At 73.9% G+C, this 56,483-nt stretch carries 53 protein-coding genes, 1 pseudogene and 1 riboswitch (2 of these 55 only partly in view); of the genes and pseudogenes, 37 read left to right on the plus strand and 17 right to left on the minus strand.

Going from position 1 to position 56,483, the window contains the following annotated elements; genetic code table 11:
- The 3 genes from ELX43_RS02455 to ELX43_RS02465 form a co-directional block, all read left to right on the plus strand.
- Positions 1-292, plus strand: the 3' portion of a protein-coding gene (locus tag ELX43_RS02455) for a mycofactocin system FadH/OYE family oxidoreductase 1 (protein ID WP_127781982.1). Its footprint begins 1,598 nt before the window's first position; only the last 292 of its 1,890 coding nucleotides appear in the window; its start codon lies off the left edge, out of view; the stop codon is at positions 290-292.
- A complete protein-coding gene (locus ELX43_RS02460) occupies positions 289-2,229 on the plus strand; it encodes a mycofactocin system FadH/OYE family oxidoreductase 2 (RefSeq protein ID WP_127781983.1) in 1,941 nt (646 codons plus the stop codon). Before ELX43_RS02455 ends, ELX43_RS02460 begins: the two co-directional genes overlap by 4 nt.
- A 234-nt stretch (positions 2,230-2,463) precedes the next feature.
- Positions 2,464-3,261 (plus strand): hypothetical protein, encoded by a 798-nt coding sequence (locus ELX43_RS02465; protein WP_127781984.1) that lies wholly within the window; start codon positions 2,464-2,466, stop codon positions 3,259-3,261.
- Positions 3,262-3,277: 16 nt separating this feature from the next.
- Here ELX43_RS02465 and ELX43_RS02470 read toward each other — a convergent pair whose 3' ends face one another.
- Entirely contained in the window at positions 3,278-4,216 is a 939-nt protein-coding gene (locus ELX43_RS02470) for an NAD-dependent epimerase/dehydratase family protein (protein WP_127781985.1), read from the minus strand.
- A 131-nt stretch (positions 4,217-4,347) separates the two neighbouring features.
- On the opposite strand from ELX43_RS02470, the gene ELX43_RS02475 reads away from it, so the two are divergent.
- The 15 genes and pseudogenes from ELX43_RS02475 to ELX43_RS02545 all read left to right on the plus strand — a co-directional run bounded on the left by ELX43_RS02475 (position 4,348) and on the right by ELX43_RS02545 (position 22,372).
- Positions 4,348-5,046, plus strand: coding sequence for a TetR/AcrR family transcriptional regulator (locus tag ELX43_RS02475; protein ID WP_127781986.1), 699 nt, complete (start codon positions 4,348-4,350; stop codon positions 5,044-5,046).
- On the plus strand, positions 5,043-5,975 hold the full coding sequence (locus ELX43_RS02480) for a pseudouridine synthase (RefSeq protein ID WP_241249672.1): 933 nt from the start codon (positions 5,043-5,045) through the stop codon (positions 5,973-5,975). The genes ELX43_RS02475 and ELX43_RS02480 overlap by 4 nt, the downstream gene beginning before the upstream one ends.
- A 60-nt stretch (positions 5,976-6,035) precedes the next feature.
- Positions 6,036-7,504: pseudogene (locus tag ELX43_RS02485) on the plus strand (FAD-dependent oxidoreductase).
- 108 nt (positions 7,505-7,612) lie between these two features.
- Positions 7,613-8,347 (plus strand): mycofactocin biosynthesis peptidyl-dipeptidase MftE, encoded by a 735-nt coding sequence (gene mftE / locus ELX43_RS02490; protein ID WP_127781987.1) that lies wholly within the window; start codon positions 7,613-7,615, stop codon positions 8,345-8,347.
- Between the two features lie 70 nt (positions 8,348-8,417).
- The gene (gene mftF, locus ELX43_RS02495) at positions 8,418-9,854 is read left to right on the plus strand and encodes a mycofactocin biosynthesis glycosyltransferase MftF (protein WP_127781988.1); all 1,437 of its coding nucleotides are present in this window, start codon (positions 8,418-8,420) and stop codon (positions 9,852-9,854) included.
- A gap of 26 nt (positions 9,855-9,880) precedes the next feature.
- Positions 9,881-10,363 (plus strand): DUF309 domain-containing protein, encoded by a 483-nt coding sequence (locus tag ELX43_RS02500; protein WP_127781989.1) that lies wholly within the window; start codon positions 9,881-9,883, stop codon positions 10,361-10,363.
- Positions 10,364-10,604: 241 nt separating this feature from the next.
- The gene (locus tag ELX43_RS02505) at positions 10,605-13,925 is read left to right on the plus strand and encodes an EAL domain-containing protein (protein WP_127781990.1); all 3,321 of its coding nucleotides are present in this window, start codon (positions 10,605-10,607) and stop codon (positions 13,923-13,925) included.
- 93 nt (positions 13,926-14,018) lie between these two features.
- Complete coding sequence (locus tag ELX43_RS02510) at positions 14,019-15,134, plus strand: NDMA-dependent alcohol dehydrogenase (protein WP_127781991.1); 1,116 nt, start codon at positions 14,019-14,021, stop codon at positions 15,132-15,134.
- Positions 15,131-16,072: a MoxR family ATPase gene (locus ELX43_RS02515; protein WP_127781992.1), complete on the plus strand. Its 942-nt coding sequence runs from the start codon at positions 15,131-15,133 to the stop codon at positions 16,070-16,072. The genes ELX43_RS02510 and ELX43_RS02515 overlap by 4 nt, the downstream gene beginning before the upstream one ends.
- Complete coding sequence (locus tag ELX43_RS02520) at positions 16,069-17,001, plus strand: vWA domain-containing protein (RefSeq protein WP_241249674.1); 933 nt, start codon at positions 16,069-16,071, stop codon at positions 16,999-17,001. The genes ELX43_RS02515 and ELX43_RS02520 overlap by 4 nt, the downstream gene beginning before the upstream one ends.
- A 153-nt stretch (positions 17,002-17,154) precedes the next feature.
- Positions 17,155-17,631 (plus strand): (2Fe-2S)-binding protein, encoded by a 477-nt coding sequence (locus ELX43_RS02525; RefSeq protein ID WP_127781993.1) that lies wholly within the window; start codon positions 17,155-17,157, stop codon positions 17,629-17,631.
- A complete protein-coding gene (locus ELX43_RS02530; RefSeq protein WP_127781994.1) occupies positions 17,631-20,138 on the plus strand; it encodes a xanthine dehydrogenase family protein molybdopterin-binding subunit in 2,508 nt (835 codons plus the stop codon). The genes ELX43_RS02525 and ELX43_RS02530 overlap by 1 nt, the downstream gene beginning before the upstream one ends.
- The gene (locus ELX43_RS02535) at positions 20,135-20,992 is read left to right on the plus strand and encodes a xanthine dehydrogenase family protein subunit M (RefSeq protein ID WP_127781995.1); all 858 of its coding nucleotides are present in this window, start codon (positions 20,135-20,137) and stop codon (positions 20,990-20,992) included. The genes ELX43_RS02530 and ELX43_RS02535 overlap by 4 nt, the downstream gene beginning before the upstream one ends.
- A 36-nt stretch (positions 20,993-21,028) precedes the next feature.
- The gene (locus ELX43_RS02540) at positions 21,029-21,358 is read left to right on the plus strand and encodes a hypothetical protein (protein WP_127781996.1); all 330 of its coding nucleotides are present in this window, start codon (positions 21,029-21,031) and stop codon (positions 21,356-21,358) included.
- Between the two features lie 90 nt (positions 21,359-21,448).
- Positions 21,449-22,372 (plus strand): SRPBCC family protein, encoded by a 924-nt coding sequence (locus tag ELX43_RS02545; protein WP_206518082.1) that lies wholly within the window; start codon positions 21,449-21,451, stop codon positions 22,370-22,372.
- Between the two features lie 68 nt (positions 22,373-22,440).
- Here the strand turns inward: ELX43_RS02545 and ELX43_RS02550 are convergent, their stop codons facing one another.
- Positions 22,441-24,120 carry a DNA repair helicase XPB gene (locus tag ELX43_RS02550; RefSeq protein ID WP_127781997.1) on the minus strand — a complete coding sequence of 560 codons (1,680 nt, stop codon included), beginning with the start codon at positions 24,118-24,120 and terminating at the stop codon, positions 22,441-22,443.
- Positions 24,121-24,271: 151 nt separating this feature from the next.
- Between ELX43_RS02550 and ELX43_RS02555 the strand changes: the two genes are divergently transcribed.
- Entirely contained in the window at positions 24,272-25,030 is a 759-nt protein-coding gene (locus tag ELX43_RS02555) for a hypothetical protein (RefSeq protein ID WP_127781998.1), read from the plus strand.
- Between the two features lie 19 nt (positions 25,031-25,049).
- Here the strand turns inward: ELX43_RS02555 and ELX43_RS02560 are convergent, their stop codons facing one another.
- The gene (locus tag ELX43_RS02560) at positions 25,050-27,302 is read right to left on the minus strand and encodes a helicase C-terminal domain-containing protein (RefSeq protein ID WP_127781999.1); all 2,253 of its coding nucleotides are present in this window, start codon (positions 27,300-27,302) and stop codon (positions 25,050-25,052) included.
- Between the two features lie 61 nt (positions 27,303-27,363).
- On the opposite strand from ELX43_RS02560, the gene ELX43_RS02565 reads away from it, so the two are divergent.
- The 4 genes from ELX43_RS02565 (at position 27,364) to ELX43_RS02580 (ending at position 29,026) form a co-directional block, all read left to right on the plus strand.
- Complete coding sequence (locus tag ELX43_RS02565; protein ID WP_206518083.1) at positions 27,364-27,558, plus strand: hypothetical protein; 195 nt, start codon at positions 27,364-27,366, stop codon at positions 27,556-27,558.
- A gap of 96 nt (positions 27,559-27,654) precedes the next feature.
- Entirely contained in the window at positions 27,655-28,131 is a 477-nt protein-coding gene (gene moaC / locus ELX43_RS02570; protein WP_127782001.1) for a cyclic pyranopterin monophosphate synthase MoaC, read from the plus strand.
- Between the two features lie 11 nt (positions 28,132-28,142).
- Positions 28,143-28,601, plus strand: a complete 459-nt coding sequence (locus tag ELX43_RS02575) for a MogA/MoaB family molybdenum cofactor biosynthesis protein (RefSeq protein ID WP_206518173.1) — start codon at positions 28,143-28,145, stop codon at positions 28,599-28,601.
- Positions 28,598-29,026 (plus strand): molybdenum cofactor biosynthesis protein MoaE, encoded by a 429-nt coding sequence (locus ELX43_RS02580; protein ID WP_127782003.1) that lies wholly within the window; start codon positions 28,598-28,600, stop codon positions 29,024-29,026. Before ELX43_RS02575 ends, ELX43_RS02580 begins: the two co-directional genes overlap by 4 nt.
- 90 nt (positions 29,027-29,116) lie before the next feature.
- Here ELX43_RS02580 and ELX43_RS02585 read toward each other — a convergent pair whose 3' ends face one another.
- The 3 genes from ELX43_RS02585 to moaA all read right to left on the minus strand — a co-directional run bounded on the left by ELX43_RS02585 (position 29,117) and on the right by moaA (position 31,683).
- Entirely contained in the window at positions 29,117-29,860 is a 744-nt protein-coding gene (locus tag ELX43_RS02585; protein WP_127782004.1) for a transglycosylase family protein, read from the minus strand.
- Positions 29,861-29,866: 6 nt separating this feature from the next.
- A riboswitch (cyclic di-AMP (ydaO/yuaA leader) is annotated at positions 29,867-30,057 on the minus strand.
- A 255-nt stretch (positions 30,058-30,312) separates the two neighbouring features.
- The gene (locus tag ELX43_RS02590) at positions 30,313-30,609 is read right to left on the minus strand and encodes a MoaD/ThiS family protein (RefSeq protein WP_241249676.1); all 297 of its coding nucleotides are present in this window, start codon (positions 30,607-30,609) and stop codon (positions 30,313-30,315) included.
- Positions 30,610-30,612: 3 nt separating this feature from the next.
- Complete coding sequence (moaA, locus tag ELX43_RS02595; protein WP_127782005.1) at positions 30,613-31,683, minus strand: GTP 3',8-cyclase MoaA; 1,071 nt, start codon at positions 31,681-31,683, stop codon at positions 30,613-30,615.
- A gap of 106 nt (positions 31,684-31,789) precedes the next feature.
- Here moaA and ELX43_RS02600 point away from each other — a divergent pair, with 106 nt between their 5' ends.
- From ELX43_RS02600 to ELX43_RS02620, 5 genes are all read left to right on the plus strand, one after another.
- The gene (locus tag ELX43_RS02600; protein ID WP_127782006.1) at positions 31,790-32,194 is read left to right on the plus strand and encodes a TOBE domain-containing protein; all 405 of its coding nucleotides are present in this window, start codon (positions 31,790-31,792) and stop codon (positions 32,192-32,194) included.
- Complete coding sequence (gene modA / locus ELX43_RS02605; protein WP_127782007.1) at positions 32,191-32,967, plus strand: molybdate ABC transporter substrate-binding protein; 777 nt, start codon at positions 32,191-32,193, stop codon at positions 32,965-32,967. Before ELX43_RS02600 ends, modA begins: the two co-directional genes overlap by 4 nt.
- Complete coding sequence (locus ELX43_RS02610; protein WP_127782008.1) at positions 32,964-33,770, plus strand: ABC transporter permease; 807 nt, start codon at positions 32,964-32,966, stop codon at positions 33,768-33,770. The genes modA and ELX43_RS02610 overlap by 4 nt, the downstream gene beginning before the upstream one ends.
- Before the next feature lie 11 nt (positions 33,771-33,781).
- On the plus strand, positions 33,782-34,858 hold the full coding sequence (locus ELX43_RS02615) for an ATP-binding cassette domain-containing protein (RefSeq protein WP_206518084.1): 1,077 nt from the start codon (positions 33,782-33,784) through the stop codon (positions 34,856-34,858).
- A gap of 107 nt (positions 34,859-34,965) precedes the next feature.
- A complete protein-coding gene (locus ELX43_RS02620; protein ID WP_127784616.1) occupies positions 34,966-35,727 on the plus strand; it encodes an HAD-IIA family hydrolase in 762 nt (253 codons plus the stop codon).
- 59 nt (positions 35,728-35,786) lie between these two features.
- On the opposite strand, the gene ELX43_RS02625 is transcribed toward ELX43_RS02620, so the two are convergent.
- Positions 35,787-36,167 carry a YccF domain-containing protein gene (locus ELX43_RS02625; protein WP_127782009.1) on the minus strand — a complete coding sequence of 127 codons (381 nt, stop codon included), beginning with the start codon at positions 36,165-36,167 and terminating at the stop codon, positions 35,787-35,789.
- Between the two features lie 385 nt (positions 36,168-36,552).
- On the opposite strand from ELX43_RS02625, the gene ELX43_RS02630 reads away from it, so the two are divergent.
- Complete coding sequence (locus ELX43_RS02630; RefSeq protein WP_127782010.1) at positions 36,553-38,229, plus strand: AMP-binding protein; 1,677 nt, start codon at positions 36,553-36,555, stop codon at positions 38,227-38,229.
- A gap of 9 nt (positions 38,230-38,238) precedes the next feature.
- Here the strand turns inward: ELX43_RS02630 and ELX43_RS02635 are convergent, their stop codons facing one another.
- Positions 38,239-38,463, minus strand: a complete 225-nt coding sequence (locus tag ELX43_RS02635) for a hypothetical protein (RefSeq protein ID WP_241249678.1) — start codon at positions 38,461-38,463, stop codon at positions 38,239-38,241.
- A gap of 153 nt (positions 38,464-38,616) precedes the next feature.
- Between ELX43_RS02635 and ELX43_RS02640 the strand changes: the two genes are divergently transcribed.
- On the plus strand, positions 38,617-39,021 hold the full coding sequence (locus ELX43_RS02640) for a cold-shock protein (protein WP_127784618.1): 405 nt from the start codon (positions 38,617-38,619) through the stop codon (positions 39,019-39,021).
- Here the strand turns inward: ELX43_RS02640 and ELX43_RS02645 are convergent.
- From ELX43_RS02645 to ELX43_RS02655, 3 genes are read right to left on the minus strand one after another with little or no spacing between them, the layout of a single operon-like run.
- Entirely contained in the window at positions 39,018-39,500 is a 483-nt protein-coding gene (locus ELX43_RS02645) for a DUF2771 domain-containing protein (RefSeq protein WP_127782011.1), read from the minus strand. The genes ELX43_RS02640 and ELX43_RS02645 overlap by 4 nt on opposite strands.
- A 21-nt stretch (positions 39,501-39,521) precedes the next feature.
- A complete protein-coding gene (locus ELX43_RS02650) occupies positions 39,522-41,420 on the minus strand; it encodes an MFS transporter (protein WP_241249679.1) in 1,899 nt (632 codons plus the stop codon).
- Between the two features lie 57 nt (positions 41,421-41,477).
- Entirely contained in the window at positions 41,478-42,299 is an 822-nt protein-coding gene (locus tag ELX43_RS02655) for a glutaminyl-peptide cyclotransferase (RefSeq protein WP_206518085.1), read from the minus strand.
- A gap of 67 nt (positions 42,300-42,366) precedes the next feature.
- On the opposite strand from ELX43_RS02655, the gene ELX43_RS02660 reads away from it, so the two are divergent.
- The 3 genes from ELX43_RS02660 to ELX43_RS02670 are packed head-to-tail and all read left to right on the plus strand — an operon-like array spanning position 42,367 to position 46,789.
- Positions 42,367-43,317 (plus strand): DUF3027 domain-containing protein, encoded by a 951-nt coding sequence (locus ELX43_RS02660; protein ID WP_241249681.1) that lies wholly within the window; start codon positions 42,367-42,369, stop codon positions 43,315-43,317.
- Positions 43,318-43,343: 26 nt separating this feature from the next.
- Positions 43,344-46,118 carry an ATP-binding protein gene (locus tag ELX43_RS02665; protein ID WP_241249683.1) on the plus strand — a complete coding sequence of 925 codons (2,775 nt, stop codon included), beginning with the start codon at positions 43,344-43,346 and terminating at the stop codon, positions 46,116-46,118.
- Positions 46,115-46,789 carry a phosphatase PAP2 family protein gene (locus ELX43_RS02670; RefSeq protein WP_127782013.1) on the plus strand — a complete coding sequence of 225 codons (675 nt, stop codon included), beginning with the start codon at positions 46,115-46,117 and terminating at the stop codon, positions 46,787-46,789. Before ELX43_RS02665 ends, ELX43_RS02670 begins: the two co-directional genes overlap by 4 nt.
- Here the strand turns inward: ELX43_RS02670 and ELX43_RS02675 are convergent.
- A complete protein-coding gene (locus ELX43_RS02675; RefSeq protein WP_127782014.1) occupies positions 46,786-47,046 on the minus strand; it encodes a DUF2530 domain-containing protein in 261 nt (86 codons plus the stop codon). The two genes, ELX43_RS02670 and ELX43_RS02675, sit on opposite strands and share 4 nt — an antisense overlap.
- A gap of 51 nt (positions 47,047-47,097) precedes the next feature.
- On the opposite strand from ELX43_RS02675, the gene ELX43_RS02680 reads away from it, so the two are divergent.
- Positions 47,098-47,532: a MarR family transcriptional regulator gene (locus ELX43_RS02680; protein ID WP_127782015.1), complete on the plus strand. Its 435-nt coding sequence runs from the start codon at positions 47,098-47,100 to the stop codon at positions 47,530-47,532.
- A gap of 44 nt (positions 47,533-47,576) precedes the next feature.
- Positions 47,577-48,485 carry a universal stress protein gene (locus tag ELX43_RS02685; protein WP_127782016.1) on the plus strand — a complete coding sequence of 303 codons (909 nt, stop codon included), beginning with the start codon at positions 47,577-47,579 and terminating at the stop codon, positions 48,483-48,485.
- A gap of 1 nt (position 48,486) precedes the next feature.
- On the opposite strand, the gene ELX43_RS02690 is transcribed toward ELX43_RS02685, so the two are convergent.
- Positions 48,487-49,983 (minus strand): glutamate--cysteine ligase, encoded by a 1,497-nt coding sequence (locus ELX43_RS02690; protein ID WP_127782017.1) that lies wholly within the window; start codon positions 49,981-49,983, stop codon positions 48,487-48,489.
- Between the two features lie 90 nt (positions 49,984-50,073).
- Here ELX43_RS02690 and ELX43_RS02695 point away from each other — a divergent pair, with 90 nt between their 5' ends.
- Positions 50,074-50,871, plus strand: a complete 798-nt coding sequence (locus ELX43_RS02695; protein WP_127784622.1) for an RNA methyltransferase — start codon at positions 50,074-50,076, stop codon at positions 50,869-50,871.
- Complete coding sequence (locus ELX43_RS18265; protein WP_346773862.1) at positions 50,868-51,368, plus strand: DUF2537 domain-containing protein; 501 nt, start codon at positions 50,868-50,870, stop codon at positions 51,366-51,368. Before ELX43_RS02695 ends, ELX43_RS18265 begins: the two co-directional genes overlap by 4 nt.
- 18 nt (positions 51,369-51,386) lie before the next feature.
- Here the strand turns inward: ELX43_RS18265 and ELX43_RS02705 are convergent, their stop codons facing one another.
- From ELX43_RS02705 to ELX43_RS02720, 4 genes are all read right to left on the minus strand, one after another.
- Positions 51,387-53,852: an HAD-IC family P-type ATPase gene (locus tag ELX43_RS02705; RefSeq protein ID WP_127782018.1), complete on the minus strand. Its 2,466-nt coding sequence runs from the start codon at positions 53,850-53,852 to the stop codon at positions 51,387-51,389.
- A 47-nt stretch (positions 53,853-53,899) separates the two neighbouring features.
- Positions 53,900-54,781 (minus strand): septation protein SepH, encoded by an 882-nt coding sequence (gene sepH / locus ELX43_RS02710; RefSeq protein WP_127782019.1) that lies wholly within the window; start codon positions 54,779-54,781, stop codon positions 53,900-53,902.
- Between the two features lie 113 nt (positions 54,782-54,894).
- On the minus strand, positions 54,895-56,019 hold the full coding sequence (serC, locus tag ELX43_RS02715; RefSeq protein WP_127782020.1) for a phosphoserine transaminase: 1,125 nt from the start codon (positions 56,017-56,019) through the stop codon (positions 54,895-54,897).
- 76 nt (positions 56,020-56,095) lie between these two features.
- Positions 56,096-56,483, minus strand: partial view of a citrate synthase 2 gene (locus tag ELX43_RS02720; protein ID WP_127782021.1) — the 3' end only. 734 nt of this gene lie beyond the right edge of the window; 388 of the gene's 1,122 nt are visible here — the last part of the coding sequence; its start codon lies beyond the right edge, outside the window; the stop codon is at positions 56,096-56,098.

Genomic DNA, 56,483 nt, shown 5'->3' on the forward strand with positions numbered 1-56,483 from the left:
CACCGGCGACCTCGCCGCCGCCAACACCCGGCTGCAGCAGGCCGGGGTGCGCCGTGAGCTGAGCACCCTGCTGCGCTCGGCCGGTGGCGGGGTGGCGGTGCTGGAGAACCGCTACACCGGGCAGCGCCGTGAGGTGGCGTGCGCTGCGGTGGTGGACTGCGGGCACCGGCTGCCCGACCACACCCTGGACGTGCCCGGCGCGGTGCGGGTGGGCGACTGCGTGGCGCCGCGCACCGTCGCCGAGGCCGTGCGGGAGGGCCGCCGGGCCGCGCAGGCGGTGGTCGCGGCATGAGGCTGTTCACCCCGCTGCAGGTCGGGCCACTGGCGCTGGCCAACCGGGTGGTGTTCACCGCGCACCTCACCAACGCCGCCGTGGACGGGCTGCCCACCGCCCAGCACGCCGCGTACTACGCCGCCCGTGCTGCCGGTGGCGCCGGGCTGGTGATCACCGAGGAGCACTCGGTGCACCCCTCCGACGGGGCCTACGAGAAGCTGATCCGCGGCCACGACCCGGCGGTGCTGCCCGGGTACCGGCTGATCACCGACGCGGTGCACGCGCACGGGGTGCCGGTGCTGGCCCAGCTCAACCACAACGGCGGCCAGGCGTCGTCGCTGTACACCCGCACCCCGGTGCTCGCCCCCAGCCCGGTGCCCGACCCGCTGTTCCGCGAGGTGCCCACCGCGCTGACCCACCGGCAGATCGCCGAGCTCGTGGCCGGCTACGCCGACGTCGCCGCCCGCTGCGTGGCCGGCGGCTTCGACGGGGTGGAGCTGCAGGCCAGCCAGTCCTCGCTGCTGCGCTGCTTCCTGGCCCCGGCCACCAACACCCGCACCGACGGCTACGGCGGCGACCTGCCCGCGCGGGCCCGGTTGTTGCTGGAGGTGGTCGACGCGGTGCGCGAGGTGCTCGGCCCGGACAAGGCGCTGGGGGTGCGGCTGAGCGGGCACGACGGCATCGAGCACGGCGTGACGCTGACCGACGCCGTCGCGGTGGCGCGGCTGGTGGAGGCGACCGGGTCGGTGGACTACCTGAACACCACCCTGGGCGTGGCCACCTCCACCCAGCACCTGATCACCTCGAGCATGCGCACCCCCGCCGACCACGCCCACCCGGTGGCGCGGGCCATCAAGGCCGCCGTGGCGCTGCCGGTGATCGGGGTCGGTCGGTTCACCCGCCCCGAGCAGGCCGAGCAGGCGCTGGCCGACGGGGTCTGCGACCTGGTGGGCGTGGTCCGGGCGCAGGTGGCCGACCCGGACTTCGCCACCAAGGCCCGCACCGGGCGGGCCGCGGAGATCCGCAGCTGCCTGTCCTGCAACCAGGAGTGCGTGGGCCGGGTGGGGCTCAACCGGTGGCTGGGCTGCGTGGTCAACCCGCACGCGGGCCGGGAGTCGGTCCCGCTGCCCGCGCCGGTGCGCCGAGCCCGCCGCGTGGTGGTGGTCGGCGGTGGGCCGGGTGGTCTGCGGGCCGCGGCCACCGCCGCCGAGCGCGGCCACCGGGTGACGCTGCACGAGCGCGCCGACCGCCTCGGCGGCCAGGTGCTGCTGGCGGCGAGCGCCCCGGGCCGGGCCCAGCTGGGCGCGGTGACCGCCGACCTCGCCGCGGAGTGCGCGCGGCGAGGGGTGCAGGTGCACACCGGCTCGGAGGTGAGCGCCGCGCAGCTGCTCGCCGAGGGCCCTGAGGTGGTGGTGCTGGCCACCGGGGCCCGCCCGGTGCGCCAGGCGTGGGCGGGGGAGTGCCCGCGGGTGGTGCACGTGCGCGACGTGCTCGCAGGGCGGGTGCGGCCCACCGGCACCGTGCTGGTGCACGACGAGCTGGGCTTTCACCAGGCCCCCTCGGCGGCCGAGGCGCTGGCGGCCCGCGGCTGCGCGGTGACGGTGAGCACCAGCGCCATGGTGGTGGCGCAGGACCTCGGGCTCACCCTGGACACCGAGGGCTGGCAGCGCCGCGCGCACGCCGCCGGCATCGACCAGCGCACCGACCTGGTGCCGCGGGGGGTCGCCGAGCAGGACGGCCGGCTCGCGGTCACCCTGCTGCACCACCCCACCGGTGCGGAGTCGGTGTGCGTCGTCGACTGGGTGGTGTGCGCGGTGCACCAGGAGCCGGAGGACGAGCTGTGGCGCGCGCTGGCGGGCTCCGGGCTGCCGGTGCACCGGGTGGGTGACTGCCTCACCCCGCGCCGGTTGCACGCCGCGGTGCTCGAGGGCGAGCGGGTGGCCCTGGCGTTGTGACGGTGCGCGTTGTGACGGCGCGTGAGCGCAGCTCTACCCGCCGAACATGCCGGTAACAGTTGTGCGGTTTGCCCCGACAATCCCCGGTCATCTGTGGCCGAGCGGCTCGGTCGCGCGATGACGGGGGGAGCGGGGGACGCACAGGCCAGCAGTGGCGTGCGCGCCTCGCGCCAGCGCACACTCGGGAAACGGGTGGCGGGCTCGTCAGGACAACCAGCACCAAGGGGGTCTGGTGTGACTGTAGTGATCTGCGTGCTCGGGCTGGTCGTTGTCTGCGTCGGCGCGGCGGCGCTCATTCCCGGCCGCTTCACCTGGTTGCGGGCCAACCCTGGCACGCCGGGCGTGCTGGTGGCGGTGGGTGTGCTGCTCTTCGGCTCCGGCATCGCGCTCTCGCCCAACCTCGAGCCCGCCGGTACCACCAGTCCGACACCCGGTGCCCCGGCCCCCGGCGCACAACCCACGGAGACCACCACCTCGCCGCCGGTGAACCCCGTCCTCGCCCCCGAGCAGCCCACCGCCGGACCGCCCGCGCCCCCCGTGGGCTCGACCGGGGCGCCCTCGTCCTCCGGGTCCCGGCCGGGCACGCCGGCGCCCGTGCCGCAGCTTCCCGGTGTGCAGCCGCCGTCCGCCGCTCCCCAGCCTCCGTCGGTCGTCCCCCCGGCGCCGTCGCGTCCGCCGACGTCCAGCCAGACCGGACCTGGTCGGCCGACCGTGCCTGCGCAGCCCACCCAGCCGCCGCCGGCCCCGACCGTCCCGCCGCGCACGACGCCGCCGCGCACGACGCCGCCGCCGGTGCAGACCACGCCGCCGCCGGTGCAGACCACCCCGCCGCCGGTGCAGACGACACCACCGGTGCAGACCACCCCGCCGGTGCAGACGACACCACCGCCGCCCGCCCCCACCACGCCCGTCGAGACCGTCACCCCGCCGCCCACCGAGGGGGAGCCCGGTACCGGCGGCGTGGCCCCGCTGACCTCGACCGGGACGGGCAGCTCCGTGCCCGGAGGCACCGGGCAGAGCGGCGCTCCCTGACCGGCCGGCCGCTGGTTCAGCGCCGGCCCGTGGCGTTCGGCTGCTCGGTGCGCCACCACGCCACCGTCTCGCGCACCGCCTGCGTCAGCGGGGTGGGTGCCAGCCCGAGCAGCTCCTCGCTGCGGCGGGAGTCGAGCACGAACGGCTGCTCGAACTGGTAGAGCATCTCGGCCAGCTCGCGCAGGCTGCCCGGCACCAGGGCGCCCGCTCGCAGCACCCACGACGGCAAAGTCCTGACCGTGGCGGGCACGCCGGCGGCCTCAGCCAGGGCATGCACCAGCTGGCGCTGGGTGAGCGCGGGACCGGTCGGGGCGTGCAGCACCGAGCCCCACACCTGCGGCCGGGCCGCCGCGGCCACCATGGCGCCGGCGTAGTCGGGCACGTAGGTGAAGGAGTGCGGCTGGTCGGCGCTGCCCATCACCCGGACCGTGCGACCGGCCAGCACCGCCCCGACCATCCGGTCGCCCGCGTGCGCGGTGTGCACGTGCGGGCCGAAGAAGTCCGAGGCCACCACGCTCACCGTCGGCGTGGCGGAGGCCTGCCGGGCGCGCAGGAGCTCGGTGCGCATGCCGCGCTTGCCGCCGGTGGCCGCCCGCGGGCTGTCCTCGGTCATCGGCCGGGAGGGCTCGGAGTAGGAGTACAGGCTCTCCGGGAACACCACCACGCTGTCGGCCGCCGCGCGCAGCACCGCCTGCTCCATCGCAGGCAGCGCGGTGGCCCACGCTGCGGCGGAGTAGGCGGCGTGCGCGCAGTGGTACACGGCGGTGGCTCCGTCGACGGCCGCGCGCAGCGCCGACTCGTCGTGGACGTCCACCGCGCGCCGCTCGATGTTCTCGTGCCGCGGACCGGAGCCGGAGCGGGTGAGCAGGCGGACGTGGTGGCCGGCGTGGGCCAGCTGGGTGGCGACGGTGCGGCCGACCGGGCCGGCGCCGGTGATCACGTGCAGTGCGCTCATGAGGCGCTCCCTTCCAGGGTGAGAGAGCAGTGCTCTCTGAACTCCCTCGAGTGTGGTCTGCGTCGGCCTCATGGTCAAGAGCAGTGCTCTCGAAAGTTGACGGTGCTCTCGGGTCTGGCAGACTGGCCGCCGTGCCCACCCCGCGAGAACAGGCCCGCACCCGGACCATCGCCGACATCACCCGGCTGGGCCGCGAGCACCTGGCCGAGCACGGTGCCGCCGGGCTGAGCCTGCGCGCGATCGCTCGCGACCTGGGCGTGGTGTCCTCAGCCGTCTACCGCTACGTGCCCAGCCGCGACGACCTGCTCACCCTGCTGGTGGTGGACGCCTACGCCGAGCTGGGCGAGGCCGTCACCCGCGCCGAGTCGGACGCACCGCGCACCGACCTGCAGGCCCGCTGGCGGGCGCTCGCCGGGGCCGTCCGCGGCTGGGCGCTGGCCGAGCCGAGCCGGTACGGACTGGTGTTCGGCACCCCGGTGCCCGGCTACCACGCACCGGCCGAGCAGACCACCGTGCCGGGCACCCGGGTGGTCGCGCTGCTGCTGCAGCTGGCCGCGGACGCGGAGGCCGCCGGCTGCCGTCCCGCCAGCTCGGCGGGACCGGTCGAGCCGTCGCTGCACGCCGATGCCGAGCGCGTCCGGGCCGAGCTGGAGGTGGACGTGTCCGACGCGATGCTCACCGCCACCGTGCTGGTCTGGGTCGCCCTGTTCGGGGCGGTCAGCTTCGAGGTGTTCGGCCAGTACGGCAAGGACACCTTCGCCCAGCCCGAGGTCCTCTTCGCCGCGCTGGTGGACCTGCTGGCCGGCGTGCTCGGCATCGGGCCGACGTGAGCCGCGGCGCCCGCGGTCGCGCCACCGCGCCGCTGCCGGTGCGCGCCGGGCTCAACCCCACCCGGCTGCGCCTGCCCGACGACGGGGCCTGGGCCACCGTGCTCGACTACCTGCTGCACCGCTTCCCCGACGACGCGGTGCGGCTGCGGGAGAAGGTGGCCGGGGCAGAGGTGCTCGACGCCGCCGGCACCCCGGTGACCGCGACGTCGCCGCTGCAGCCCGGTGGGTTCGTCTACCTCTACCGGGACCCGCCCACCACCGAGGTGCGGGTGCCCTTCGAGATCGAGGTGCTGCACCGGGACGAGAACCTGCTGGTGGTGGACAAGCCGCACTTCCTGGCCAGCACCCCGCGTGGGGTGCACGTGGTGGAGTCGGCGCTGGTGCGGCTGCGGCGCGAGCTGGACCTGCCCGAGCTGAGCCCGGTGCACCGCCTGGACCGGCTCACCGCCGGGGTGCTGGTGCTGACCACTCGGCGCGAGGTGCGCGGGGCCTACCAAGGGTTGTTCGACCGCCGCGAGGTGAGCAAGACCTACGAGGCGGTGGCCGCGCACGACCCCGCGCTGGCGCTGCCTCGCACCGTGCACAGCCGCATCGTCAAGCGCCGCGGCGTGCTCACCGCCCAGCAGGTGCCCGGCCCGGCCAACGCCGAGACACGGGTGGAGCTGGTGGCGGTGCACGGTGACCGGGCCCGGTACCGGCTGCGCCCCACCACCGGGCGCACCCACCAGCTGCGGGTGCACCTGTGCTCGCTGGGCATCCCGATCGTCGGCGACAGCTTCTACCCAGTGGTGCACGACGTGCCGGTGGACGACTACTCCTCCCCGCTGCAGCTGCTGGCCCGCGAGCTCTCCTTCACCGACCCGGCCACCGGGGTGCGCCGGACGTTCACCAGCCGGCGGCGGCTGGCGCTGGATCCGGCACCGGCCTGAGTGATCCCGCTCACCGGGACCCGTGGCCACCGTCGCCCGTGCTGGCGAGAGAGTCGGGCCATGTCTGACAACAGCTCTGTGCGCCCTCGGCTCGCCCGCGACGTGACCACCTGGGCCCAAGAGGCCGACGTGGTGGTCGCCGGGTACGGCGTGGCCGGGGCCAGTGCCGCGGTGGGGGCCGCGCAGGCCGGGGCCGACGTCCTGGTGCTGGAGCGCACCAGCGGCTGGGGCGGGGCCGCGTCGCTGTCCGGTGGCTTCATCTACCTCGGCGGCGGCACCTCGGTGCAGCAGGCGTGCGGGTTCGAGGACAGCCCGGAGAACATGAAGGCCTTCCTGGCCGCCGCGATGGGCGAGGGGGTGGACGAGGCCAAGCTGGACGCCTACTGCTCCGGCAGCGTCGCCCACTTCGACTGGCTGGTGGAGTGCGGGGTGCCGTTCAAGCCGACCTTCTGGGACCAGCCGGGCTGGGAGCCGCCGGGCGACGACGGCCTGCAGTACACCGGCGGGGAGAACGCCGCGCCGCTCAACGCCATCGCCACCCCCGCCCCCGCGGACACGTGCCGCAGATGAGCGACAAGCGCACCGGCGAGAAGGGCGGTGGCTACATGCTGATGAAACCGCTCACCGACCTCGCCACCGAGCTGGGCGTGCGCAGCGCCTACGACATGCGCGTGCAGAGCCTCGTCGTTGACGACGACGGCCGGGTGGTTGGGCTGATCGCCAAGCAGTACGGCGAGGAGGTGGCCGTGCGCGCCCGCAAGGGCGTGGTGCTGGCCATGGGCAGCTTCGCCTACAACGAGCAGATGGTGCAGGCCTACGCCCCGCGCCTGGTGGGCCGGCCGGCCGCCTCCATCGAGGAGCACGACGGGCGGGCGATCCAGATGGCCCAGGCGCTGGGCGCGGACCTTGCGCACATGGACGCCACCGAGGTCGCCTTCTTCTGCGACCCGCAGCTGTTCATCCGCGGCATCCTGGTCAACGCCCGCGGCCAGCGCTACGTCACCGAGGACACCTACCCCGGCCGCGTCGGGCAGGCCACCCTGCAGGACAACGGCAACCAGGCGTTCCTGGTGATCGACGAGGCCGCCTACGAGGAGGCGCTGACCACGCCCAGCTCCACCGAGCTGCTGCGCCACCGGCCCAAGTGGGTGTGCGAGACGGTGGCCGAGCTGGAGGGCGAGATGGGGCTGCCCGAGGGCTCGCTGGAGGCGACGGTGCAGGTCTACAACACCCACGCGGCCACCGGCACCGACCCGGTGCTGGGCAAGAAGGCGGAGTGGCTCAAGCCGATCGGCTCCCCGGTGGCCGCCATCGACCTGCGCAACATGACCGGCGGGTTCACCCTGGGCGGGCTGCGCACCACCGTCGACTCGGCGGTGGTGCACGTCTCCGGCGAGCCCATCCCCGGCCTGTTCGCCGCGGGGCGCTGCACCTCCGGGCTCTCCGCCGGCGGCTACGCCAGCGGCATCTCCCTGGGCGACGGCAGCTTCTTCGGCCGCCGCGCGGGCCAGGCCGCCGCGAGCCAGTAGCCGTTGCTCGGCGCCCTCGGTGACGGCCTGGGCGCGCAGCGAGTCCAGCACCACCGGCGAGGCCAGCGGAGGTCCGTGCCGGGCACCCCGCCAGCTAGCGTGAGCACCGTGACCGGGCCAACGTGTTTCAGCACCGCGGGTGACCTGGCCGGGCTCACCTGGCCGGAGGTGCCCGCCGACGCGCTGCTGGTGGTGCCGGTGGGCTCGGTGGAGCAGCACGGCCCGCACCTGCCGCTGGACACCGACGCTCGGGTGGCCAGTGCGGTGGCCCGGGAGCTGGTGCGCACCACCGCCGGCGCGGTGCTCGCGCCCGCGGTGCCCTACGGGGCGAGCGGGGAGCACGAGAGCTTCCCCGGCACCATCTCCATCGGCACCGAGGCGCTGCGCACCCTGCTCGTCGAGCTGGGCCGCTCCGCCTGCCGGTGGGCGCCCCGGCTGGTGCTGGTCAACGGCCACGGCGGCAACGCCCAGGCGCTGGTGCAGGCCGTGCGGCTGCTGCGCCAGGAGTCCCGCGACGTCGCCTGGCTGCCCTGCGCGGTGCCCGCCTCCGCCGCCCACGTCCCCGACGCCCACGCCGGGCGCACCGAGACCTCCCTGCTGCTGGCGCTGCACCCCGCCGACGTGCGCACCGCCGTCGCGGCCGCCGGAGCCACCGCCCCGGTGGCCACCCTGATGCCCGCGCTGCGAGCCGGCGGGGTGCGCGCGGTGAGCGCCAACGGGGTGCTGGGTGATCCGGCGGGCGCGCACACCGCGGAGGGCGAGCAGCTGCTGGCCGCGCTGGCCGAGCAGGCCGCTGGGGCCGTGCGCCGCTGGGCGCCCGACACCAACGGGATGCTGTCGTGAGCCGGATGGCGGTGGTGACCGGCACCGGCATGCCCGCCAGCGCCGTCTCGCCGGGCTCCACCCGCACGCTGTGAGCACCCCGGCCCTGCCGCTGGGCTTCCGGGTGCAGCTCGACCGCCGGCTGTGGTGGCTCGACCGGGGTGCGGCCGTCCTCGGTGGGTCCCCGCCGCGGCTGCTGCGGCTGCGCCCGGCCGCCCGAGAGCGGCTGGCCGAGCAGCCGATGACGGTGCGCGACAGTGCCAGCGCGGCGCTGGCCCGCACCCTGCTCGACGCCGGGGTGGCCCACCCGCGCCCCGTCGGCGGACCCACACCCGAGCAGGTGACGGTGGTGGTCCCGGTGCGCGACAACGCCGCCGGGGTGCAGCGGCTGCTGGCCGCGCTGACGCCCGGCACCCCGGTCGTGGTGGTCGACGACGGCTCCGGCAGCGCCCACCGGCGGCAGCTGGCGACGGTGGTGGCCGAGCACGGCGCCGAGCTGGTCCGCCACCCCACCAGCCGCGGCCCGGCCGCCGCCCGCAACACCGGCCTGGCCCGGGCCCGCACCCCGTTCGTGGCCTTCCTGGACTCCGACGTGGTGCCCACCCCCGGCTGGCTGACCGCGCTGCTGCCGCACCTGGCCGACCCGGCGGTGGCGCTGGTGGCCCCGCGGATCGTGGCGCTGCCGGCCGGGCGCGGCTGGGTGGCCCGCTACGAGACGCTGCGGTCCTCGCTGGACCTGGGCCCGCGCGAGGCGGGCGTGCTGCCGCGCAGCCGGGTGGCCTACGTGCCCAGCGCCGCGCTGCTGGTGCGGGTGGCCGCGGTCAGCGGCGACGAGCGCGGCTGCTTCGCCGCGGAGATGTCGGTGGCCGAGGACGTGGACCTGTGCTGGCGGCTGCACGCCCGCGGCTGGCGGCTGCGCTACGAGCCCGCCGCCCGGGTCGCCCACCAGCACCGCACGCGAGTAGGCACCTGGTTGCGCCGCAAGGCCTTCTACGGCACCGGTGCCGCCCCGCTGGCGGCGCGGCACCCCCGGCAGGTGCCGCCGGTGGTGCTGGCGCCGTGGACGGCGGTGGCGGCGGCGCTGCTGCTGACCGGACGGCGCACGGGCGTCACGGGTGCGGTGGTGGTGACGGCGGTGGCCACGGTGCGCCTGTCCCGCAGCCTCACCGGGCTGCACCACCCGCTGGCCACCGCGGCGGTGCTGGCCCCGCGCGGGCTGTACGGCGCGCTCACCCAGCTGGCGTCGGCGGCGTGGCGGTCGTACTGGCCGGTGACGCTGCTGGTGGCGGCGCTCTCCCCTCGAGCCCGGCGGGTGCTGCTGGCCGCGGGGGTGCTGGACGGGCTGGCGGACTGGGCCACCCACCGCGACACCACCCCCCGCCGGGACGGGTCAGCACCCTCCCGGCTCGACCCGCTGCGCTACCTGGTGGCCAAGCGGCTCGACGACCTGGCCTACGGCACGGGGCTGTGGTGGGGTGCGCTGCGGGCGGGGGAGCCGGCGGCGCTGCGCCCGGAGCTCACCCGGTGAGCAGGCCGGTCGCTACCGTGACACCCATGACGGGACAGCGGCCGGGGCGCGACCGCGACGAGGAGGGCCGGGCCCGCAACGCCCGTCCCCGCGACGGCCTTGGCCGGCCCCTGCCCTACGGCACCGCCGGGGTGGAGCGTGCGCCCGAGGGCCTGCACCGCACGCCGGAGCAGACCCTGGCGGAGGCGCAGGAGCTGCTGGACGCGGGCATGCCCTTTCACGCCCACGAGGTGCTCGAGGACGCCTGGAAGCTGGCGCCGGAGCCGGAGCGGGCGCTGTGGCGAGGCCTGGCCCAGCTGGCGGTGGGCCACACCCACTGCCTGCGCGGCAACGTCCGCGGAGCCCAGGCCCTGCTCACCCGCGCGGCCGACGTGCTGGCCGAGCAGCCCGCGCCCGGCCCGCACGGGGTGGACGTGGCCGGCCTGGTGGCGTGGGCCCGGGAACTGAGCGCGGCGCTGCCCGGCGGGGTGCCCACCGACCTCTCCGCGCCGGTGCTGCGCCGGCGCTGACCGGGCCATCGCCGGAGATTGCGTTGCCTCCAAGCGAAATTGCGCTGTGTCGCCCGGTCGGTCGCCCGGGCGGTCTCAGCGCAGGAGCCGGGGTCGCCACGCTAAGAGATCGACCCGGCAAGCCGATGAGACAGGTCACTGGCCGTGCATGATGAAGCGCGCGAGTGAGTTTCGCCAGTCGTAGACCGCCCCCACGGCGGCATCGTGCAGCTGGTTGCGGGCTTGAACCGGGGGGTTGGGGTTGTCCACGGACACGAGAGCGGACGCGGGGCCGGACCGTCCTGCGGGCCGAGGCGTCGCGGCGCAGATCGACCTCGCCCGGCTGGCCCGCCTGCTGGCCGTGGTGGTCGAGGAGCACCGAGACTGGCGTGACCTCGTCCGCGACGTGGCCGAGCACCTGGGCGCGCTCTTCGCCAGCGCCGTGGTGGCGATCGACAAGGTGGTGGTGACCGACGGCTCCGCCAGCATCACGCCGCTCGTGCTGGTGCCGGCCGCCGAGGAGAAGGTCGCCAACCACGCCGCGCTCGAGGAGGCGGTGCGCACCGGTCGGGCAGTGCACCTGGCCGGACCCGACGTGCTGCCCCAGGCGCTCGCCGCCGGGCTGCCGCACGTGGGGATCTGCGTGCCGAGCGCGGACACCACGGTGCTCTCCCTGTACCGCCAGTCCGGCACCCCGTTCACCACGGCCGAGGCGGAGCTGGTGACCATCGTGGCCAGCTACCTGTCGCTGGTGATGCGCCGGCTGCAGCGGGTGGCCCAGCTGCGCAACCTGGCCGAGCACAGCGTCCGGATCGGCACGCGCCGCAGCGAGCAGGACGTGCTGGACCTCGCGGTGGAGGGAATCCTGCCGCTGCTGGAGGCCGATGCCGCCTGCGTGGTGCTGCTCGACGACGGGAGGATCGCCCGCTGCGTGGCCCAGCGTGGCCTGAACGCCGAGCTGCTCTCCACCTGGAGCGGACACCTGCGCCCGGACCTGCTGCACCAGCTGACGCAGGAGCGCCGGCCGCTGCGCCTGGCCGACATCCGCAACCAGCTCCCCGAGCGGGCCGGCTGGCGTCCCCGCGCGGGGGTGACCGTGCCGGTGGAGGTGGACGGCACGGTGGTGGCCCTGCTCGGGGCCTTCCGGCGCAGCGGCTGGGAGTTCAGCTCCGACGACGAGTACGTGCTGACGCTGCTCGCCAGCCAGGTCGCCTCCGCCATGACCAACGCCCGGGCGGTGCTCACCGGTGAGCGGCGTCGGCAGGCCGCCGAGTCGCTCGGTGCGCTGTCCTCGGCGCTCAACTCCAGCCTCAGCGCCGCCGAGGTGGCGAGCCGGTTCTGTGCCGCCATGGTGGAGCACTCCGGCGCCGACCGCTCCGCGCTGCTGCTGCTGGACGACGACAGCACCCGGCTGGTCCCGATGTGTGTGTCCCCGCAGCAGGAGGGCGGCTTCCTGGCGCGCTTCCGCGGCCCGCTCGGCTGCATCATGGTGGACGAGCACCCCACCCTGCAGCAGGCCGTGACCGGTCTGCGCGCGGTGACGGCCGCCGTCACCGACGACGCCAGCGGTGCTGCCCGCTGGCTGCACGCCCAACCCCTGGTGGTGCACGGCGCCGCCGTCGGGGTGGTGCTGCTGGAGTGGTTCGCCGCCGACCGGCCGCAGCCGCAGGAGATGCTCGGCCTCATCGCCGACATGGCCGGCACCGCGCTGCAGCACGCCCGGCTGTTCGAGCGCGCCGAGCAGAGCGGCCTGCAGCTGGCGGCGCTGCACGACGTGGCGGTGGCCATGAACAACGACGACGACCTCGGCGCCACCCTGCAGCGGGTGGCCGAGTCCACGCTGCAGATCACCGGGGCCCGCACCGGCTGGATCACCCTGGTCGACCCCGACGGGGTGGGGGCCACCCACGTGGCCGTCGTCGGCGACCCCGACATCATCAAGGACAGCACCGTCCGGGGCGGCACCACCGCCAACATGCACCGCAACATCGGGGGCTGGGCGGTGGCGCACTCCAGGACGGCCTGGGTGCCCAACACCGCCGCCGGCATCAGCGAGCCACCGGAGGCGGCCGAGTGGTTGTTCGACCGCACCCCCGGCTGTGTGGTGGTGGTGCCGCTGCCCGGCCGCGGCGGCACCTCGCTGGGGTTCCTGTCCCTGCGCCACCCCGAGCCGTACTTCCTCAGCCGCTCGTGCCTGCCGATCCTGCAGCGCTTCGCCACCGAGACCGGCCTGGCCGTGGAGAACCACCGTGAGCTCGAGGCCCGGCGCTCGCTGGAGCGCCAGCTGCGCGAGCAGGCCTCGGTGGATCCGCTGACCGGCCTGGCCAACCGCACCCGGCTGGGCGTCCTGCTGGGAGAGGCCCTGCGGCGCACCGATCAGGAGCACTGCCTCGGTGTGGTGTTCCTCGACCTCGACCGGTTCAAGACCATCAACGACAGCCTGGGCCACGCCGCCGGCGACGAGCTGCTCACCGCGGTGGGTCAGCGCCTGGAGGCGGCGGTGCGCCCGGAGGACGTGGTGGGCCGCCTCGGCGGCGATGAGTTCGTGGTGCTGCTCAACCGGCTGGCCCGACCCACCGCCACGGCCGAGGCCGAGCTGGTCGGCGGACGCATCCTGGCGGCGCTGACCGAGCCCTTCCCGGTGGGCCAGCGCTCGGTGTTCGTCTCCGCCAGCATCGGCCTGGCCGTGGCGCACGGCAGTGAGCACGACGCGGAGAGCCTGCTCCGCGAGGCCGACATCGCGATGTACCGCGCCAAGGCCGCGGGCAAGGCGCAGGTCGCCGTGTACGAGCCGTCCATGAGCGTGGCCGGCCTGCTGGACATGGAGAGCGACCTGCGCCAGGCGCTGGACCGCCAGGAGCTGGAGGTGCACTACCAGACCATCGTGGAGGTGGGCACCGGCCGGCCGGTGGGCATCGAGGCGCTGACGCGGTGGAACCACTGCACCCGCGGCGCGGTGCCACCGGACGAGTTCATCTCCCTGGCCGAGGACACCGGCCTGATCCGGCGGCTGGACCAGTGGGTGCTGGAGACCGCGCTGCGCGACGTCGCCCGCGTGCGCCAGGAGTGGCCCGAGATCGGCGTCAACGTCAACCTCTCGGCGCTGCACGTGCACGAGCCGACGCTGCCCGCGCGCATCCGTGGGCTGCTCAAGGAGCACGGGGTGAGCCCGCAGGCGCTCACCCTGGAGATCACCGAGACGGCGTCGCTGTGGGACCCCGCCCGCACCATGGGCAGCCTCCGCGACCTGCGCTCGCTCGGGGTGGGGGTGGTGGTGGACGACTTCGGCACCGGCTACTCCAACTTCAGCTACCTCAAGCAGCTGCCGCTGCGCGGGCTGAAGATCGACCGCAGCTTCGTGCAGAACCTGGACCAGGACGAGGACGCCGCCATCGTCACCGCCCTGCTCACCCTGAGCCAGACGCTGGGCCTGGAGGTGATCGCCGAAGGGGTGGAGACCGCGCAGCAGCAGGAGAAGCTGCTGGAGCTGGGATGCTCGCGCGCGCAGGGCTTCCTGTTCTCCCGGGCGGAGCCGGTGGCGGTGCTGCTGGAGCGGCTGCGGGTGGAGCTGGCCCCGGCCTGAGCGCCGGAGTTGCCGGGAACGTCCACGCGGCGCAGGGTGAGTGTGACTCGCGTCACCGCAGCCGCGGGTCCTGGTCAGCGAGGAGAACCCCAGATGAAGACCAAGGCCGCAGTAGTCGTCGAGACCGGCAAGCCCATCGAGCTGATGGAGCTCAACCTGGACGGGCCCAGAGCGGGGGAGGTGCTCATCCGCTACACCCACGCGGGTCTGTGCCACTCCGACGTCCACATCCAGCACGGCGACCTGGAGGCCCGGCTGCCCATGGTGCTCGGCCACGAGGGCGCAGGCGTCATCGAGGAGGTCGGTCCCGGCGTCACCCGGGTCAAGGCCGGGGACAACGTGGTCTGCTCGTTCATCCCCAACTGCGGGGTGTGTCACTGGTGCGCCACCGGCCGGCAGTCCATCTGCGACATGGGCGCCAACATCCTGGAGGGCTACCTGCCCGGGCCCCGCTTCCCGTACACCGGACCCGACGGCGACTACGGCGCGATGTGCATGCTCGGCACGTTCTCCCAGTGGGGCGTCATCCACCAGAACTCCGTGGTGAAGGTGGACGACGACCTGCCGCTGGACAAGGCGGTGCTGGTCGGCTGCGGCGTGCCCACCGGGTGGGGCTCGGCGGTGAACACCGCGAACGTGCGCCCCGGCGACACGGTGGTGGTCTTCGGCATCGGCGGGATCGGCATCAACGCCGTGCAGGGTGCGGCCTACGCCGGCGCCAAGAACCTCATCGCCGTCGACCCGCTGGAGAACAAGCGGGAGAAGGCGATGGAGCTCGGCGCCACGCACGCGGTGGCCACCGGCGAGGAGGCGCAGCAGCTGGCCGTCGACCTCACCAGGGGCGTGGGGGCGGACAGCGCCATCGTCACCGTCGGCCTGGTGGAGCAGCAGGTGGTGAGCGAGGCGTTCAACGCCATCGGCAAGGGCGGCAGCGTGGTGCTCACCGGGCTGAACCGGCTGGACGTGCAGAACGTGCAGCTGCCCGGCTCGATCATGACGCTGTTCCGCAAGAGCGTGAAGGGCAGCCTCTTCGGCGACTGCAACCCCACCACCGACATCCCAAAAATCTTGGGGCTGTACCAGAGTGGTGACCTCAAGCTGGACGAGCTGATCACCAGGACCTATACCCTCGACCAGGTGAACGAGGGCTACAGCGACCTGCTCGAGGGCAAGAACGTGCGCGGCGTGATCGTGCACGAGCACACGTGAGCACTCTGCTCACTGCGGCGGGGCCTGTTGCGACAGGCCCCGCCGCTGCGGTGGTGGGCCGCCACCGGGAGGTCGAGCTGCTCGTGGCCGCCCTGGACTGCGGCGCCCACGTCCTGCTGGAGGGCCCACCCGGCACCGGCAAGACCACCCTGCTGCGCTCGGTGGCCGCGGCCGGGTCGGTGCCGTTCGTCTTCGTGGAGGGCAACGCCGAGCTCACGCCCGGTCGGCTCATCGGGCACTTCGACCCCGCCCAGGTGCTCAGCGAGGGCTACAGCCCGGACGTCTTCGTCGACGGCCCGCTGGTGCAGGCGATGCGGGCCGGGTCCCTGCTCTACGTGGAGGAGGTCAACCGCGTCCCGGAGGAGACCCTGAACGTGCTCATCACGGTGATGAGCGAGGGCGAGCTGCACGTGCCGCGGCTGGGCCGGGTGCCGGCCGCCGCGGGCTTCCGGCTGGTGGCCGCGATGAACCCGTTCGACGCGGTGGGCACCGCCCGCATCTCCGCCGCCGTCTACGACCGCTGCTGCCGCATCACCATGGGCTACCAGTCGGCGCAGGACGAGGCCGACATCGTGGTGCTGCGCGGCCCGGCCGTGCCCGACCCCTGGCGCGCGCAGGTGGTGGACCTGGTGCGCCGCACCCGCGAGCACCCGGACGTGCGGATCGGCTCCTCGGTGCGCGGCGCCATCGACCTGGTGCGGCTGGCGGTGTCGCTGTCCGGGCTGCGCGGGCAGGAGCCCACCAGCTGGCTGGTGGGCCTGGACGCGGCCCTGGTGGCGCTCTCCGGCCGGGTGCGCCTGCAGGAGTCGTGCGGGCGGGCGCCGGAGGAGATCGTCCGCGAGCTCTACGTGGCGGTGTTCGGCGCCGAGCCCACCGACGACGACCCCGCCGACGAGTCCGAGCCCACGGGGGACGGTGGTGCGTCGGGGGGAGCGTGAGCCCGCCCAGCGCGGGCGAGGAGCCACCACCAGCCCGGCGCGACCGCGGTCCGCGCCAGCGCACCACCCCGCGCTCCGAGCTCTCCCGCGCGCCCGAGTTCGAGCAGGTCTCCCCGGAGGTGGGCCAGCTGGACGAGGAGGCCTTCGACGCCGCGGCCGCCGCCGATCCCGACGCGGCGCTGACCCTGCTGGCGGACATGGCCACCGCCACCGACGAGGGCCTGCGTGCCGCCGCGCGACGGCTGGCCGCCCGGGTGGTGCTCGACCGTGCCCGCACCGGCCTGGCCCGCAGCCGCGGGGTGCGCCGGCTGCGCCCGGTGCCGGCCGACCGCGGCGGCGACCTGGACGTGGACGCCTCCCTGGACGCCGTGCTCGACGCCCGCGCGCAGGGCAGGCAGCCGGGGCTGGACGAGCTCACCGCCCGCCAGTGGGGCCGCCCGGAGCTGGCGCTGTGCCTGCTGGTGGACACCTCCGGGTCGATGGGTGGGGCCCGCCTCGCCGCGGCCGCCCTCACCGCGGCCGCGTGCGCGCTGCGGGCGCCGGGGGAGCACGCGATCGTCTCCTTCGCCCGGACGGTGACGGTGCTGCGCGCGATCACCTCGCAGGCGCCGGCCTCGGCGGTGGTGGACTCGGTGCTCACCCTGCGCGGGCACGGCACCACCTCGCTGGCGGCGGGGCTGCGCGCGGCCGGGGAGGAGCTCGCCCGCAGCAGCGCCGAGCGACGGGTGGTGGTGCTGCTCAGCGACTGCCGCACCAGCGAGACCGAGGACCCCGCCCTGGTGGCGGCGCGGCTGCCGGAGCTGGTGGTGCTCGCCCCGGCCGACGACGACGAGGAGGCGGTGGCGCTGGGGCGGCGCAGCGGGGCGCGGGTGGCCGCGCTGCGCGGTGTGGCCGACGCGCCGGCCGTGCTCGCTGCGCTGCTGGTCTAGCGCTCGCAGGGCGGCCGAGCCAACGGCGCGAACCGGTCTCCCCGCCCGCACTTGCCGCAGCCGCCGCTCTGCGCAAGGGTGGGCTGTGAGCCCGGTCACGTTGCGCCCCCTGGTGGGGCGGTGCCGGGGAGCCGCTCTGGAGGAGGAGACCTGATGACCCGAGTGAACATGGTCGTCGACGGCGTCAGCTACGCGGACGAGGTGGAGCCGCGGACGCTGCTGGTGCACCACCTGCGGGAGCGCCTCGGCAAGGTGGGCACCCTCGTGGGTTGCGACACCAGCAACTGCGGGGCCTGCACGGTGCACCTGGACGGGGTGAGCGTGAAGTCGTGCTCGGTGCTGGCGGTGCAGGCCGACGGCGCGGAGGTGACCACCATCGAGGGCCTGGCCACCGGCGGCGAGCTGCACCCGGTGCAGCGCGCCTTCCACGAGAACCACGGCCTGCAGTGCGGCTTCTGCACCCCGGGGATGATCATGCAGAGCGTCGACCTGCTCAAGGAGAACCCCGACCCCACCGAGGAACAGGTGCGGGAAGGGCTGGAGGGCAACCTCTGCCGCTGCACCGGCTACCAGAACATCGTCAAGGCCGTGCAGGCCGCCGCGCAGACGCTGAAGCCGGCAGGTGCCTGATGACCACCACCGTCGACTCGCCCACCGGCACCGACCCCGAGCTCGGGCGCGAGCGCCTGCGCAAGGAGGACGCCCGGCTGATCACCGGGCGCACCCGTTTCACCGACAACATCGTGCTGCCCGGGATGCTGCACGTGGCGGTGCTGCGCAGCCCCTTCGCGCACGCCACCATCACCTCCGTCGACACCAGCGACGCGCGCAGCCGGCCGGGCGTGCACGCGGTGTACACCGGTGCCGACTTCGCCGCCGAGCAGGGCAGCCTGCCGTGCGCGTGGGCGATCACGCCGGACATGAAGACCCCCGACCACCCGGCGGTCGCGGTGGACACGGTGAACTTCGCCGGGGAGATCGTCGCGGTGGTGGTGGCCCGCAGCGCCTACGAGGCCGCCGACGCCCTGGACGGCATCGACATCGACTACGACGAGCTGCCCGCGGTGCTGGACATGGAGGCCGCCCTGGCCGACGGTGCCGACCTGGTGCACCCCGCGCTGGGCACCAACAAGTGTGCGGTGTGGACCTTCGACTCCGCCGAGGCCGGCACCGGCAGCAGCGTCACCGACGCCCTCGCCGCCGCCGAGGTCACCGTCACCCGGCGGTTCCGCCAGCAGCGGCTCATCCCCGCGTTCATGGAGCCGCGCTCGGTGGTGTGCGACCCCACCGGCGAGCAGCTCACCCTGTGGACGTCCACCCAGGTGCCGCACCTGGTGCGCACCATGATGGCGATGACGCTGGGCATCCCCGAGCACAAGCTGCGGGTGATCGCCCCGGACGTGGGCGGCGGCTTCGGCGGGAAGCTGCAGATCACGCCGGAGGAGGTGCTCGCGGTGATGCTCGGCCGCCGGCTCGGCCGGCCGGTCAAGTACACCGAGTCGCGCTCGGAGTCGCTGCTGGCCGCCCACCACGGCCGGGACCAGATCCAGGACATCACCATCACCGCCCGGCGGGACGGCACCGTCACCGGCCTCACGGTGGAGCTGATGGCCGACATGGGCGCCTACCTCGGCCTGGTCACCCCGGGCGTGCCCATCCTCGGTGCGTTCATGTTCAACTCCATCTACAAGTTCCCGGCGTACCACTTCAGCTGCACCAACGTCTTCACCACCAAGGCGTGGACGGACGCCTACCGCGGCGCGGGCCGGCCCGAGGCCACCTTCGGCATCGAGCGGATCATGGACGAGCTGGCGGTCGAGCTGGACATGGAACCGATGGAGCTGCGCCGGAAGAACTGGATCACGCACGAGGAGTTCCCGTTCACCACGGTCGCCGGGCTCACCTACGACACCGGCAACTACGAGGCGTCCACCGACAAGGCGATGGAGCTGTTCGACTACGCGGGGCTGCGCGCTGAGCAGCAGCGCCGCCGGGAGTCCGGCGACACCCTGCAGCTGGGCATCGGCATCTCCACGTTCACCGAGATGTGCGGGCTGGCGCCCTCGCGCGTGCTGGGCCAGCTGAACTTCGGCTCGGGCGGGTGGGAGCACGCCGCCATCCGGATGCTGCCCACCGGCAAGGTCGAGGTGGTCACCGGCGTCACCCCGCACGGGCAGGGGCACGAGACGGCGTTCAGCCAGATCGTCGCCGACCGGCTCGGCGTGGCCTTCGAGGACGTCGAGCTGCTGCACGGCGACACCCAGTCCTCGCCCAAGGGTCTGGACACCTACGGGTCCCGCTCGCTGGTGGTCGGGGGCGTCGCCATCGTGCAGGCCGCCGACAAGGTGATCGACAAGGCCCGGCCGATCGCCGCACACCTGCTGGAGTGTGCCCCGGAGGACCTGGAGTTCGCCGGTGGCCGGTTCACCGTGCGCGGCACCGAGGCGGGTCTGGGCATCGCCGACATCTCCCTGGCGGTGTTCACCGCGCACAACCTGCCCGACGGGGTGGAGCCCAGCCTGGACTCCCAGGCCACCTTCGACCCGGAGAACTTCAGCTACCCGCACGGCACCCACCTCTGCGCGGTGGAGGTGGACACCGAGACCGGGTTCGTGCAGATCTACCGCTACGTCTGCGTGGACGACGTGGGGCAGGTGGTCAACCCGATGATCGTGGAGGGCCAGATCCACGGTGGGCTGGCCCAGGGCATCGCCCAGGCGCTGTACGAGGAGGCGATCTACGACGACGGCGGGACCCTGCTCACCGGCACCATGGCCGACTACCTGCTGCCCTCGGCGATGGACCTGCCGCACTTCACCACCGAGCGCACCGAGACCCTCGCGACGTCCAACGTGCTGGGCGTGAAGGGAGTGGGCGAGGCGGGCACCATCGCCTCCACGCCGGCCGTGGTCAACGCCGTGCTCGACGCGGTGCGCCAGCACGGCGTGCGCGACATCGAGATGCCGTGCTCGCCGCAGCGGGTGTGGCGGGCGCTGGAGCAGGCCAGGGGCGGCCTGGACGCCGGCGGGCCCGCGGGGCGCAACACCCCCGAGGCCGGCGGCGGCCTGGGCACCACCGACGCCTCCGGCTCGGTGGACGAGTCCACCAGCACCACCGACGAGGGAGGACTCGCATGATCCCCGGGAGCTTCGACTACGTGGCGCCGACGACGGTCGCCGAGGCGCTGCAGGTGCTGGCCGCCGGCGGCGAGGACGCCAAGGTGCTCGGCGGCGGGCAGAGCCTGATGCCGGTGCTGCGGCTGCGGATGGCCGCCCCCACCCTGGTGGTGGACCTGAACAAGGTGGCCGAGCTGCGGGGCATCGCGGTGGAGGGCGACGAGCTGGTGATCGGCGCGATGACCACCCACCACGACGTGCTGCACAGCCCGCTGGTGGCCGAGCACGCGGCGCTGCTCGCGCTCACCACCGCCACCGTGGCCGACCCGCAGATCCGTCACCGCGGCACGCTCGGCGGGGCCCTGGTGCACGCCGACCCCGCCGGTGACCTCGGCGCGCCGGTGCTGGCCCTGGACGCGTCGCTGGTGCTCGCCTCGCCCACGGGCACCCGCACCGTGGCCGCGGCGGACTTCTTCCAGGACCTCTTCACCACCGCGGTGCAGCCGGGCGAGCTGCTCACCCAGGTCCGCCTCCCTCGGCACACCGGCTGGGGGGCCCGCTACGAGAAGTTCCAGCGGGTGGCGCAGGCGTGGTCGGTGGTGGCGGTCGCGGCAGCCGTGCGGCTGGAGGGCGGCACCATCGCGCAGGCCAAGGTGGCGCTGACCAACATGGCGTCCACGCCCGTGCGGGCGGCCGCGGTGGAGGCCGCGCTGCTCGGCCAGCCGGCCACCGCCGAGTCGGTCCGCGCCGCCGCGGCGCAGGCCGGGGTCGGCACCTCACCGGGCAGCGACGTCGGTGCCGACGCGGCCTACCGCACCCACCTGGCCGGGGTGCTCACCCGTCGGGCGGTGTCGGCGGCCGCCGGCATCTCCTGACCCAGCTCGTCCATCCACAGCAGACAGGAGAGGCACGTGTCCGACTCAGGGACGACCGACTCAGGCGCCACCAGCGCGGCCGACGGCAAGGGAGCCGGGCCCGAGCCCACGGGGGCGGAGATGCCCGGGGCCATCGGGGCGCCCACCCCCACCCCGCGCTCGGCCACCGGCACCGAGACCGCCCAGGGGGCGTCCGGCGAGGGCGACGAGCCGGGCCCCGCGGGACCCGCTGCGAGCGGGTCCGGACCCGGCCGTGGCGCGCCGGTGCAGTCCTCGCCGGCTGGCGGCGAGATGGCCTGGTTCGCGCCCGTGCTGGTCGCGCTGACCGTGGGCACGTTCGTGCTCTGGTGGCTGCGGCGGCGCTGAGCGGGCGGTCGTGCCCGGGTGTGGTTGCCGTCACAGCCACGGCGTAACTTGGCGGAGGAACGCGGTGGCCTGAATGGATAGGGTGATTTGATGGAGATGGAACACGATTTCACGGTCGACGCACCTATTGGCGAGGTCTGGACGGCTTTTCTCGAGCCGCCGCGGGTGGCGCCGTGCTTCCCCGGCGCCACGCTGACCGGCTCCGACGACACGTCCTTCACCGGCACCGTCAAGGTCAAGCTGGGACCGATTGCCATGTTGTACAAGGGAACCGGGACTTACGTCAGCGCCGACGAGAGCACCCACACTGCGGTGATCGACGCCAAGGGCAAGGATTCTCGTGGCAACGGGCAAGCCAGTGCCAAGGTGACGGCCATTCTCTCCGAGAATGGCTCTGGCAGCACCAAGGTGGTGGTCAAGACCGACCTGAACATCACCGGCAAGCCCGCGCAGATGGGGCGCGGCCTCATCGTGGACGTGGGCGGCAAGATCATCGGGCAGTTCGCCCAGTGCCTGAGCGAGCGGCTCGGCTCAGGGGCGAGCGAGGGCGCCGTGGCGAGCGGCGCGGCCACCACCGCTCCATCCACCACCGAAGCCACCACCACCGGGACCACCACGGCCGGCACGTCCGCGGCCGCGCCGTCCACGCCGACGTCAGCCACCTCGGCCCCGTCCAGCTCGTCCGGGCCCAGCGCGACACCGCCGAGCAGCCAGCCGGCACCCGCGGCGGCAGGGGCCGCCTCCAGCGACGGGACGGACGGGCACGGGTGGCCGTCGGAGTCCACCTCGGCCGAGGCCATCGACCTGATGGAGATGGCCGGCGGCAGCGCCATGCTCAAGCAGGCGCTCCCGGTGATCGCCGGGGTCGCGCTCGGGCTGGTGGTGGGCGGGATCGTCGGCTGGCTGGTCAAGCCGAAGCCCAAGCCGCGCACCGTGATCCCGTCGTACCTGGAGGCGGTGCTCGCCCCGCAGCGGGCACTCGTCGACCTGTCCGCCCACCGCCGCCACAAGTAGTCCGACGTGCAGAACCACCTCAGCCCCGCCGGAGCTCCGGCGGGGCTGACGTGGTCGTCGGGCTGGTGTCAGCCGACCTCGGGGATCGGCGGCCCCAGCAGGTCGTCGGCATCGGTGATCCGGTAGGCGTAGCCCTGCTCGGCCAGGAACCGCTGCCGGTGGGCGGCGTAGTCGGCGTCCAGGGTGTCGCGGGCGACCACCGAGTAGAAGTGCGCCTGCCCGCCGTCGTGCTTGGGTCGCAGCAGCCGGCCCAGTCGCTGTGCCTCCTCCTGGCGTGAGCCGAACGTCCCCGACACCTGCACCGCCACCGAGGCCTCCGGCAGGTCGATGGAGAAGTTGGCCACCTTGCTCACCACCAGGGTCTGGATCTCCCCGCGGCGGAACTCGTCAAAGAGCTTCTCCCGCTCCTTGTTCCGGGTGGATCCCTGGATCACCGGTGCCCCCAGCGCCTCCCCGAGCTCGTCGAGCTGGTCGAGGTAGGCGCCGATCACCAGGGTGGGCGCCCCGGGGTGGCGCTCCAGGATGGACTTGACCACCGGCATCTTGGTGCGCGCGGTGGAGCACAGCTTGTAGCGCTCCTCCGGCTCTGCGGTGGCGTAGGCCAGCCGCTCGGCGTCGGTGAGCGTCACCCGCACCTCGATGCACTCCGCGGGCGCGATCCAGCCCTGCTCCTCGATGTCCTTCCACGGCGCGTCGTAGCGCTTGGGGCCGATCAGGCTGAACACGTCACCCTCGCGGCCGTCCTCACGCACCAGCGTGGCGGTGAGACCCAGTCGGCGACGCGACTGCAGGTCGGCCGTCATCCGGAACACCGGCGCCGGGAGCAGGTGCACCTCGTCGTAGATCACCAGGCCCCAGTCCCGGGAGTCGAACAGCTCCAGGTGGCGGTACTCGCCCTTGGTCTTGCGGGTGACCACCTGGTAGGTGGCGATGGTGACCGGACGGATCTCCTTGCGCTCACCGGAGTACTCGCCGATCTCGTCCTCGGTGAGGGAGGTGCGGGCCACCAGCTCACGCTTCCACTGGCGTCCGGCCACGGTGTTGGTCACCAGGATGAGCGTGGTGGCCTTGGCCTTGGCCATGGCGGCTGCCCCGACCATGGTCTTGCCGGCGCCGCAGGGCAGCACCACCACGCCGGAGCCGCCGGCCCAGAAGGAGTCGGCCGCCATCTGCTGGTAGTCGCGCAGCTCCCAGTAGCCCTCGTCCCCGGGCTCGCCGCTGTCCAGGGAGATGTCGTGCGCCTCGCCGTCCACGTAGCCGGCGAGGTCTTCCGCCGGCCAGCCGACCTTGAGCAGCATCTGCTTGAGCCGGCCCCGCTCGGACGGGTGGACGACCACCGTGTCGTCGTCCACCCGTGCGCCGAGCATGGGGGCGATCTTCTTGTGCCGCATGATCTCTTCGAGCACTGCTCGGTCGAGGCTGATGAGCACCAGGCCGTGCGCCGGGCTCTTGACCAGCTGCAGCCGGCCATAGCGGCCCATGGTGTCCACGATGTCCACCAGGAGCGCCTGGGGCACCGCGTAGCGGGAGAAGCGGACCAGGGCGTCGACCACCTGCTCGGCGTCGTGCCCGGCGGCGCGGGCGTTCCAGAGGGCCAGCGGGGTGATCCGGTAGGTGTGCACGTGCTCGGGGGCTCGCTCGAGCTCGGCGAACGGGGCGATGGCCTGCCGGGCCTCACCGGCCAGCTCGTGGTCCATCTCGAGCAACAGCGTCTTGTCGGACTGGACGATCAACGGTCCGTCGGTCACACGTCCTCCTGGGTTTCTGCGGCAACCATTCATCTTCCTCCCTGCGAGGCCCGCGGTGCCACCTGCTGTGCTGAGCCACACCGAAAGTCGTTCGCAGACGGTGCTTGTGTGGCTACGCTGTGCGTGCCGTCACCAGGGAAGGGCCACGCCGATGACCACACCGCCACCCGGGCCGCCCCAGGGCCCGCCGTTCGGCCAGGCCCGGGCCCCGGGGCCCGACTACCCCCACCAGGGCGGCTACCCGCAGGGCCCGCCGCCCCCGCCGGGTCCGTACCCCCCGCCGGGTCCGTACGCCCAGCAGAACCCCTACCCCCAGCCGAACCCGTACCCCCAGCCGAACCCGTACCCCCAGCCGGGCCCGTACCCGGGGCCGCCGCCCCGGAGCCGCAAGCGGCTGTTCTGGACCCTGGGCAGCGCGGTGGGAGCCGTGGTGCTCCTGGTGGTCGTGGTGGTCGGGCTGGCGGTGGGCGGGGTGATCGGCAGCAGCGTCAGCACGGCCGACGAGGGTGACTGCCTGGTCATCGCCACGTTCTCCGACACCGACTCCGACGTGGAGCGGGCCGGCTGCGACCAGACCGAGGCGCTCTACCAGGTGGGCAAGAAGCTCGAGGCGCCCAACGTGTGCCCGAACAAGGAGTACGTCCCCCTGACACTGACCGACGGCGACGGCGACGACCGCACGCTGCTCTGCCTGGTTCCCAACTTCACCGAAGGCAGCTGCTACGGCGTCGCCGACGGCGCCATGAGCAAGGGAGTCAAGAACGCTGACTGCGCCAGCGCGGAGGCGGTGGTCAAGGTGGCCAAGCGCGTGGAGGACTCCGCCGGCAAGAGCCTCTGCGCCGGGATCAGTGACGTCGACGTGCTGAGCTTCCCGCAGCCGGCCCGCACCTTCTGCCTGGTCGACCCCTAGCCCGACCCGGCCAGGGCGCTCACTCGTCGGTGAGGGCCACCGAGGTGATGCGGTGCAGGGCGAAGCGGCGGATGCCGGCGGCGGCGGAGTCGAAGCCCTCGAGCACTCCGGCGCCCACGCTCACCGGTTCCACCACCCGCTGGCTGGCGGTGCCCTGGGCGTCGACGTAGCCGATCCACACGCTGCGCCGCTCCCGGGCGGCCTGCTGCAGCACAGCCATGGTGGCCATGCCGCTGGCTCGGCTGCCGTCGGAGACCACCCGGTTGGCCGGTGTCATGGTGGCCGCCCGGTCGCCGGCGCGCACGCCGCGCACCACCGCGGCACGCTGCTCCGCGCTGGGCGGGGTGGGCACGGGCGAGCGGCGGCGGCTGCGCCGTGCCTCCACCCGCGCACCCCGCGGGCGCAGGTCCAGCACTGCTCCGGTGGGGTCCTCAGCGGCCGGGGCGAAGCCCGCCGAGCGCAGCCCCTCCAGCAGCTCGGCCAGCGACACCGGCGCCACCGCCACCGTGGGGGCGAGACGCCGCAGGCCCAGCTCGTCAGCGATCGGTGAGGCCACCACCTCCGACAGCAGCGCCTCGTCGTCGCAGCGCACGAACGACCCGGCGGTACCCGTGCGCAGCCGGCCGTGCCGGCGGGCCACGTCGTCGATGAGGTAGGTGAGCGCCTGGGGGACCGGGGTGTGCGAGCGCTCGGCGAACAGCGCGTGCAGCTCCGCGGCGCTGCGCCCGGCGTCCAGCGCGCGGCGCACGCTGGACGGGCCCACCCGGTAGACGGTGGCCGCCCCGGCTGACTCCACGTCGGCCACCAGGGCGATGTCCTGCTCCAGCTCGGGCTCCAGCGGTCCCGGCGCCACCACGGTCAGGTCGGCCTGCACCAGCACGTGGTCCACCGGGGCGGGCAGCGCCACCGCCATGGCCGCCTCGACGTCGCCACCGGCGAGCAGGGCACGCCCCGGGGTGCTCAGCGCCCCGCGGCCCAGCACGCCCACCGTGGTGGCCTCGGCCAGCGTCCAGCGGATGAGGTCCTCCCGCAGCCGCCCGCCCCAGCGGGGCCGGCGCCACGACAGCGCGGTCCCTACCTGGGCGGCGTCCAGCGCGGAGCCGGGCGGCAGGTCGGCGAGCACCTGCAGCACGCGGCGGCGGTCGCGCGGGGCGAGCGGGCGGCGCAGCTCCTCGGACAGGGTGGCCAGCGCCTTGTCGCGCTCGTCGCGCTCCCCGACCAGCCCGGGCAGGCGTGGCAGCTCCAGCCAGGCCGTGGCCAGCTCGGCCCAGCGTGCCGCCGGCTCGGCCACCGCCCAGGTGTCGACGTGCGTCGTCGGCGTCCACGCCGGGTCCGCCGCCTCGTCGGAGGCCACCAGCCCGGCCGCGGCCAGCAGCTCCAGCAGCAGGGGCAGCGCCGCCTCGTCGATGCCGGTCTGCTTGGCCAGCCGACGCAGCTCGCGCACCCCGAGGCCGCCGGCGCGCAGGGTGGGGGCCGGCGCGGCACCGAGGGCCGCGAGCAGGTCGGTGCAGTGCCGCAGCAGCTCCAGCGCGGCGCCGGCGGCGGCGGAGTCCATGTCCTGGCGCGTCACGCTGGTCGGCGTCGCCCGCGGCTCGGTGGGGCTGATCTCGCCCATCGGGCTGCCGCCGCGGAGCACCGCGCTCACCTGGCTGGGCAGCTCCACCGTCTGGTCGTCCACCGGCAGCAGCAGACCCGCCCGCAGCAGCTGTTGCACCGGGCGATCCGCTGGTGTTCCCGGTGCGGCGTCGCGGGTGCGGCCGAAGGGGGCGCCCTTGGCCAAGGTGGTCAGCAGCCCGAGCCGGGCGGCGTCGAGCTCGGCGAGCATGGCGGGGACGTCGGCGTCAACCAGTGCGGCGGACGGGCGACCCACCTGGCCGGCGCGCGGCAGCACCTCCCGCATGGCCGGGGCCACCCGGATGCCGTCGAGCTGCTTGTCCGGTCCCCACACCAGGGCCTGGGCACGCAGCCGCTCCAGCGCGGCGTTGACCTTGGTGGCAGGCACGGAGCTGCCGAGCAGCTCGCGGACGTCGGCCACCGACACCGGCTCGGCGTCGGCCTGGGCCAGCACCATGGCCTCCAGCACCGCCAGCTCGAACGCGGTGAGCTCGTCTGCGGCGCGAACCACCGAGGCGCGCAGGCCCGCCCGGTTGGCGAGCACCTGGGAGTCGGCAGGCGGCGGCACGGCAAGGTCCGGCCGCAGCTCCAGCAGGGTGCTCAGCTGCTGGTCGGACTGGCGGCTCAACCAGGCGGCGAGGCTCCGTGGGTCAGACATCACTGCCTACGGTAGTGACCTGCCCTGTACGGCAGTGGCAGCGCACTGTCAGAATGTCCGTGTGGCGAAAGCAGATGGCAAGAAGAGCAAGCGCTGGGTCGACCCGTCGTGGCCGAAGGTCCCGGAGGGTGAGCACGCCGTGAGCGAGCTGGCCTCGACTGTCGCGGGTGGGCTCTCGCCCTTCGGCGACACCGAGTTCCCGCTGCCCGCGGACCAGCTTCCCTACGTGCACCCGACGACGGTCATCAACCGCTAGGGAGCCGTCCCACCTGGGAGGCACCACCCACGCGGCCGGCGTCGGTCGGCGCAGGACGACCGGCTCCGCCCGCGTCCGAGCAGACGAGGTCCTCCGATGAGCAAGCCCGAGCTGACCCACGTCGACGCGGCGGGCCAGGCCCGCATGGTCGACGTGACCGGCAAGGACGCCACGGCCCGCACCGCGGTGGCCACCGGCACCTTCCGCACCACGGCTGAGGTGGTCGAGCTGCTGCGCCGGGACGGGCTGCCCAAGGGCGACGCCCTGGCCACGGCGCGCATCGCCGGCATCATGGCCGCCAAGCGCACCCCCGACCTGGTTCCGCTGTGCCATCCCATCGCGCTGTCCGGGGTGGTGGTGGACCTGCAGCTGGGGGAGGCCGACGTCGCCGTCACCGCCACCGTCCGCACCACCGACCGCACCGGGGTGGAGATGGAGGCCCTCACCGCCGTGGCGGTGGCCGGGCTGACCCTGCACGACATGGTCAAGGCGGTGGACCCCGCCGCCACCATGGACGGCGTGCGCGTGGAGACCAAGGACGGCGGCAAGACCGGCCACTGGAGCCGGCCGTGAGCCGCGCCGTGGTGGTGGTGGCCTCCACCCGGGCCGCCGGCGGGGTCTACCCAGACCGCACCGGACCGATCATCGTGGACTGGCTGCGCGAGCACGGCCACCAGGTGGACGAGCCCGTGGTGGTTGCCGACGGCGAGCCGGTGGCCCAGGCCCTGCGGACTGCCCTCGCCGCTGCCCCCGGCCTCGTCCTCACCACCGGTGGCACCGGCATCAGCCCCACCGACGCGACTCCCGAGCTCACCCGCGCGCTGCTCGACTACGAGGTGCCCGGGCTGGCCGACGCCGTCCGGGCCGCGGGCTCGGACGCAGTGCCCACGGCGATCCTCTCCCGCGGCGTGGCCGGGGTGGCCGGCCGCACCCTGGTGGTGAACCTGCCCGGCTCCACCGGCGGCGTCCGGGACGGGCTCGCGGTGCTGGAGCCGGTGCTCGACCACGCGCTGGACCAGCTGGCGGGGGGCGACCACCGGTGACGGCACACGTGGCGCGGGCGCTGGTGACCGAGGACGAGCTGAGCCTGGCCGAGCACGAGGCGCTGGTGGCCGAGCAGGCCGCCGGTGCGGTGGTGAGCTTCGCCGGGGTGGTCCGCGACCACGACGGGGGCCGCACCGTCACCGCGCTGGAGTACTCCGCGCACCCCACGGCGGGTGCGCTGGTGGCCGAGGTGGCCGCTGATGTCGCGGCGCGGGTGCCGGGGGTGCGGGCGGTGGCGGTGAGCCACCGGGTCGGTCCACTGGGCATCGGCGACGTCGCGCTGGCGTGCGCGGTCTCGGCCGACCACCGGGCCGAGGCGTTCCAGGTCTGCGCGCTGCTGGTGGACGAGGTCAAGGCGCGCATCCCGGTGTGGAAGCGCCAGGTGTTCCCGGACGGCACCGACGAGTGGGTCGGCTGCGCCTGAGCGCGACGGCCTGGCCCCACAACCTGGTGGCGCAGCAGAAGACCCCGGCACCGTGGAGGCTGCCGGGGTCTTCTGCTGTGGTGCTGTGGATCAGCCCAGGTGGAGGACCTGGCCGGGGTAGATCACGTTGACGTTGCTGATGGTGCCCTTGTTCAGCTGGAAGATGGCCTGGTAGCCACCGGAGATGCCCTGCGAGCGGGCGATGCCGGACAGCGTGTCACCGGACTTGACCGTGTAGGTGCCGGCCGAGGAGGTCGCCGCCTTGGTCGTGGTCTTGGTGGTGGCCTTGGTCGCGACCTTGGGGGCGGCAGCCTTCGGAGCAGCAGCCTTGGGGGCGACAGCCTTAGGAGCAGCCTTCGGGGCGGCAGCCTTGGGAGCAGCGGCCTTGGGAGCAGCAGCCTTGGGAGCCGACTTGGTGGACGCCTGCGGGGCGCTGGCACCGGCGGTGGCCGACGCGTTGCCCGAGCCGGTCAGCACCTTGCCGCAGACGGGCCAGGCACCCTTGCCCTGGCCGGCGAGGACGCGCTCGGCGATGGCGATCTGCTGGGCCTTGCTGGCCTGGTTGGCCTGCGGGGCGTAGGCGTGGCCGCCGAAGGCCTTCCAGGTGCTGGCGGTGAACTGCAGGCCGCCGTAGAAGCCGTTGCCGTTGGCGATGGACCAGTTGCCGGTGCTCTCGCACTGGGCGACTGCATCCCACTGGCTGGCGGAGGCCGCCGAGGCGGGCGCGGCCAGCACGGTGAGGGGGGCGCCGACGACCATGCCGGTCAGAGCGACCTTGGCGACGGTGCGGCTGGTGGTGGTGGGCTTGCGGTGACGGCCTTGGGTACGGGACATCTGGGTGGATCCTCTCCATACGCGCCTGCGAAGTCAGCTGTCGGGTTCGGGCTGAGAGGTAGCCCGGCTTCCCCACCCGTGGCTCGAGTGGTTTCGCTTCACCCCAAGGACCTAGGCAGCAGATCTGCGCCTCGGCCCGTCGTTCGGCTGCCCGAACGTGGGTCCTCCGTCCCTGCTCCTGATGGTTCTCGAGGTAACCGGTTCCCACGGAGCAGGGTTTGGCGCGGCGGACCGGTTCGGCCGGGGCTGTTCCGGCCAGGGGGAACGGTACGTGCGGCACAGGCTGCCGTCACCTCGTCCACTGTGGCCGATTTGTTACCTGTAACGCCCCTGCCACAGTTGACGATCCCGGCATAACCCCAGGTCAGGGCACTGACGCGTCTGTTCGTTGCGGACTCGTTATCCCGCCGTGATGTGACCGAGATCACGTTGGCCAGACGTTTATCTGACTGTTATCCGCCCGCGAAAGGTGGCAGCACGTCGACGGTGCCGCCGGGGGGCAGCGGCCGCTCGCGGTCGCGGACGGCGACCTCGTCGAGCAGGAACGAGCAACGCTTGAGCACCTCGACCAGGGGCGGGTGTCGCTCCGCGAGGACGGCCAGCAGCGTGCTGAGCGTGGCGCTGGCCGGCGCGCTCACGATCTCGGTGGGGGTGCCCGCCGCGGCCCGCGCCGCGGCGAAGTAGCGCACCTCCAGCTCGATGGCGGGTGCGCTGGTCGTCGGGCTGGTGCTCTCCGGAGAGGTGCTCACGAGTCAGCCCCCGATCGCGCTCATCGGGCGGGTGGGCTGCAGGAAGCCGGGGTCGTTGATCCCGTGACCCGGCAGCTTGGCCCACATGGCGTCCTGCCAGCGCTGCGCGATCGCGTCGTCACCGGCGTCGGAGCGCAGCAGGTCGCGCAGGTCGGTCTCGCCGGTGGAGAACAGGCAGCTGCGGACCTGGCCGTCGGCGGTGAGCCGGGTGCGGTCGCAGTCACCGCAGAAGGGTCGAGTGACCGAGGCGATGACGCCGACCGTCGCGGGTCCGCCGTCGACCAGCCAGCGCTCGGCGGGCGCGGCTCCGCGCGCCTCGCTGTCGGGAGTGAGCGCGTAGGCGGTGCGCAGCGAGGCCAGGATCTCCTCGGCGGTGACCATCTCGCTGCGCTCCCAGCCGTGCTGGGCGTCCAGCGGCATCTGCTCGATGATCCGCAGCTCGTAGCCGTGCTCCAGGCAGAACTGCAGCAGCTCGGGCGCGTGGTCGTCGTTGATGCCCCGCATCAGCACCGCGTTCACCTTCACCGGCGTCAGCCCGGCGTCGGCCGCGGCCCGCATCCCGGCGAGGACGTCGGCCAGCCGGTCGCGGCGGGTGATCTGGTGGAACAGCTCGGGGCGGACGGTGTCCAGCGAGACGTTCACCCGGTCCAGGCCCGCGGCGCGCAGGGCCTTGGCCTTGCGGACCAGGCCGAGCCCGTTGGTGGTCAGCGAGATCTCCGGCCGCGGACGCAGCGCGGCGGCGTCGGCGATGATCCCGGCGAGGTCGCCGCGCAGCAGCGGCTCGCCGCCGGTGAAGCGCAGCTCGCGCACGCCCAGGTCGGTGACGGCGATGCGGATCAGCCGGGCCAGCTCCGCGCGGGTGAGCAGATCGGAGGTGGGCAGCCAGTCCAGGCCCTCGGCCGGCATGCAGTAGGTGCACCGCAGGTTGCAGCGGTCGGTGAGCGAGATCCGCAGGTCCGTGGCGACCCGGCCGTGGGAGTCCAGCAGGGCCGAGGTCTGCGGGCGCGCCGGGTCGCGTGGCGGGGTGACGCCACCGCGGCCCGGCACGGGCAGGCCAAGTGAGACAACGGTCATGCGGCCAGCCTATCGAGGCCGGCGAGGGGCAGCAGAAGGACAAAGGGGCCCGCGCAGGGGCTGCCATGGATGGCTGTTCCGCGCGTGCGGGTATAGCGTGCGATTCATGCCGCAGCTGAGGATTAGTGAAGCGGCGGCAGTGCTCGCCGTCAGTGACGACACCGTGCGTCGCTGGGTGGACTCCGGGGCGCTCAGCGCGCAGCGCGACACCGCCGGACGCATGGTCGTCGATGGGGCGGAGCTGGCCGCCCACGCCACCGCGCACGCCACCACCACCACTGATCCGTCCGGGGTGGGGAGGTCGGCGCGCAACCGCTTCGTCGGGCTGGTGACCCGGGTGGTGGCCGACGAGGTGATGGCTCAGGTGGAGATGCAGTGTGGGCCGCACCGCGTGGTCTCGCTGATGAGCAGCGAGGCGGTGCGCGAGCTCGGCCTGGAGCCCGGCCGGGTGGCCGTCGCGGTGGTCAAGGCGACGACGGTGATCGTGGAGACCCCCGAGGGGCAGCAGTGACGGTGCGCCGGCGGCGGGGTCTGCGCCACGCGGTGCCCGCCGGGCTGGCGGTGCTGGCGGTCTCCGCTGCCACCGGGTGCAGCACCGGCGCCGACGGTCCGGGCACGCTCACCGTCTTCGCCGCGGCCTCCCTGCAGCCGGCCTTCACCCAGCTGGCCGCCGCCTTCGAGCAGGCCCACCCCGGCACCCGGGTCAGCTACAGCTTCGCCGGCTCCTCCGCGCTGGCCACCCAGATCGACCAGGGGGCGCCCGCCGACGTGTTCGCCTCGGCCGACGAGACGACGATGCAGCGAGTGGTCGACGCCGGGCTGGTGACGGGCGCGCCCACCACCTTCGCCACCAACTCGCTGCAGATCGCCGTCGCCCCGGGCAACCCGCGCGGAGTCACCGGGCTGGCCGACCTGGCTCGCCCGGGCACCGCCGTGGTGCTCTGCGCCGTGCAGGTTCCGTGCGGGACCGCCGCCACGAAGGCCGCCGGCGCCGCGGGCGTGCGCCTCGCCCCGGTGAGCGAGGAGTCGTCCGTGACCGACGTGCTGAACAAGGTGGTGGTGGGGGAGGCCGACGCCGGGCTGGTCTACCGCAGCGACGTCACCACCACGGGAGACCGCGCCAGCGGGGTCGACTTCGCCGAGAGCAGCGCGGCGGTCAACCGCTACCCCGCGGCCGTCCTCACCGGCGCCAAGGACCCCGCGCTGGCCGAGGACTTCCTCACCCTGCTCACCAGCGAGCAGGGCCGGACCGTGCTGGCCCAGGCCGGCCTCGCCGCGCCGTGAACGTCCTCCGTCCGGGGCGGACCTTCTCGGGCGTGCCGCGCTGGGTCTTCGTCCCCGCGGTGATCGGCGCGCTGTTCGTGCTGCTGCCACTGGTGAGCATGGTCGCCACGGTGCGCTGGAGCGAGCTGCCGTCCCTGGTCACCTCGCCGTCGGCGCTGGCCGCGCTGGGGCTGAGCCTGCGCACCTCCGCCGCCGCCACCGTGCTCTGCGTGCTGCTGGGCGTGCCAATGGCCCTGGTGCTCGCTCGCGTGCAGCTGCCGGGCCTGCGGGTGCTGCGGGCGCTGGTGCTGCTGCCGCTGGTGCTGCCCCCGGTGGTCGGCGGCATCGCGCTGCTGTACACCTTCGGGCGCAGGGGCCTGCTCGGGCAGCACCTGGACGCGCTGGGACTGCAGATCGCCTTCTCCACCACTGCGGTGGTGCTGGCGCAGACCTTCGTGGCGCTGCCGTTCCTGGTGCTGAGCCTGGAGGGCACCCTGCGCACCGCGGGGCAGCGCTACGAGGCGGCCGCGGCCACCCTGGGCGCGCGTCCGGCGACGGTGCTGCGCCGGGTGACGCTGCCGCTGGTGCTGCCCGGCCTGGTCTCCGGTGCGGTGCTCTCCTTCGCCCGTGCGCTCGGCGAGTTCGGCGCCACCCTCACCTTCGCCGGCAGCCTGGAGGGCGTCACCCGCACCCTGCCGCTGGAGATCTACCTGCAGCGCGAGACCGACGCCGACGCCGCCGTCGCGCTGTCGCTGGTGCTGGTGGTGGTCGCCGTCCTGGTGGTGGTGGCCGCGCGCGGCCGGGCCGGCTCGGGCGCGCTGTGACCGGCGGGCCGGTGCGCACCGGTGCGCTGGCGGTGCGTGCGCAGGTCGCCGCGCGCGGCGTGGAGCTCGAGCTGGAGGTGGGCGCCGGTGAGGTGGTGGCGGTGCTCGGGCCCAACGGCGCAGGCAAGTCCACCCTGCTGTCGGTGGTGGCCGGGCTGCTGCACCCTGACGAGGGGAGGGTGAGCCTGGACGGGCGGGTGCTGCTGGACACCGGCACGGGGACCCGGGTGCCACCGCACCGGCGCGGGGTCGCGCTGCTGGCCCAGGACCCGCTGCTGTTCCCGCACCTGAGCGTGGCCGACAACGTCGCGTTCGGTCCCCGCAGCGCCGGGCAGGGACGCCGCGCGGCCGCCACCGTCGCGGCGCGCTGGTTGGCGGAGGTCGGGGCCACCGAGCTGGCGGGGCGTCGGCCGGCGGCGCTGTCGGGTGGGCAGGCGCAGCGGGTGGCGGTGGCCCGGGCGCTGGCGGCTGAGCCCGCGCTGCTGCTGCTGGACGAGCCGATGGCGGCGCTGGACGTGGGCGCGGCGCCGGCCATGCGCTCGGTGCTGCGCCGGGTGCTGCGCGAGGAGGGCGGACGCAGCGCGCTGCTGGTCACCCACGACGTGCTCGACGCCCTGGTGCTCGCCGACCGGGTGGTGGTGGTCGAGGGCGGTCAGGTGGTGGAGGCCGGTCCGGCGGCACAGGTGCTCAGCCGTCCCCGCAGCTCCTTCGCGGCCCGCATCGCCGGGCTGAACCTGCTGCTGGGCACCGTGACCGAGCGCGGGCTGCGCACCGCCAGCGGCACCGCCCTGGCCGGTGTGCTGGACGAGGACTGCCGCCCGGGGCAGGCCGCGGTGGCCGTGTTCGACCCGCTGGCCGTGGCCGTGCACGTGCAGCCACCCGGTGGCAGCCCGCGCAACGCCGTTCCGGTGCGCGTGACGGCGGTGGAGCCACGGGGTCAGCTGGTGCGGGTGCGCGCGGTGCAGGACGGCGGCGAGGTGCTGCTGGCCGACGTCACCACGGCATCGGTGGCCGAGCTGGACCTGGTGCCCGGGCACCGCGCCTACTTCGTGGTCAAGGCAGCCGAGGTCCGGGTGCACCTGCGCTGATCTGCCCAGGACCGGTCGTGGTGGGTCAGACTGGGACGGTGAGCACCGAACCGAGCGCCAGCGACCCCGAGGCCAGCAAGGACGCCGCCGCCGCCTGGACCTACCTGATGGACATGGACGGCGTGCTGGTGCACGAGGACACCATCGTCCCCGGCGCCGACGTGTTCCTCTCCGAGCTGCAGGCCGCCGGCAACCCGTTCCTGGTGCTCACCAACAACTCCATCCGCACCCCGCGCGACCTGCGCGCCCGGCTGCTGGTCACCGGGCTGGACGTGCCCGAGGAGTCGATCTGGACCTCGGCCCTGGCCACCGCGACGTTCCTGGACTCCCAGCGTCCCGGGGGCAGCGCCTACGTGGTGGGGGAGTCCGGCCTGACCACCGCGCTGCACGACGTCGGCTACGTCCTCACCGACCGCGACCCCGACTACGTGGTGCTGGGCGAGACCCGTACCTACTCCTTCGAGGCCATCACCACCGCCATCCGGCTGGTGGAGCGTGGCGCCCGGTTCATCGCCACCAACCCCGACGCCACCGGCCCCTCGCGGGAGGGCTCGCTGCCCGCCACCGGGGCGGTGGCGGCGCTGATCACCCGTGCCACCGGCCACGAGCCGTACTACGTCGGCAAGCCCAACCCGCTGATGATGCGCAGCGGGTTGCGCAGGCTGGGCGCGCACTCGGCGAACACCCTGATGATCGGCGACCGGATGGACACCGACATCGTCTCCGGCCTGGAGGCGGGGCTGCAGACCATCCTGGTGATGACCGGGATCTCCACCGTCGCCAGCGTGGAGCGCTTCCCCTACCGGCCCACGCTGGTGCTGGACTCCGTGGCGGACCTGGTCGGCCACACCGCCCGCCCCTTCGGCTGAGCGGGGCTCACCTGCGTGGCGCCGCCACTGTGTCTATCGGCGTGGCGCCGCCACTGTGCTCACCTGCGTGGCGCCGCCACGATGTCCTTGCCGAGCGGGGTCAGCGAGATCGGGATCATCTTCAGGTTGGCCACGGCCAGCGGGATGCCGATGATGGTGAGCGCCATCGCGATGGCGCTGAGCACGTGCCCGATGGCGAGCCACCAACCGGCGAAGACGAACCAGATGACGTTGCCGACGGCCGAGCCGACGCCCGCGGTCGGCTTTCGCACCACGTCACTGCCGAAGGGCCACAGCGCGTAGCCGGCGATGCGGAACGAGGCGATGCCGAACGGGATGGTCACGATGAGCACGCAGCAGATCGCTCCCGCCAGGACGTAGCCCAGGGCCAGCCAGATCCCACCGAACACGAGCCAGATGATGTTGAGCAGCAGCCTCATGCCACCAGAGTAGGCGGATGTCCGTTCTTCCCTCCTTCTTCCCCTTTGCCGCACCGTGCTGTACGGTTGGTGCAGCAGCCCACCTAGCGGCTGCCCGAGAGCGCGTCACGCGCCCGGTTCTTGCTCCGCGGGACATCCCCAAGCAGTAGGAAAGTCACAGACCGTCTCCACAAGTGTGTCGAGACGGCCAGCTCGAGAGGAACAACAGTGCCTGAATCAGATCTCGGTCCCTGGGACGACTGACCCAGAACCACCAGCAACCACGAGAACGCCCCGGCCACACGGCCGGGGCGTTCTGCGTCTCCCCGGCAGCCGCCTGTTCGGGCACGATGGCACCAGGCGCCGCCAGCCGCGGCGCGGCGGCAGGGGTGCAGCGGGCAGGGGGATGCCGGTGGAACGGCAGCAGGGGTCAGGTCCAGGGGTGGCGCAGCCAGCAGGAACGGGGGCGCCGTCGTTCGCGCGCGGACCCGACACGCCGGCGCTGCTGAGCACGACCATCGGCGCCAACCTCGCCGACACCGTGCGCAGGCACGGCAGCAGGGACGCCCTGGTGGACGTGCCCACCGGCCGACGGTGGAGCTACGACGAGCTGCACGCGGCGGTGCTGGAGCTGGCCGCCGGGATGCTGCGGGCCGGCGTCGCGGTGGGCGACCGAGTCGGTATCTGGTCGCCCAACCGTCCGGAGTGGACGCTCGTCCAGTACGCCGCCGCCGAGGTCGGCGCGATCCTGGTCAACGTCAACCCCGCCTACCGGGTGCACGAGCTGGAGTACGTCCTCGACCAGGCCGGCATCCGCCTGGTGGTGGCCGCACCGCGCTTCCGCGCCGCCGACTACGCCGCCATGCTCGCTGAGGTGGCCCCACGGTGCGTGGCGCTGGAGCAGGTGGTGCTGCTAGACACCCCCGCGTGGGACTCGCTCGCCGCAGGCGGCCGGGACGACGCGGCCGTGGCAGCGGTGGCGGTGGGACTGCACCCGGACGACCCGATCAACATCCAGTACACCTCCGGCACCACCGGCTTCCCCAAGGGCGCCACGCTCAGCCACCGCAACATCCTCAACAACGGCTACCTGGTGGGCGAGCTCTGCCACTACAGCGAGCGGGACCGGGTCTGCATCCCGGTGCCCTTCTACCACTGCTTCGGGATGGTGATGGGCAACCTGGCCTGCACCAGCCACGGGGCGGCGATGGTGATCCCCGCGGAGGGCTTCGACCCCGCCGCGACCCTCGCCGCGGTGGCCGCGGAGCGGTGCACCAGCCTCTACGGGGTGCCGACGATGTTCATCGCCGAGCTGGCCCTGCCCGACTTCGCCGCGCACGACCTGTCCTCGCTGCGCACCGGCATCATGGCCGGCTCGCCCTGCCCGGCCGAGGTGATGCGCCAGGTGATCGATCGGATGCACATGGCCGAGGTGTCCATCTGCTACGGTATGACCGAGACCTCCCCGGTGTCCACCCAGACCCGCTCCGACGACTCCCTGCAGCGGCGGGTGCAGACGGTGGGGCGGGTGGGCCCGCACCTGCAGGTGCAGGTGGTCGACCCCGCCACCGGCGACGTGCTGCCCCGCGGGGAGACCGGCGAGCTGTGCACCCGCGGCTACAGCGTGATGCTCGGCTACTGGGACGACCCGGCTCGCACGGCCGAGGCGGTGGACGAGCAGGGCTGGATGCACACCGGCGACCTGGCGGTGATGGACGACGACGGCTACCTGCAGATCACCGGCCGCATCAAGGACATGGTGATCCGCGGCGGGGAGAACGTGTACCCGCGCGAGGTGGAGGAGTTCCTGCACACCCACCCCGACATCCGCGACGCCCAGGTGATCGGCGTGCCCGACGAGCGCTACGGCGAGGAGCTGATGGTGTGGGTGCAGCTGCGCACCGGCGCACCCGAGCTCACCGCGGAGAGCGTGCGGGAGTTCTGCAGCGGACACCTGGCCCACTACAAGATCCCCCGCTACGTGCACGTGGTGGAGGAGTTCCCGATGACCGTCACCGGCAAGGTGCGCAAGGTCGAGATGCGCGAGCAGTCCGCCGTGCTGCTGGGGCGCGCCGGCTCGTGAGGGCGGGCCTCAGCGGGTGCGGCGGCCCTCGCGGAAGGCGGAGAACACGCAGAGGAACAGGCCCACCGGCACCAGCATGCCGATCAGGTACAGCGCCAGCGGCGGGTCGACGTCGGCGACCGGCCGGCTCAGGAAGATGGCGAGGACGCCCAGCACCCCCAGCGCGAACAGGACGAGGCCGGTGGTGAACAGGCGGGAGCGGCCGTGGGTGGTGCCGGCGGGGGTGGGAGACACGCGCCCACGGTAGCGCGACCGGTTGATGGTGGTGCCGCCGCGGGCCTGGGCCGGTATCCTGGACCGAACGCGCCCTAGTCGGACAAGGGGCGCGTTCGTCGTGCTAGAGGTGCGACCCAGGAGTTGCGACCGAATGATGGACAGGTGAGCAGGGTGCCAACCGGCAAGGTGAAGTGGTACGACGCGGAGAAGGGCTTCGGCTTTCTCTCCCAGGAGCAGGGCGAGGACGTCTACGTCCGCTCGTCCGCGCTGCCCGAGGGCGTCGAGTCGCTGAAGGCAGGCCAGAAGGTGGAGTTCGGCATGGCCTCGGGTCGGCGCGGACCCCAGGCGCTCAGCCTGAAGATCGTCGAGCCCACGCCGTCGATCAAGCAGCAGGCCCCGGCAGCCTCGGCGAAGCGGCACACGCCGGACGAGCTGCACGGGATGGTCGAGGACATGATCACGATGCTCGAGGCCACCGTGCAGCCCAGCCTGCGCAAGGGGCGCTACCCCGACCGCAAGACGGCGCACCGCATCTCCGAGGTGGTCCGGGCGGTGGCGCGCGAGCTGGACAGCTAGCTCGCCGAGACCGGCGTGGGGTCGGTCCGCACCGACCACGTCGCGCGGGCGATCGGGTTGCCGTCCGCGTCAGTGGCCCCGGACGGCAGCTGGACCTCCACGCCGGTCAGCTGGGCCGACGGGTCGGGCGGGGTCACCGTCACGGCCAGTCGCTCGCCGGGCCGGAAGTACTGCTGGGTGATCTCGTCCGCACCGGCCGGCGTGCGGTAGGTGGTCAGCAGCCGCCAGGGCGCGTCACCGATGTCGGTGGGCAGCGACACCTGCAGCGGGGAGCCCACCCGCACCGGGAGCTCGGCGGTGCTGCCGGTGCGGCACTCGGTGAAGTCCAGCGAGCAGTAGGTGGTGGGGCCGGTGGCCACCGTGTCGCCGTCGGCGAAGAAGGTGATCTCGGGCAGGTGCGGGTCTGACGAGCAGCCTGCGGCCACCACCGCCAGCACTCCTAGCCCTGCCGCGACCAGCCGTCCGTTGCGTGTCAGCACCGCTTGAGGATAGGGGAGCGCTCAGGCCACCGATGCAGCAGTCGGGGTGCGGCTGGGACGGTCGCCACCGAGTCCCGGCAGCAGGGTGCGGCCGTTGCGGGTGAGGGCAGCCTGCGTGGTGCCCAGCGCCAGCAGCACGGAGATGACGGTGAAGCCCACCCAGTAGTTGGGCGGCAGCAGCACGCCGAGCGCGCCGCCGAGCACCCAGGACAGCTGCAGCACGGTCTCCGAGCGACCGAACGCCGAGGCGCGGGCCTCCTCGGGCAGGTCGCGCTGCATGGTGGCGTCCAGGGACACCTTGGCCAGCGCGCTGCCCGTCGCTCCCACCAGGGTGGCCAGCGCGGCGGTGGGCAGGCCGGGGAGCAGCGCAGCCACCACGCACATGGCCAGCGTCGCCGACGCGCACCAGATGATCACCACGTCCGGCTTGCCCAGCGTCATCCGTGCCCCGATGGCGTTGCCGAGGAAGTTGCCCAGCCCGGCGCCGGCGCCCACCGCGCCCAGGGTGGTCGCGTACATCAGCCCGCCCTCGGCGGTGGCCTTGGCCACGAAGGCGATGTACAGGGTGATGAACCCGGTGAGCACCCTGGTGCTGCCGGTGCCCCACAGGCTGGCCAGCACCAGGCTGCTCAGCGGCTGCTTGGCCGCCTTGCCCTGGCGCTTGGGCGAGCGTTCCGCGCGCTCGTCGGCGTGGGTGTAGACGAGCGAGGTGCGCACCTCGCCCTCGGTGACCTCCACCCACTTGGGTATCCGCATGCACAGCCAGGCGCCGACGAGCATGACCGCGGCGCTGAACCACAGGGCTCCGCCCGAGCCGAACACGCTGGCCCAGGCCCCGGCGATGCCGCCCACCACGATGGTGCCGACCAGGCCGAACACGGTGAGCCGCGAGTTGCTCTTGACCAGGCTGATGCCGGGTGGCAGCACCCTGGGCATGACGGAGGACTTGAGCACCCCGAAGGACTTGCTGAACACCAGCACGCCCAGCGCCGCGGGGTAGAGCTGCCAGCTGTTGAAGTTCAGCGCCATGATCACCGCGAGCACGGCGCGGCCGACGAACGAGCCGGCCAGCGCCAGCCGTCGGCCCCGCTGGATGCGGTCCAGCGCCGGGCCGATCAGCGGTGCGATCACCGCGAACGGGGCCACCGTGATGAGCAGGTACAGCGCCACCTTGCCCTTGCTCTCCCCGGTGGCGGCGGCGAAGAACAGGGTGTTGGCCAGCGCGACGGCGATCGCCGCGTCCGAGGCGTAGTTGGCCATGGAGGCGTAGGTCAGCGAGGTGAGCCCGGACTTGTCCGCGCCGTCGGCGCTGGCGGCGCGGTGGAACTGCCGGATGCCGTCGCGGGTGAGCTGCTTGCTGCGCATGGCCGCCACCCGGGTGACGGTGAGCTTGCGTGGCGCCTGGCGGGTGGTGGCGCGGCCGACCGGGCTCTCGAGCTCGCGGGTGGCGACGTCCTCCGGCGCCAGCCGCGGGGTCGGCGGGGCCTGCAGGGGGTAGCGCTCCGTGGGCGGCTCGTCGTGCCCGTTGTGCCCGTCGTCTCCGTGCCCGTGGCCGGGGTGGTGCTCGGGCAGCGGTGCCGGCGGGCGGTAGCCGGTCGGGGCGGGCAGCTCCGTCGCCACGCCGTGCGGCGTCACCTCGCTGGGCGCCAGGTTCCCCGGCGCGGGGTGGGCAGGTGCCGGGAACAGCGGCGCCACGCCCGCGGTGGGTTCCGGCTGCGCGGTGGGTTCCGGCTGTGGGGTGCGGTCGGGGCGGGCCTGTGGGCGGCGGATGCCCATCCGGGCGCGCCGGCGCGGGTTCAGGGGCACGGTGGCGTCGGCCGGCTCGGTGCCGCCGGCAGCGGACTGCTTGCGGCCGGCGCTCCAGCCACGCCGTGCCTGTGCGCCACCACGAGAGGCAGTGTCATCACCATGAGCAGTCACGAGGTTGATTCTGCCGCAACGGCGAACGCCTGGCGCGAGCCCAGGGGGGTGCGCCGCTCAGGGCGCGTCGGCAACTGGGACGAAACGGACTTCGTACGTCGTGGGCCACAGCTTTCCGGTGATCAGGAAGCGATCTCCCACAGCGGCGATGCCGTTCAGCACGTCGGCGCCGGGTGCCTGGGAGCGGTCGAGCAGCCCCGCGGCGTCCACCACGGCGGTCACCGTGCCGGTCGCGGGATCGATCTGCACGATCCGGTCGGTCTGCCAGACGTTGGCCCACACGGCCCCGGCCACGCACTCCAGCTCGTTGAGCTGGGTGAGCGGCGCCCCCTGCAGCCGCACCGACACCGACCCGGTGGGGGCGAAGGTGGTGGGGTCGCGGAAGGTGAGCGTGTCGGTGCCGTCGCTCATCACCAGCACGCCGCCCGGGTGGCCGTCCTGGTGGCACAGGCCCCAGCCTTCCCCGGTGTAGCTGGCCCGGCCCGTCTCGGCCAGCGTCGTGGCGTCCCGGCGCAGGGCCACCCCGTCCTGCCAGGTCAGCTGCCAGACGGTGTCGCCCACCACGGTGAGGCCCTCGCCGAACAGGTCGGCCGGCAGGGCGGCGGAGGCCAGCTCGGTGCCGGTGGCCAGGTCGCTGCGGGTCACCCGGGAGCGGCCGGTGAGCCCGGTCCCCTCGTAGAGCTGGCCGCCGGCCACCTCCAGGCCCTGGGTGAACGCCGACGGGTCGTGCGCCCGGGTGCTGAGCACCTCGACGCGCAGCTGCTCGGGGGCCGGCCCCGCGCCGCCGGCAGCGAGCTGGTCGGGTGCTGAGCCGGCGCACCCGGCCACCGTGAGCAGCAGGCAACACACGGCCACGACGGTGCGCAGCGAGCTGGACATCGCCTCATCATGCCGGTCCGGGATCGGTCGTGCGGAGGAGGTTGAGACGATGCGGCACAATTGGGGTGTGAGCAGCACCAGCACCATCCCTGACCCGAGCTCCGTCGACCAGCAGCACGCGTCGCCGCAGGCGGCCGACGAGCAGCCGGTGCGTGCCGTGCTCGCCGCGGCCGTCGAGCTGGCCAGGGCCGCAGCCGTGGAGCTCGACGAGGGCGAGGTCGGTGCGCACCTGGGGGTGCACGCCGAGCCGGACAGCGAGGGCTGCGCCGCCACCCACCGCTTCGCCGCCGAGCTGAAGGGCTACCGCGGCTGGGAGTGGGCCGTGGTGGTGGCCGCCGCGCCGGACTCCGACCACGTCACCATCAGCGAGATCGTGCTGCTGCCCGGCCCGGACGCCCTGGTCTCCCCGGAGTGGCTGCCGTGGGAGGAGCGCATCCAGGCCGGTGACCTGGGCAGCGGCGACCTGCTGCCCCCGCCGGAGAACGACCCGCGCCTGGTGCCGGGCTACCTCTACAGCGACGACCCCGCGGTGGAGGCGCTGGCCACCGAGGTGGGGCTCGGCCGCCGCCAGGTGATGAGCCTGGAGGGCCGGCTGGACGCGGCGGAGCGCTGGTACGACGGCCCGCACGGTCCCGGCGCCGCCGTGGTCCCGCTGCACTGCGGCACCTGTGGCTACTACCTTCCCGTCGCCGGCTCGCTGGGGGCAGCGTTCGGGGTGTGCGGCAACGAGATGTCCGCCGACGGCCAGGTGGTGCACGCGGAGTTCGGCTGTGGCGCGCACTCCGACACCGTGGTGGTCGACCTCTCGCCCACCCCGGTCTCGGAGGTGGTCTACGACGACTCCGCCCTGGAGCTGGTGGACGTGCCCACCCGCCCCGCCGGTGACAGCCCAGTACCGGACAGCCCAGTGTCGGACAGCCCAGTGCCGGACGCCGCAGCACCCGAGGCCGGGGCTGCCCAGCCGTCCGAGGAGACCACCCCGACGCCGGAGCCTGACTCGGCGTCGCGGGGCGAGTGAGCCCCCGGAGCACTCCGGAACCAGCAGTGTCGGCCGACGACCCGTTCGGTCTGGCTGAGCTGCGGGCCGCGGTGCTGCAGGCCTGGCGCCGCTCACCCACCCGGCTGCGCGAGGACACGGCCACCGAGGCCGACCTGGTGCGCGGGGGGTACCGCGACCGGGTGCTCACCGAGCTGGCGCAGAACGCCGCCGACGCGGCGGCGCGGGCCGGGGTGCCCGGTGAGCTGACCGTCCGCCTCGTCGATGGCGAGCTGCGGGTGGCCAACACCGGACAGCCGCTGGAGCTCTCCGGCGTGCAGGCGCTGGCGGCCCTGCGGGCCTCGGGCAAGACCAGCGGGGTGGGACGCTACGGCGTCGGCTTCACCGCGGTGCTCGCCGTCAGCGAGGAGCCGCGGCTGCTCTCCACCACCGGCTCGGTGGCGTTCTCCGCTGCCCGCACCCGTGCCGAGCTCGGGCTCACCGAGGTGCCGGTGCTCCGCCTGGCCTGGCCGGTGGCCGAGCAGCCGCCCGCCGGCGCCGCCACCGAGGTGGTGCTGCCGCTGCGCGAGGGCGTGGACGGCGCCGCCCTGCTCACCGACTTCCTGCTGCAGGCCCCGCAGCTGCTCCTGGCGCTGCCCGCGCTGCAGCGCATCTCGGTGGACGGTGAGGTGGTGCACCGCACCGAGCGCGAGCTCGGCCCCGGGCTGCGCGAGCTGACCGTCGGCTCGCAGCGCTGGTGGTGCGTCGATGCCGCCGCTCCTGCGGACGGTGCCGTGACCCCCGTGCGGTGGCTGGCCCGGCTGGGCGCGGACGGTGCGGTGGTCGCGCTGGGCGACGACGTGCTGCACGCCCCCACCGCCACCGACGAGGAGCTGTCGCTGCCCGCGATGCTCATCACCGACGTGCCGCTGCAGCCGGACCGGCGGCGGGTGCTGCCCGGCACCTCGCTGGGCCCGGTGGCCGGCACCTACCCGCGGCTGGTGGCCGCGGTGCCGCCGGAGCAGCGCACCCGGCTGGTGCCGCTGCCGGGCTTCCCCCGCAGCGCGGTGGACGCCCAGCTGCGCGAGGAGGTCGTGGCCGCGCTGCGCGACGCCGCGTGGCTGCCCGCCGCGCTGGCCGAGGACGCTGGGCCGGACGGCGCGGCGCAGGAGAGTCCCCGCCGGCTGGTGGCACCCCGGGCCGCCCAGGTGCTCGACGTGGCGGGCCCGGAGCTGACCGCGCTGCTGGCCGACGTGCTGCCCGGGCTGCTCGACGCCGAGCTGTCCGCCGCCGTGCACGCCCCGGCGCTGGTCGCCCTCGGGGTGCCGCGCACCGGGCTGGCGACGCTGGCCGAGGAGCTGTCCACAGTGCACCGCGAGCCAGGGTGGTGGCACCGTCTCTACGCCGCCCTGGAGCCGCTGGTGCTCGACCAGCGCGCCGCCGACGAGCTGGCCGGCCTGCCGGTCCCGCTGGTGGACGGCCGCACCGTGCTGGGCCCGCGCAGCACCATCCTGGCCGAGGTGCCGCTGGCGGTGCCCGGCATCCGGGTGGTGCACCCCGACGCGGCGCACCCGCTGCTGCGCCGCCTCGGCGCCGTGCCCGCCGGACCCGGCGAGCTGCTGGCCGACGAGCTGCTGCAGGAGGTGGTCCGCGAGGCCGACCCGGACGACCCGCTGGCCGCCGCCGAGCTGGCCACCGCGGTGCTGGGTCTGGTGGACGCCGCCGGGGTGAGCCCGGGGGAGCACCGCTGGCTCGGCGAGCTGCTGCTGCCCGACGTCGACGGTGAGCTGCGCCCGGCCGACGAGCTGCTGCTGCCCGACGCACCGCTGGCAGCGGTGCTGGCCGCCGATGCGCCGTTCACCACGGTCGCCCAGCGGGTGGTCGACGAGCACGGGCCCCGGCTGCTGCAGGCAGTGGGCGTGGGTCACGGCTTCGCCGTCCTCGCCGACGACGACCCTGCCGGGCCCGACCACGACCTGGACGACGAGCAGCGCTGGTGGGACGGCTGCGACCCCGAGCCGGCCACCGTGCTCGCCGTGCGCGACCTCGACCTGGTGGACCCCGCACGGTGGGAGCAGGCGCTCACCCTGCTGTGCGCCGAGCCGGAGACGCTGGCCGCGCTGCGCCAGCCCGGCGGCTACACCGCCTGGTGGCTGCGCCGGCACGCCGAGCTCGACGGGGTGCCGCTGGAGTGCTGGCGCCACCACGACGACGCGACCTTCGCTGGTCTGCTGGACCCCGCGCCGCTGCCGGCGCTGCCCGCGGCGGTGCTGGCCGGCGCCGAGGTCACCTCCACCGAGCTGGCCGCGCTGCTGCTGCGGCGCCTGGCCGACTCCTCGCGGCAGCCCAGCGTGGCGGTGGTGGCCGGTGCCCACTCGGCCCTGGCCACGGCAGTGCGCACGGGGGCGGTGGAGCTGGACGAGCTGGACCCGCCGGAGCGGGTGCGCGCGCTCAGCGGCACGGTGGTCGACGGTGCCGGGGCCGCGGTGCTCGACCAGCCCTGGCTGGTGCAGGTGTGCCCGGCGGACACCGTGGTCCTGGGGCCGACCGGCGAGCTCGCCGCGGACCTGGCCGACGTCCTGGACCTGCCGCTGGCCTCCGAGCGCCACGCCGGCCACGTGCGCTCCGCCGGCCAGCCCCGCCCGTGGGCGAGCCTGGCCCCGGCCGTCCTGGCCTGCGCGGCCCTGGCAGTCCCGGTGCCCGAGGGAGTGGTGGTGCTGCACGAACAGCTGCGCGTGCAGGTGGGGGAGCAGACGCACCGGGTGGACTGGTGGGTGGACGACGCGGAGGTGCTGCACGCCCAGGACAGCGGCGTGGTGCACGCGCTGCTGCACTCCCGATGAGCCGCCTGGACGTGCGCGTCGCGGTCCTGCTGGCCCTGCTCGGTGCGGCGGCGGTGGTGGTCCTCAGCGTGCTCACCGGCAGCGGGCTCAGCGACGTGGACAGCCCCGTGCTGCGCTTCGCCCTGGACCACCGCAGCCCCGGCGCCACCACCTTCTTCGACACCGTCACCAAGCTCGGGGGCACCATCGCGGCCACGGTGGTGGTGACCGCGGTGGCCGGGTTCGCGGCGCTGCGGCGCTGGTGGGTGCTGGCTGGGCAGGCGGTGGTCACCGGCTTGGGTGCGGTGGTGCTGGTGGTGGGGCTCAAGCGGTTGTTCGACCGGCAGCGCCCGCCACTGGACACCCGGCTGAACGTGCTGCACTCGCTGTCGTTCCCGTCCGGGCACGCGCTGGGCTCCATGGTGGCGGCCTACCTGGTGGTGGTGCTGGTGGTCACCTGCACCCGCTCCGTGCTGCTGCGCACCGTGGCCGGGATCGGCGCGGCGCTCTACCTGGCGCTCATCGGGGCGTCCCGGCTGTACCTGGCCGTGCACTGGACGACGGACGTGCTGGGCGGGTGGCTCATCGGCGCGGCCTGGGCCACGCTCTGCCTGCTGGTGGCGGGCTGGGTGCGGACGAGCAGGCCCAGTGCAGCGGTGATCGGCGCCGCCGCGAGCGGCGCCCGCCCCTAGGACAGCCCTTGCTGGCTGCCGCGGCTGCCGCTGCGCACCGCCCGGCGCTGCCAGTAGAAGACGCCGTAGCCCAGCACGCCCAGCGCGGCGCCCACCGCGCAGGTGGCGATGACCATGCTGTTGGTGTGTCCGGTGGCGGCACGGACGAGCACCACGACCAGGGCCACCACCCAGGCGGCGGTGCCCACGGCGATCACCGGCCGGGGGTCGGCCAGCCGTCGGGGCAGCGGGGGAGCGGCGGGTGGGTGGTGGGGCACCGGTGCATGTAACCACAGCCTCCCCGGTGTGATCACCGCTACTGTGTGCCCATGACCGAGGAGCGCGACAGCCAGCTCGCCAGCGATCTCCGGTTGTCCGTGCTGCGTCTCAACCGGAGGCTCCGCGCCCAGCGCACCGACTCCCGGGTCAGCCTCACCCACATCTCCGCGTTGTCCACCTTGCACGTGTACGGACCCATGACTCCTGGCGCGCTGGCCGCCAAGGAGCGGGTGCAGCCGCCGTCGATGACCCGGATCATCTCGGTGCTGGAAGACCTCAGCTTCATCGGGCGCAAGCCCCACCCCACCGACGGCCGACAGGTGATCGTCAGCGTGCTCGAGCCCGGTGTGGAGTACCTGCAGGCGGAGATCAACGCGCGGGAGGCCTGGCTGGACAGCCGGCTGTCCGAGCTGACCGGGGCGCAGCGCCGCGTCCTGCGCGAGGCCTCCGACATCATCGAGCAGATGGTCGGCAGCGAGGAGTGAGCTGAGCCGGTCACCGACCGGTGCAGCGCGGACAGGAGGTAGTGGTGGCAGCTAACCCCAGCATCGTGGTGGGCGTCGACGGATCGCCGGCATCAGACCGGGCCGTGCGCTGGGCGGCGGAGGCCGCCCAGCTGCACCACGCCCCGCTGGTGCTGGTCTCGGCGTGGACGGTGTCGATGGCCGCCTACGGCGGGATCGGCATGCCCCAGTGGTTCTTCGACGACCAGGTGGCCGAGGCCCGGCGGAAGCTGGAGGCGGCGGAGCAGCTGGTGCGCTCGGTGGCGGGCGAGCCCGTCAGCCTGGACAAGCAGCTGGTAGCCGGTGCGCCCGCCGAGGCGCTGGTGGAGCTCTCCATCGGCGCCCGGATGGTGGTGGTCGGGGCCCGCGGGCTCGGTGAGCTCACCAGCGGCCTGGTCGGGTCGGTGAGCTCGGCGGTCTCCCACCACGCCGAGTGTCCGGTGGTGATCCTGCACGACACGGACGTGGCGCCCGCAGTCACGGGCGAGGGCGAGGGCGATGGCGAGGGCGAGGGCGCGGTGGTGGTCGGCGTGGACGGCTCCGCGGCGAGCGAGCCGGCCCTGGCCATCGCGTTCGAGGAGGCGTCCCTGCGGGGGGCGGAGCTGGTCGCGGTGCACGCCTGGAGCGACCAGTCGCTGCGCCCGGCCACCCCCGACCGCGGTCTGCCGTGGGAGTCGATCGAGTCGGCGGAGAAGGCTGCGCTGGCGGAGTCGCTGGCCGGGTTCACCGATCGCTACCCGGACGTGGTGGTGCAGCGGGTGGTGGTGCAGGACCGCCCGGTGCGGCACCTGCTCGCCTGCTCGGAGGGTGCGCAGCTGCTGGTGGTGGGCTCGAGGGGCCGCGGGGGCTTCCGGGGGCTGCTGCTGGGCTCCACCAGCACCGCGCTGCTGCACTCCGCGGAGTGCCCGCTGATGATCGTGCGCAACCGCCGCTGAGCTAGAGCGCCCAGGTGTGCACGGCCTGGTCGGCGTGCATCCCCTCGGTGTAGTCGTGCAGCATCTGGGTGAGGGCGCTGCGCCGGTCGGCGCCCTGGCGCTGCAGCTGCGCCACTCGCTCGCGCTGCCACACCGCGCCGTTGCGGCCGGTCACGCAGCGACCCTCGATCACCCCGAGGTAGCGGTCGATGGCGCGCTGGGACAACCCGTAGGCGATGAGACCCTCGTGCGCCAGCGGCAGCAGCTTGCGCAGCACCAGCTCGCTCACGCTCATCCAGCCGGCGTCGGGCCAGTACAGCTTGGCGCCCAGCCCGTCCCTGGCGCCGGCGTGCAGGTTCTCGGTGGCGGCGTCGAAGGACATCTGCGTCCACAGCGGACGCTCGTCGTTGGCCAGCGCCCGCAGCGTGCCGTAGTAGAAGGCGGCGTCGGCCATGGTGTCCAGCACGCTGGGCCCGGCCGGCAGCACCCGGTTCTCGATCCGCAGGTGAGGCTCGCCGTTGACGGTGTCGTACACCGGGCGGTTCCACCGGTACACGGTGCCGTTGTGCATCTTCAGCTCGTGCAGCTCCGGCACCCGCCCGGCAGCGAGCTCGGCCTGCGGGTCCTGCTCGGAGCACACCGGCAGCAGCGCGGGGAAGTAGCGGGCGTTCTCCTCGAACAGGTCGAAGATGGAGGTGATCCAGCGCTCGCCGAACCACACCCGCGGGCGCACCCCCTGGATGCGCAGCTCCGGCGATCGGGTGTCGGTGGCCTGCTCGAACACCGGCACCCGGCTCTCGTGCCACAGCGCCGTCTCGGCCAGGAACGGCGAGTTCGCCGCCAGCGCCACCTGCACGCCGGACAGGCACTGGGCGGCGTTCCAGTGCGCAGCGAAGGCGTCCGGCTCCACCTGCAGGTGCAGCTGCACCGACGTGCACGCCGCCTCGGGCAGGATGGTGTCGGTGCTCACCCGCAGCCGCTCCGGCCGCGCCGCCCCGGGCATGGCCACACCCTCGATGTCCAGCTCGATGTCCTCGCCGCGGGCGGCGAAGATCTGCTCGTTCAGCAGGTCGTAGCGGGGGTTCTTGGACAGCCACTGGCTGTGGAAGTGCTCCTGGCGCAGGGTGGGCAGCATCCCCACCATCACCAGCTGGCTGCCCTGCTCGCGCGCCTTGGCGTCGGCGGCGTTCAGCGACGCCCGCAGGTCCTGCTCCAGGCTCAGCGTCTCGTCCCGTGGGAACGGGCGCGGTGCCACGTTGATCTCGATGTTGAACTGGCCCAGCTCGGTCTGGAAGTCCGGGTCGGCGATGGCGGTGAGCACCTCGGCGTTGGCCATCGCCGGCTGCATGTGCTCGTCCACCAGGTTCAGCTCGACCTCCATGCCCAGCTGCGGCTCGCCGGGCTCGAACGCACCGTCGGCGAGCATGGTGGTGAGCGCGTCCAGGCAGTCCTGCGCCTTGGCGCGGAAGCGTGCGCGGTCCCCGCGGGTGAACTTGCGGTGCGTGACGTCCTCGCCCATCTGTCCTCCCGGATCGCGGTGCCGGAGCGCAACGGTGCCATGCCGGGGTCGCCCGTCGTGCGGCAGGGTGGCAACGGAAAGATGCCCGCGGTGGCTGTGATCATCGAGTGTGACGACCCGTCGGCTCCCGTGTTCGACGACTTCCGTGAGCTCAACTCCTCCGACCGGCGTCCGGACCTGCCCTCGGGCAAGGGGCTGGTCATCGGGGAGGGCGTGCTGGTGGCCCAGCGGCTGCTGGGCTCCCGCTTCCGGCCGCGCGCCCTGCTGGGGGTGCAGCGCCGCCTGGACGAGCTGGCCGACGACCTGGCTGGAGTGGACGTGCCCTTCGTCCTCACCACCGCCGAGGTGATGGCCGAGGTGGTCGGCTTCCACCTCAACCGCGGGGTGCTGATCTCCGCCGACCGCCCGCCCGCGCTCGGGCTGGACGAGGTGCTCGCCGAGGCCCGCACCGTGGCGGTGCTCGAGGGAGTCAACGACCACGAGAACCTCGGCTCGATGTTCCGCAACGCCGCCGGCCTCGGGGTGGACGCGGTGCTCTTCGGCGACCGCTGCGCCGACCCGCTCTACCGCCGCTCCGTGCGGGTGTCCATGGGCCACGTGCTGCGGGTGCCCTTCGCCAGGGTGCCGGACTGGCCCCGGGGGCTGGACGCGCTGCGCCAGCAGGGCTTCCAGCTCATCTCGCTCACCCCGGACCCCACGGCGCTGCCGCTGTCGCAGGCCATGACGGGGGAGAAGGTGGCGGTGCTGCTCGGCGCCGAGGGCCCGGGGCTGACGGAGCACGCCATGCGGGCCACCGACGTGCGGGCGCGCATCCCGATGGCGCCGGGCACCGACTCGCTCAACGTGGCCACCGCCGCAGCGATGGCCTTCTACGAGCGGGTGCGGTGACCGTCGTCCTCCGCGTCGGCGGTGGGGTGGAGGACCCCGCCGGCGAGCTGGCACCCGGGCTGCCCGCCGACCTGGCGGAGTGGGCCGTGGTCAGCCGGGCGCTGGAGGACGCGCGCGGGGAGGCCCGCGGCATCGTGCGTCGGCGCGCCGAGCAGCTGGCCGCCCGGCACGCGGTGGGTGGTGGGCTGGAGCTGGCGGTGGTGGACGGCGACGAGGTGCGGCTGTTCCGACCGCCGGAGCCGAACCCGTGGGGCACCGGCCTCACCGTGGCCGCCTTCGTGGCGGTGGTGGTGGCAGTGGCGCTGGGCGCGATGAGCGCGGGCCTGGCCACCGTCCACCCGCTGCTCGTGGTGGCGGCCAACCTGGTGGTGGTCGGCGGCCTGCTGCCGTCGCTGTGGCTGTTCCGGACGGTGCCGGTGTGGCGCTGGGGTGTGCTGGGCGTGCTGGTCGGTGCGGGCGTCGCCTGGGTGGGGCTGGCGCTGAGCACCCTGTCCTGAGCACCCTGTCCTGAGCAGTCAGGACACCGGCAGCGGGGCGGCCTCGGCGTGGGTACCGCCGTGCGACCCACCGTGGGCGGGGTCCTGGTCGTCGTGGGTGGCGGCCCAGCGGTTGGCCAGCCACCAAGTCAGCGTCACCGCCACGATCCCCACCGCTCCGCAGACCAGCCCGGTGGTCGTCCACGCCACGTTCGAGGGGTCCAGGACGAAGAAGCGCCGGCCCAGCGGCAGCGCGAAGACCAGCACCACCAGTCCGCACATCGCCCCCACCAGCACCGCCTTCCACCAGGCGAACGGCCGGGCCACCAGCACCAGCACCCACAGGCCCACGGTGATCAGCGTGATCAGCGCGGTGGTGGACTGCTGGGTGACCTGCTCGGGGGTGGCGCCCTGGCCCTGGTAGACCAGCAGGTAGGAGACGAAGGTCGCGACGCCGACGACCACGCCCGAGGGCACGGCCAGGCGCATCACCCGGCGGACGAACCCGCTGCGGGCCCGCTCGTGGTTGGGCGCCAGCGACAGCACGAACGCCGGGATGCCGATGGTGAACCAGGCGGCGATGGTGACGTGGCGGGGAATGAAGGGGTAGGGCACCTGGGCCAGTCCGACCAGCAGCGCCAGCAGCACCGAGTAGACGGTCTTGGTGAGGAACAGGTTGGAGACCCGCTCGATGTTGCCGATCACCCGCCGGCCCTCGGCGACCACGTAGGGCAAGGTGGCGAACTTGTTGTCCAGCAGCACGATCTGGGCGACCGAGCGGGCGGCGGAGCTGCCCGAGCCCATCGCCACCCCGATGTCGGCGTCCTTGAGCGCGAGCACGTCGTTGACGCCGTCGCCGGTCATCGCCACGGTGTGCCCGGAGTCCTGCAGCGCCCGCACCAGCGCCCGCTTCTGCGGCGGGTTGACCCGGCCGAAGGTGGTGGTGCGGTCGGCGAGCTCCTGCAGGGCGTGCGGGTCGTCGGTGAGCTCGCGGGCGTCCACCGGTCCGTGGGGGTCGACCAGGCCAAGCGAGGACGCCACCGCACCGACCGAGACGGCGTTGTCGCCGGAGATCACCTTCACGGTGACGTCCTGGGCGTGGAAGAACTCCAGGGTGGCGCGCGCGTCGTCGCGCACCCGCTGCTGCAGCACCACCAGGGCGCAGGGGGTGACCACGCCGGGGGCGTCGGGGGCGTCCACCCGGCGGTCGCTGCGGGCCAGCAGCAGCACGCGCAGGCCCTGGGCGCCCACCTGCTCGGCTTCGGCCGCGGCGGGGCTGTCCGGGTCGAGCAGCACGTCCGGGGCGCCGAGCAGCCAGTGGCCGTCGCTGCAGCGCTCGTCCGGGCCGAAGCTGTTGCCGCTCCACTTGCGGGCCGAGGAGAACGGGGCGAGCGCCTGCACCGTCCAGCCCGGGTCGGTGGGGAAGGCCTCACCGATGGCGGCCAGGCTCAGGTTGGGCCGCGGGTCGGCGTGGAACAGCGCGCCCAGCGCGGCTTCCACGGTGGTCCGGTCCGCGCCGCCGAGCACGCGCAGCTCGGACAGCCGCATGCCCACCTCGGTGAGGGTGCCGGTCTTGTCCGCGCACACCACGTCCACCCGGGCCAGGCCCTCGATGGCGGGCAGCTCCTGCACCAGGCACTGCCGCTGACCCAGCCGCACCACGCCGACGGCGAAGGCGATGGAGGTCATCAGCACCAGTCCCTCGGGCACCATCGGCACCAGGGCCGCCACCATGCCCACCAGGGCGTCCGGCAGGTCCTGGTCACCGCTGAGCTGGTTGTAGATGGTCAGCGCACCGGTGGGGACGAGCAGGTAGGTGATGAACTTGAGGATCTTGTCGATGCCGCTGCGCAGCTCGGACCTGACCAGGGTGAACTTGCTGGCCTCCTCGGCCAGGCGGGCGGCGTAGGCGTCCCGGCCGACCTTGGTGGCCTGGTAGGCGCCGGAGCCGGACACCACGAAGCTGCCGGACATCAGCTCGTCACCGGGGTTCTTGGCCACCGGGTCGGACTCGCCGGTGAGCATCGACTCGTCCACCTCGAGCGCGCCCGCCTCGACGGTGACGCCGTCCACCACGATCTGGTCGCCGGCGGAGACCTCGATGATGTCGTCCAGGACCACCTCGGTGGCGGTCAGCTCGGCGCTGGTGCCGTCGCGGCGCACCCGGGGATGGGCCGCGCCCACGATGGCCAGGCGGTCCAGGGTGCGCTTGGCGCGGATCTCCTGGACGATGCCGACGCTGCTGTTGACGATCAGCAGGAAGCCGAACAGCCCGTCCAGGAAGTGCCCGGTGGACAGGATGATGGCCAGCAGCACCGCGTAGATCGCGTTGATGCGGGTGAAGACGTTGGAGCGGACGATCTGGCCGACGGTGCGACCACCGGTCAGCGGGACGTCGTTGGTCTGCCCGGCGCTGACCCGCTCGGCCACCTGCTCGATGCTGAGCCCCCGGGGCGGGGTGGCTCCGCGGGCCTCAGGGGGCAGCACCGGCCGCTCGGTAGACATGGTTGCAGCCTAGGTCGCCCTCGAGCGGGCATCACGCACCGGCGGTGCTAGCCGCGCTGGCTGCGGACGCCCAGCAGGACGTCCTCCCAGGACGGCACGGCCGCCTTCTGGCGGTCCTTGCGCGACGTGGCGGCCTTGCTCTGCTTGGGGCGCGGGGCGCGCTCGGCCACCGGCGCGGCCGGCGCCTGCTCCTGGGCGGGCTGCTCGGGAGCCTGCTCCACCTCGACGTCCACCTCCACCGTGACCTCGGCGGTCGGGGCGGGGGCGGGGTCGGCGACGGGCTTGACCGCCGGCTCGGCCACGGCCTCGGCGGCCTCGGAGACCGTCGGGATGGTGCGCAGCGGACGCGTGGGGTTCGGGTCGATCAGGTCCGCGGCCGGGTCGTCCAGGGCGACGATGGTGCCACCGTGCGCACCCGGCTGGAAGCGCCAGTGCGCCCGGTTGTCGGAGCGGCCGGTGGTCCAGCGCAGCTGCACCACCCAGCGGGAGTCCTCGCCGCGCCAGGCGTCCCAGGTGGCGTTGGCCAGGTCCTGGCCGCGCTGCTGCATCGCGTCGGCGACGATCTCCACCAGGGTGAGCACGGCGGGGCCGTCCGGGCGCACGGGGTGGCCCTCCTGGGCGACCTCGGCGGCGCGGGAGCGCTCCAGCAGCACGGGGTAGGCGAAGCGCTCGATGCGCGAGACCGGGACGCCGGCGGCGGAGGCGACCTCCTCCAGGGTGGCGCCGGCGCGGATGCGGGTCTGGATGTCGCGGGGGCGCAGCTGGCTCTGGCGGTCGGTGTCCGCCTTGCCCTGCGGGGTCAGCTCACCGCGGGCGGCGGCCCGGAGCTTGTCGTCCACCACCAGGCTGAACTTCTCCTGGCTCTCGGTGTCCTCGCAGACCAGGGACTTTCCGTCGGCCTCTAGACCGATTACTCGAAGTGCGCGCACGTCGGCCTCCTGGAGCCTCTGCAAGGGTTAACGACACGAGTGTAATTCACCCGTGCAGAGGTCCGGGCACCCAACACGCCTCGGGCAGCGAAACCGGTTGTGCTACAGCCGGCTCAGCCGAGCTTGCCGACGACGTGGTCGATGCAGGCGGTCAGCGCCTGCACGTCGTCGGGCTCGATGGCCGGGAACATGCCCACGCGCAGCTGGTTGCGGCCCAGCTTGCGGTACGGCTCGGTGTCCACAACACCGTTGGCGCGCAACACCTTCGCCACGGCGGCTGCGTCGACGTCGTCGCTGAAGTCGATGGTGCCCACCACCAGCGAGCGGTGCGCGGGCTCGGCGACGAACGGGGTGGCGTAGGAGCTGGCCTCGGCCCAGTCGTAGAGCCGCGAGGAGGAGTCGGTGGTGCGCGAGACGCACCAGTCCAGCCCACCGTTGCCGTTCATCCACTCCACCTGCTCGGCCAGCATCAGCAGCGTGGCCACCGCCGGGGTGTTGTAGGTCTGCTCCTTGACGCTGTTGTCTAGCGCGGTGGTGAGCGACAGCGACTCCGGCGACCAGCGGTCGGTGGCGGCGATCTCGGCCACGCGCTCCAGGGCGGCGGGGCTCATCAGGGCCAGCCACAGGCCGCCGTCGGAGGCGAAGGACTTCTGCGGGGCGAAGTAGTAGACGTCGGTGTCGCGGACGTCCACCGGCAGCCCACCGGCACCGGAGGTGGCGTCGATGGCCACCAGCGCACCCTCGGAGCCCGCGGGGCGCTGCACCGGGGTCATCACGCCGGTGGAGGTCTCGTTGTGCGCCCAGCCGATGACGTCGCAGGAGGGGTCGGCCACGGGCTCGGCGGCGGTGCCCGGCTCCGCGTTGACCACCACCGGGTCGCCCAGGAACGGCGCACCCTTGACCACGCTGGCGAACTTGCCGCTGAACTCGCCGTTGACCAGGTTCAGCGTGCGCTCCCGGACCAGGCCGAAGGCCATGGCGTCCCAGAAGGCGGTGGTGCCACCGTTGCCCAGCACCACCTCGTAGCCCTCGGGCAGGGCGAACAGCTCGCGCAGACCGCCACGGACCCGCTTCACCACGTCCTTGACCGGCTTCTGGCGGTGGCTGGTGCCCATCACCGTCCTGCCGGCGGCGACGAGGGCGTCCAGCTGCTCCGGGCGGACCTTGGAGGGACCGCAGCCGAAGCGGCCGTCGGACGGGAGCAGGTCAGCGGGGATGGTGATGGCCGGTGTCGTCATGTGGTCATTCTCGCAGGCTCCCCGAGGGGTGCCCCGCACCGGGCGGGCAGTGCGGCGCCCGCCCGGTGTCGGGTGCTCACGCGTGCGAGATCTCGTTCCAGCCCTCGACGTCCTCGGGACGGCGCGGCGCGGGACCGGCGTAGTAGGCGGCCGGGCGGACCAGCTTGCCCAGGCGCTTCTGCTCCATGATGTGCGCGGCCCAGCCGGCGGTGCGCCCGGCGGTGAACATCGCCGGCATCATGTGCGCGGGTACCTCGGCGAAGTCCAGGATCACGGCGGCCCAGAACTCCACGTTGGTCTCGATGGGCCGGTCCGGACGGCGCTCGCGCAGCTCGGTGAGCGCAGCCTGCTCCAGCGCGGCGGCGGCCTCGTAGCGCGGGGCGTCGAGCTCCTTGGCGGTGCGCCGCAGCACGCGGGCGCGGGGGTCCTCGGCCCGGTAGACCCGGTGGCCGAAGCCCATCAGC

This window comes from Rhodococcus sp. X156, assembly GCF_004006015.1.
In the GTDB taxonomy this organism is placed as follows: Bacteria; Actinomycetota; Actinomycetes; order Mycobacteriales; family Mycobacteriaceae; genus X156.

Bases quoted from the DNA above. Each gene is read 5' to 3' on its own strand.
- ELX43_RS02460 (WP_127781983.1), top strand. From the start codon at position 289: ATGAGGCTGTTCACCCCGCTGCAGGTCGGGCCACTGGCGCTGGCCAAC.
- ELX43_RS02470 (WP_127781985.1), bottom strand. From the start codon at position 4,216: ATGAGCGCACTGCACGTGATCACCGGCGCCGGCCCGGTCGGCCGCACC.
- ELX43_RS02500 (WP_127781989.1), top strand. From the start codon at position 9,881: ATGACGGGACAGCGGCCGGGGCGCGACCGCGACGAGGAGGGCCGGGCC.
- ELX43_RS02510 (WP_127781991.1), top strand. From the start codon at position 14,019: ATGAAGACCAAGGCCGCAGTAGTCGTCGAGACCGGCAAGCCCATCGAG.
- ELX43_RS02525 (WP_127781993.1), top strand. From the start codon at position 17,155: ATGACCCGAGTGAACATGGTCGTCGACGGCGTCAGCTACGCGGACGAG.
- ELX43_RS02530 (WP_127781994.1), top strand. From the start codon at position 17,631: ATGACCACCACCGTCGACTCGCCCACCGGCACCGACCCCGAGCTCGGG.
- ELX43_RS02535 (WP_127781995.1), top strand. From the start codon at position 20,135: ATGATCCCCGGGAGCTTCGACTACGTGGCGCCGACGACGGTCGCCGAG.
- ELX43_RS02545 (WP_206518082.1), top strand. From the start codon at position 21,449: ATGGAGATGGAACACGATTTCACGGTCGACGCACCTATTGGCGAGGTC.
- ELX43_RS02555 (WP_127781998.1), top strand. From the start codon at position 24,272: ATGACCACACCGCCACCCGGGCCGCCCCAGGGCCCGCCGTTCGGCCAG.
- ELX43_RS02560 (WP_127781999.1), bottom strand. From the start codon at position 27,302: ATGTCTGACCCACGGAGCCTCGCCGCCTGGTTGAGCCGCCAGTCCGAC.
- moaC (WP_127782001.1), top strand. From the start codon at position 27,655: ATGAGCAAGCCCGAGCTGACCCACGTCGACGCGGCGGGCCAGGCCCGC.
- ELX43_RS02585 (WP_127782004.1), bottom strand. From the start codon at position 29,860: ATGTCCCGTACCCAAGGCCGTCACCGCAAGCCCACCACCACCAGCCGC.
- moaA (WP_127782005.1), bottom strand. From the start codon at position 31,683: ATGACCGTTGTCTCACTTGGCCTGCCCGTGCCGGGCCGCGGTGGCGTC.
- ELX43_RS02600 (WP_127782006.1), top strand. From the start codon at position 31,790: ATGCCGCAGCTGAGGATTAGTGAAGCGGCGGCAGTGCTCGCCGTCAGT.
- ELX43_RS02620 (WP_127784616.1), top strand. From the start codon at position 34,966: ATGGACATGGACGGCGTGCTGGTGCACGAGGACACCATCGTCCCCGGC.
- ELX43_RS02625 (WP_127782009.1), bottom strand. From the start codon at position 36,167: ATGAGGCTGCTGCTCAACATCATCTGGCTCGTGTTCGGTGGGATCTGG.
- ELX43_RS02630 (WP_127782010.1), top strand. From the start codon at position 36,553: ATGCCGGTGGAACGGCAGCAGGGGTCAGGTCCAGGGGTGGCGCAGCCA.
- ELX43_RS02655 (WP_206518085.1), bottom strand. From the start codon at position 42,299: ATGTCCAGCTCGCTGCGCACCGTCGTGGCCGTGTGTTGCCTGCTGCTC.
- ELX43_RS02670 (WP_127782013.1), top strand. From the start codon at position 46,115: ATGAGCCGCCTGGACGTGCGCGTCGCGGTCCTGCTGGCCCTGCTCGGT.
- ELX43_RS02680 (WP_127782015.1), top strand. From the start codon at position 47,098: ATGACCGAGGAGCGCGACAGCCAGCTCGCCAGCGATCTCCGGTTGTCC.
- ELX43_RS02690 (WP_127782017.1), bottom strand. From the start codon at position 49,983: ATGGGCGAGGACGTCACGCACCGCAAGTTCACCCGCGGGGACCGCGCA.
- ELX43_RS02705 (WP_127782018.1), bottom strand. From the start codon at position 53,852: ATGTCTACCGAGCGGCCGGTGCTGCCCCCTGAGGCCCGCGGAGCCACC.
- serC (WP_127782020.1), bottom strand. From the start codon at position 56,019: ATGACGACACCGGCCATCACCATCCCCGCTGACCTGCTCCCGTCCGAC.